A 48,547-nucleotide genomic window follows, 5' to 3' on the forward strand; every position below is an offset into this window, starting at 1 on the left:
TCACAACCGACACCGTGCTGAAATCATTTCTAGGTGCACAAATCCATCGGCTTCGCAGGTATCGTGAAGATTCTGACCCCATCTTTACTGATCATGAACGGCCCATAGCTGCCACTGGCTGGTATAGCCGATGCCGCGACGCAGCTTCACCAGACCGGCCATTCGTCCATGGCGCAGCATTTTCGAAGGATGAAGGTCGGCAGAGCGGACGGAGCTGTCGTTCGAAGGCATGAGTTAAAGGGCGGCTTTTCATGGGAAAGCGGCCGCTAGTGACTGAGTTGAGCGAGAATGGTTTTATCGATAATCTTGTCGTCATCAATCAGCATATATGCTTTCGAAAGAATAATTGAAAACGTACCATCGCCAGCGAATGGGAGGCGTGTTGCTTCCGAGTTTCTGCGTCCCGGGACAATGCACAAATATCTGTTCGACGGTCGTATTTGAATGTTCGAGGAACCGAGGTGAATCACGTAGTCATTCAACTTTCCACGAACTACCAAGAATTTCCCTTCAATGGAGCATCGTTGCGCAATAGCGAGGCTTGGAAGGATGTCTTCAAGCAATTCCTTACGGGATTGGGCACTTTGGCTGAGGTCACCGAATGCGTGTTCGTGCCAGTACCGTCCGAACCGTCCTTCAGGCCCGCCATCCGTCCAAGCAGGATCATTGGCAACGCTTGAAACAGCCACAAACAGGTCCACTTCGCGCATCAGTTCTGAGAAAACGATTGGCTCTACCTCAGTCAGCGGTACTCGATTATTTTCGGTGTCAAGAAAGCTGACTTGGTCTGTTGCGACGTGTGAGGAAATACCGGTTTCACTGGCTTGGCCATCCTCGACAACTTCAACAGTATATTCGGCTTTCAAACCGAGAGATGGGAGCGGGCGCTCGGGGATGTTGTGTCCATCAAAGTGCGCGCCCATCAGGTTGAAGCGCCAACCACGTGCATCACAAAGGGCCTTGAACTGATGCTGACGGAGGATATGTGCAGCAAAACGATTGGAATACACCTCAGTTTGGCGCTCTGCTTCCGTTAACACATACACTTCGCGATAGACCTGTTTGATGGGCTGCGTTAGGCCTGCCTGAATGATATTGCGGCGCCACGACAGAACCGTCTCAGGATCGCAATTGAGAGGATGCCAAAGACTGACGCGAGCCTTTTCCGGAAGCTCGACTGGCGCCCCATCAGGCCCAACCCAACCTGCATCGCTGGGCAATCCTGAGACTGTCGCGTCACCGCACGTCAGTTGCCAGATCAGCGAACGGGTGATTTGCCGCCGTACGGGGTGTTGCTCAAATAGCGTTCTCCATTCTTCGAGGTCCCAGTCCAAGCTGTCGACCCAACTTGCTTCCAATCGCGCGACTGTAGCCTTGCGCGCGTTCTCTATATCTTTCTGCTTAGATTTTAGTGCTTTTAGCGTTTCCGGATGGTTTTCACGTACTTGCTTAGGAATCGATTTGAGTTCTTTTCCATTAGAGCTCCGCCACGCCAGTTTTGTTTCGAGGGCAGTTACGCGAAGCGTAGCACAGTACCGTTCTAGCGCGACTTCTACGTACCCTTCTTGATTGAGCCCGAAGTCGGGAAGGCTTCGGTCTTCTAGCTCCGTGACATCGAGTCCAGCCGACTTTGCAACGCGGGCCAAACGCTGGGCGATCTGATCTCTGACAGAGGCGTATTTAATATCACGCAACAATCTTGAAAGTTCGGCAACCGCTGCAAAATTTGTCCCCATACCTTCCAATGCAAGCAGACATGCGTTGCCAAGCTTTATTGAGCGCGCGCCGATCTGTGGGACTTTCTTGAAACATACCTGACAGAAGCGACCAATCTGTGGAGCCATCTCAGGCGGTGCCAGCCAGATCAGGGATTTCAGAAGATCCAGGGACATATCAGGTTTCGACGGGTCCGGCACTTCTGATTCCAACCAAATGCTTAGCTGATCCCACAAATCGCTCACGAGTTTGGTGCGTGCCGCGCCTTCTTTCAGCCAAGTCTTGGTTGGCTTTGATTTGTCGAAGGCCTCGTTGAGGTGGCTCGCCAATGCGACACGCGAAGGTTCCTTGCCAACCCATTGCATGAGCTTCTTTGAAAATGCACCCGAAGGTAGCGAAGCGGCGCCGCCAGCGGCATTTGGGTTCAGCATCGCCTTTGCCCTAATCCCCATTTTGCGTACCGCCTGAGTTGCGTGGCCCTCTGTTTCCGTTCGACGGACAAAAGCTTCGAGTGCGCGGCGTAACGCTTTGGTTGGTGCCTGTTCCGCCAGATGCCGTTCGCAAGCCCCTAAAACTGTTGAGACCGGGAACTGGTATTCGAGGTGGTCCGTTTGCGTTGCCTTGTTGACAAGCCTGACAAGGTCTTCCTCGCTGATCTTTATTGATTTTTTTTGAAGGATAAGCCGCGCAATGGAAAAAGGTATGTCGCGGCGCAACCAATAGTCCCAACCGCCCCCGCCGCTCATACCGCGCTTGTTTTTGGCCAAAGCCGCCAGAGCAACACTGACTTGAACCTCCCTTGGTTCTTCCATCAGCGCACGCCAGCGCGCCGAGTCCTTCAAACTCTTCACCCCGTCCCATCCTGTGTTCTGCTCTCTGCGAACCGCCACGATTTCTTCGATGATCTGAGCGAGCACGGCCTTGGCTTCGCCGGTTTGGGAGGCAGCAGAATTGCGCAATCCAAGTATTGCCAGAAGGCGTTTCATCCTCCAACCAAGGGTACGAGGCGCAGGAAAGTGATTTTGCTTTGATCTGTGACCGTTAGATCTGCATCAAAGTCCTCTACCTCAAAGTCATCGAACAATACGATTACTCTCCTTGACTCGATGGCATCCAAAGCAGCTTCGATTTCCTTGGTGGGATCAAGGGCTTTGGGGCCTTTACGGTTCGGCTTGTTCAGTTTTCGCTCCAACTCGTGCGAGTGATCACCAACGAGAAATGAAGCAACTCGGTCGTGTTCTACGTGTCTGCGGCGCGCGAGATCATTCAACCGATCAACTTCATCTCGAACATGCTTCGCTACGACGTCGCGCGCTGAAATACGTTCGCTCGCCAGTCGAAGCGAGAATGCCTGCCGTTGAGTTTGACCAACAATTTTTTCGACAATAGATAACTGCGCCAACACAAAAATCCTCTACTTGATCTATCGGCGAAACATAGCGTGATTTCCATTAATCAGCCAAGTCTCAAGTTCGACGATTCTGAGCGACAAACTTTGCGGTTTCCCGACATTGGTGCAACTTGCAGCATTAAGTAGTTTGGGCTCACTGCCGACCTCAGAGGCAGCGCAGCATCATGTGATATGATGTCTTGTCAACGTCGGGTTGTCGATGTGGGAGGGCGTGGTGGATCGGAGGATCCATCATGGAAACATCAAACTTACCCGCCATCCGCGCACTACGTCCGGTCTGGAACAAAGGCCGGATCGTCGGCCAGAAACGGCCTCTCAAGCCCAAACATGTCTGGGCTATCAGAGTGCGGCTGGAACTGGCTGAAAACCATCGTGATCTGGCCCTCTTCAATCTTGCCATCGACAGCAAGCTGCGCGGCTGCGATCTGGTCAAGATGAAGGTGGTCGATGTCATGGCCTCAGGCCAAATCAAAGAACGCGCGTCGGTTCTTCAGAGCAAGACCCGGAAACCTGTGCGCTTCGAAATCTCCGAAGGCACCCGTGCATCGCTGGCAAGATGGATGCGGGAGCCGCTGATGGTCGGATCCGAATACCTCTGGCCTGGGCGTTTTCACGAACGGCTTCACATCTCGACCCGCCAGTACGCGCGAATTGTGCGTGACTGGGTGACATCCATTGGTCTGGAGGCAAGCGCCTATGGCACGCACTCGATGCGGCGAACGAAGGTCACGCAGATCTACAAGAAGACAGGCAACCTGCGGGCGGTCCAGCTGCTGTTGGGTCATACCAAGATGGACAGCACTGTCAGGTACCTCGGCGTCGAGCTTGAAGATGCACTTGTGATCGCCGAAGCTATCGAAATCTAAACGGCTGGGCCGTCGCCACAGACGGCCCTGACCAGACCTTTGGGATAGAAGTCAGCGCGCAGTGCAGTTTCACCGAACCAGCCGTTCTTGAAGCGCGCAGAAATTTAGCAAGTTGAGTGGGCCATTGCGATGCAGAATTCGCGCTTACACGGCCGCACATACGGAGGCTTCCAGAAGAATTTTCGGCTGCTCAGTTCTTTAAGTAGTCCATAGTGGCTGCCCCATTGCCGCGTTTGTCGGTCTGGCCGTTCACAACAGCGTCGTTCATGCCGGGGTGGCCTTTGGCCCACCCCCATATGGAAGTCGCACCTGTGCAGAAGCGGGCGGCGGCCATCCCGATCTCCTTCCACCATTTGCCGCTTGTCCTGTGGCAGGTTTCGTAGAGCTCTTGGCAAGAGATGGTCTCGGAGGTTTGATGCTTGGCGGCAATTATGCCCAATAACTTTTCTGCGTCGAAACCTTGCGCTTCGATGTATTGCTCGCAGTTCGCTGATAGAAGCGCCTTGCCTTGTGCGACCGCCTCAGGCTTGGCAGTGTCTAAGGCTTTTTCGATGCGAGCCTGATGTTCCTGTAATTCGGGGAATGATTTTCCCACTCTCTGCCCTCCAGGCTTGGCCTTAAACTCCTCTTTAGCTGGTCTCTCCAACTCGGCCAAGTGCCAATAACTACGCCAATGTTCACGAGGCGAGAGTAACTTGGTTTTCGGACGTAATTGTCCCGTGGTTGCCGATAATAGCTGACCGTCTGCCGCTTCATGGCGTTCCCGAAACGCGTCGTTCACCACTGTCCTTCGCAAAAACTGCCGCTTTCTGCCACTGCGGATCGATTGATCGAAAGGAAGTTACTTTCGTCCGGCGTGCCGCTGCACCATGAGCTTTGAAATTTCTTTCGGGAAAAGCTTGATTATAGGCTGCCGCCCGCTCACTATGAAATTCCAATAATGGCCTCGCGATATGGCCTGCCCGCAGTCAGGCAACCGAGAAACGTGATGACTTTAACAGCCCCGGCGCATCCGCTCGACCCAGCGGTAGAGCTCGAGATGATCCAGTGGAAACAGGCGCACTTCGAGCGAATAACTGAACAAGTGGAGAACGCTCTGCCCGATCTCATGGCGGAAATTGAAAGAACCGTCGCATCGATTTCCTCGATCGCCGCGAGCAAGGCGCAAGTTTCGCCCGACAGGCTTTGGAAGGAACTTTTCGAACCTTGGGCGCAGCGAACCGCCAGCCGCGTCGAGGCAGAGATGGACACCGAAATTGGAGCGCTTGTCTCAGCGCTCTCCGAGAAGGGCACCCGCCAAGACGCCCTGCGCGTCGCGCTGCCCGCTCTTACCGGAGCTGGCGTGCTCGCCGCTTCTCTTGCAGCCATCCCCACTGTTGTTTCGCTCGCGACGGTGACCACGACCTCCTTCATCATCTTCACCACCACGGCGATCTCCTGGCCCATGCTCGCATTGGGAGGCACCGGTATCGCCTTGGCTACGCTGACCGGCAGCCGCGTCGTTGATCGGCTCAGTGATCGAAATCGCAGACATCTCGTAGTCCGCCTCCAGGGCCGCGCCCGCATCGCGGCGTTGGGTCACGGACTTGCGCCGGGCGAGCGCTGTCTCGTGACCGATCTCCAAGCGATCACGCTACGCAGTCTCGAAGCTGAACTGCGGGCCGCTTGATGCCTCTCCTCTACGCCATCCCTCCTGGCCTCGACGCGCTTGTTTCGTCCGGTAAGGCTCAGTTGATAGGCGCGATCATCAAGGATGTCTCCTCCGGCCAAATCCTGGGGCACGTTCAGCAGACGCAAGGTTTCGTCCAAGCTTTTGCTCAGGCCGGAGGCGCAGCTGCACAAACCGGTTTCTCGCCCCTCGGGATTGTCGGGATGGTGCAGAACGAACAGATCAAATCTTCGCTCGAACAACTGCGTCAGGGCATGGCCCTTCTGCAAAATCTGCAGATTGCAAACATCGCTCTCACCGGGATCGGGCTCGGCGTGTCCATCGCCGGCTTTGCGATCATGAACATGCGCCTGATCGCCATCGAGAAAAATCTCGGGACGTTGCGCGAGGAAGTTCGCGATATTGGCAGGTTAATACAGGAGGCCGAAATCCGCCGCCTCTTCAGCGACATCCGCGCGGCGCTTAAAGACCTTGATGGCGTCGCGACGCGGACGGACCACCTCGCGATTGCAGGCGCTCTGCAAAGACAGCTTTCCACACACGTGAGCACAATCTCCGACTTGCTACGGGAAGCCATGGATCCCGCCGAGGCGACCGCCCTCCCTATGGAGCGACTGGACCTGATCTGGACCTTGGGCTCGGCAAAGTGGCTCTGCGAGGAAGCAGAGCTGCGGGCACTATTCATTTCCGAAGATCTGGCCCATGCGGGCGAATACGCTGCGCAGTACCGAGACGACAACCTCAGGTGCCTTGATCGGATGAACCCGGATGCGCTGGCCCGACTGATCGCCGCTGCCGAAAAGGATTTGGCCACGTCGATCACCGTTCGTCGTGAGGCCGCTGTGCGCCTTAGCCGTATCGCCGACGGCTTCGCCAGCGCCGTGGCCGGCCTCGGTCAGCAGCACGCACTGTCGCGAGCCCTCATCGACGGCGGAGTAGGCGGACGTGACTTCATCCTGGCCGCCTCGCGGGAAACAAAAAGCCCCTTCCTCATCGTCACACCGGAGCAGTAGCTGGCGGGCCTCGCCGCATTTGCATGCAGCCGCGGGACATCGTAACAGACGCCGGTTGTTCGACTATGAAACGACGAACCAGCGCGACGCGGAACTCTTCAATGGGTCAACGTAGCGCAGGCCCAATTCAATCGGCTACCCTCGACATTTCAATCTTGCGAGGCCAGGTGTCAGCCTACTCGTTAGACCGGTTGTCACGGAAGACAGAAGTTCGCTTCGACTTGGGGCGAGGCAAAAGAGGTTGAAAGTCCGCTTTTGTGTCCGGCCGAAGCTCTTTTGCATCATGTAGCGAAAGCCCGCTTTCCGCCATTGGTGACGGTCGCAGCAAACGGCAGTTCCGAGCCCAATCTTCTTACTGCTGCACTATTCAGGATCGGTAAGCCTCGCCACAAGGGCAGCGATCAGATCCTTCTGCGAGTGTTTCAACGGGTCTTTGATCCCGTTTGCGAGACCAAACATCAGAGCAAGCCCCAAGACCGCACAATGGATCGATGTTGCCTGCTGGCGAGCGAACAGCGGATCTCCCCCAAGGCAGTCGGCCAGGGCGCCATACATTCGGCTCGTGGTGGCATGCACCTGATCGAGCGCCCCCGTTTCCATCGGGGCCTGCATTTCGACCTTCAAGGTCTGCGGCGCTAAATACATCATTCGGAACCGATCCAAGTCACCTAAATGGAACGCCGCAACAGCCTCGACAAAGGCAGAGATTGCAGCGTTGGGCGTATCTTTACCGTCAACGGCATTCACAGCTACGTCCGCCTCCGCCGCCAACCAAGAGCCAAGCATTGCAGCAAGCAACTCTTGTCTGGATGGATACCAATAGAGTACGGCCTGTTTCGACATTCCAAGAGCACGCCCAATTGCGTCAAAAGAGACTGCCCCGAACCCATCCGACGCCAATAACGCCTGTGCGGTCTTAAGGATTTTCTCGTCCGTCTTCATCCAATCACCCGAAAATATTGACTACTTACCAACGGTAAGATATACACTTACCATTGGTAAGTAAATAAACATATGGTTTGAACGCTAAGGCCTAAAAGGAGATTTACGATGCAGGAAATCGGCTTTGAAAACCCGATCTTTGTGACCTACGCAGTTGCATCGGCCCTAATGGTCCTAAAAGTGATGGGGCAAGGTTGGATGACCGTTTACCGGATGCTTCGGAGCAACTCAGGCCTGGCGAGTCCGGAAGACCTGCGCGCTGGCCCGATCAATAAAAAACCGGACCCCTCTCAGCTTGAAGCCAATGACTACGTAGATCGCTCACGCCGCATGCATCGCAATGACCTTGAAAACATTCCGGCGTTCTGGATTGCCGGGCTGCTGTTCGTGCTGACAAATCCACCGCTTATCCTTGCCCAATTCTTGATGTATGGGTTCGTCACAGCCCGCGCGGCACACTTCGTCGCATATGCGACACGGCAGACACACGAAGTTCGGGCCACCTGCTATACCATTGGTTCTTTGATTGTCATCTATATGGCTCTCCACGCACTGATCGCCCTTTTAACGTAGGAAAAGGGCTAAAGGCGTTGAGGGGAAGTGTCACGATACTAGCAAAGCCGACTTTAATTCAGGTCGCTTCGGGTGTCATCTCTTCGCCCAAGAAATTGAAACGCTGCATCGCAGAAATCGGCACTTCTGGCGGGAAGCGGCCCTTCGCTGCGTTCGCGAAACTTGGTTTTCGCTTATGAAGAAGCGGACGTTCGGCAGCACGCGATGTTTCCAATTGCAGCGAATGGCAGTAAAGAGCCCAATTTGCGTTTTACTGCGTTGCCGCGAATGTCAGTTTCATACAACCCGTGCTTGAAATCAGGCTCCATAACAAAATGTGAACATCGCGGTGCGGGACATATGTTAACCAACTAAGGGTTGAATGGAGGTGATGATGTTGAAGCTTTTCAGGACGTCAGAGAACTTCAGTTTTTGGGTGTTGGCTTGTTCTCTAAATCATCCACAAAAGGAAGAATATTGTTTGAGTCGGTTTTCAGAAGTTCAGTTGCATCCAAGTAATATGCGACCTCGAGCAGTCATCCGGCTGGATCGTTGAAACGCTCTGGGGTGGGGTTTTTAACGCCGTACATACGATCTTTGAGGTAGATACGTGAGTCTGGAGGGTAAGGGCGCTAAAAATCACGTTTGACAATCCTCAACTTTAGATATTCATTTGCCATGAAACTTGTATGTTAGGAAAAAAATTGCGTCGACGTGGGATATTTTTGTTCGCAAGAAAAATCTTTCTTCTAAAATTTTTGCTAATGGGTGCTTGCCTTGTACTTGCTGAGAAAGTGAGTTCAGAAGTAAATATTCTAAAACCTGATTTTGTCGATGAAGTCGTCAAAGTTACTAGCTTTGGAAATGTAGTTTTTAAAAACCACGGTGAAATTCGGCTTTGGGGTCTGATCACCGAACCAACCAAGTTACGAACGCATCTCATTCATGGCCGATACGCATGCTTTTCATTAGAAAAATCTAAAGTGATTTTCGCCAAACAAAAAGAAGTCAACGCAGCAATATGTACTAATATTGATCCGATTTCAGGGCAGGCCAAATCTATGTTCTCGCTTTATAGCAAACTATTCGCGGTAAATTCAGCTCGGGAATATTGCCAAGAAACAAAGAATTATTTTGGGTCCTGTTCAGAATAATTAGAACCATCAAGTTTCATATTTAAGAAAGCAATTTTCATGGCACTTCAAGATGTACTAAACAAAATTCAGATTTCATCAAACGGACCGCCAGGATCGGACAACTCGTTTCAAATAAAGGCGACGGCAGTTTTAACAAACCTGTATGAGAATGGTGGAGCAGAAGCTCGCCAAATGCTAGATGGAATTGCTTCTAGCAGTAGAAATTATCTTATACAGTTTACAGATAACAATGCTCGTGCTGACATCGGAGTTAACAATGAAAATGGTTTAGATACCCATGTTGTTTCTATCGACTTTGAGTGGGTGGAGCAGGAATTCCTGTTCATTGATCAAAATGGCGTTGCAAAAAACATCAGTTCTGAATCTGTTTTAGCACATGAGTTAGCACATCTACATTTTGGAACCGATACAGTTGCGAATGATGACGATCCTGACGGACAATCACCAAACGAAATAAGAGACGCGTTAACATTGATGGACGCGAGTGGTTTTCCTGTACATAAAGGTTCTCAAGTATTATTAGAGAACAGCGTTCAATTGGCACTTGACGAGGGGTCAATTCGAGTAAGCTATCGCGGAGCTTCAACGAACTCTGGCGTTGACACTCCGAATGGCAATGCTTCAACAGAATTAGAAATTGGCTACGACTATACTCCTTTAAACGAGCAAACATTTGATATCGTGTTCGTAGATTCGACCAACAATATTAACGACGCGTTCGCCAATCTCGATCTAGGAAGTTTCTCATCAACTGTTGAATATCTTATCGTCCTTGGCACTGCTGACAACACCATCACCGGCAATTCAGCCAACGACATTTTGCACACTGGCAGTGGCTACGATGTGATCTACGCTTCACTTGGGAGCGATTACGTTAATGGCGGCGATGGTGTAGATATTCTAAGTTATCTGTCTCTAATCAACAGTCCCTTGGGGGCACGCCAGACAGGGATTTCGGCAAATATTACTGGTTTGAATGCAGCAGTATCAGACGGCTTTGGGGGCACAGATATTGTTCAAAAAATAGAGCAATATCGTGGGACCAATTTTGATGACACTTATTCTCTCAGCGGGAAATTTTCAGAATTTGTTAACGAAACTGGGAACGTGCAAATTACTCTGTCCGCTTTTGGTAATACATCTGTTGGAGATACAATTGATGCGAATGGCATGACTGAAACTGGTGGTGTCTTGATCAATCTTGGCCCTGGTTCGACCAATGGCTATGTGTCAAAAAATGTTGCACTGGAAAATGTTGATTTCGCTAACACTGTAACTCTTAACGATTTCGAAAACGCTATTGGCTCCGACTACAACGATGTGATCATTGGCAACGACGGCAACAATGTTTTGATCGGCGGTGCGGGTGCCGATAAAATTGATGGCGGTGGCGGGATTGATGTCATTCGGTTTGACCCAAATAGCGCAGGGGTGACAATAGAACTTCTTCCGTCATTGCCAACCCCTCCTGGTGTTGACCCCTTTGGTGGGCCAACTGCGTCTGGCGGAGATGCAGAAGGTGATCTTTATATCAATATTGAAGCAGTGCTTGGCACAAATAACGTTGATACATTCAATATTAATGCTGGCGGATTTATTTATGCTGGCGGCAGCGGAAACGATGTTTTCGAAATTAACACTAACGGTTTGGGGCCGGCGATTGTTTGGGGTGGCGGTGGGGCAGATACATACCGCTTCAACACAGCGGGTGGCGAAAACGCCGCCATAATGACCGTCAATGTTTCAAACCTGACAGAAGAAAACTTCCATCTGTTTGACTACAATGATTTAGGCCTGCCTTCAGACTTTGATTGGTCAGAAATTGATGCCATTATTTTGAATGCTGATAGTACTGATCAGATTGTCATGGACTATGGCCACTTCGAACGTGTTCTAGGCACAACAACGGTTCAACAGACAGTTACAGAAATTTCCTCTGGCGAAGAATATGGGAACTTTGATCACCTTACTCAACTTGATCTAAATTACTCAAACAACTTTGAACAATTGGTTGCTCAATACACTGCAAGCTTTCTGGGCTCGACTAACTTTAGCGTCTTCGCAGCCGCCGCCAGTTATGGAGTCTTTACAGTCAGAGAATATATCGATGACAGCGGCGTTCATTACGTGAATGCGGAAGATTACAATTTTGCAGACACGCTGAACCTTTCTACTGCCAACTTTATGAGTGCTTGGGTTGATCCGGGAAACGGCGGTCACAGATTTCGGGAACTCAGCTGGTTAACCTATTTGGTGGATCAAGATGGTGAACGAATTGATATGTGGCCGGGCAGTGACGACCCGTATCAGATAGGTGTCGAGAACTTTAGTGAAATCCCAGCGTTTTCTGATGTTGAGGATATCGGAAACTGGTTCATCCTTGGCGGCTCTTTAACCGGAACCTCATTGGTTACGACTGGTGAATTTAATGTCACACTCCCAACGATTGGTGAAATAGAAACAACCGTGCCAGAGATACCAAATCTCGAAGGCGGTGATGACTCTGGAACTGTGGCTGGATCATCTGGAGACGACACGATCGGAGTTGGTTTCATGGATGCAGGCGGTGATACAATCACCGATGAATATGCAGAATTTGTAATTGAAGCGGGCGAAGGCGACGACAATATTACATTGACACGAAGTGTAGATAGCGAGTTCTACGGGGGCGATGGGAACGATACGATCAATGTTCATTACAGCAGTGGTGCAACGTTCTACGGTGGTGAAGGCAATGACCGTTTGTTCTTAGGTGTGCGTGAAAACGAAGCCTTTGGTGGTGCTGGCGATGATTTGATATCGGGGGCTCTGAGCCACGGATCTGGCCACACGATGACAGGTGGTGAAGGAACGGACAGCTTTGTGTTCACCAATGCAGGAACGGCAGCCACCATCAGCTTGATTACCGACTTTGAAGTGGGTGTAGATAGCCTAACGGTTGATGGTCGCATCCTGAACGCAATGCACATCAACCAGATCCCTGCCGAATTCCAATACGCCCACAACAGCGATGGTAATCTGGTGATCAACTTCCAAGGCACGGCAGACGGCTTTGTTCACACCATCGAGCTTGATGGTGTCACAGCTGCGGACTTCTTCCTCGCAGAACGCATTGAGCAGCGCACTTGGGATGGTACGTCAGGCGACGACACTATGGGCATTGGCTACACGGATGCTGATAGCGACATCATCACTGATGAATACTCAGAGTTTTTTGTTTATGGCGGTGACGGTAACGATAATATCAACTTCCTGCGTAGTGTGGACAGCGAGTTCTATGGTGGGGATGGGAATGATACGATCAATGTCAAATACAGCAGTGGAGCAACCTACTACGGTGGCGAAGGCGATGACCGCTTGTTCCTGAATGTACGTGAAAACGAGGCTTATGGCGGCGCAGGTGACGATTTGATCGTGGGTGCCCTAAGCCACGGCTCAGGACATACCATGACAGGTGACGAAGGGGCTGACAGCTTTGTGTTCAACAACATCAAGCATAAAGCGACAAGCAGCGTTATTACCGACTTCGAAGTCGGTGTGGACAGCTTGACAGTTGGCGGCCAGGAATTGAACCTGTTTCAAATTGATGCCCTGCCCACTGGCTTCCAACACACCCACAATGGGGATGGTGATTTAGTTATTAGTTTCCAAGGCACTGCCACTGATTACGTGCACAGTATTGAACTAGATGGGGTGACGGCTGATCAGTTCTTCATGGCGTAGGTGCCAGCGCTGCTGCGTTCCTTTGGGCGCAGTAGCCCTTATATGTTTACCACTCGACCCGCATCCGAAAGCGGACCTTGGTCTTTGTTTCGGATGGGGTCGCTTTGTCCACAAAGCAGACCTCAGGCATGCTAAAATTCTACATGATGCACGAATGTCCGGTTTAAGGAAGCTGCGCCGCAGCGCCCGACATTGTTGTGAAAGGCAGCTAAGGGCCGTTCGCGTAACATTACAAACTCCACTTCCTGCGCTCAACTGCCGTACATTCTGGTCGCAACGAAAGTCGGTATTCCGCCCAGTGGTGTCCGACAACACGATAAGACACCATTCCCACCAATGCGTGAGGGAAGGCCGTACGAGAAGCGTAAAGTACGAGTTACCGACTGCAATGTGTAAGCATTTCTTCAACTGCGAAATGTAAGATAAAATTGTAGATGTTTTTTGTATCTGATGCACTACTACTAAGTAATATTGTGCATTAAGGCCTTGACGATATGACCGCCGGAGGCGTTGGGCCCTTGACGTGAATGCAACTGTCTCACCCTTGCGACACATCCTTTGGCAAACCGCCTGTTTTTGCGCCAGTGCGTGGCATGGCGCCCCTTTCCCTTGGATTGAAACCTGCTACATTTTGCGTAACCAAGGATATTGCAATGCCATCACTGCCCCAATCCATCGACGCAACGCAAACGATGCTGTCGGATGAAAACTATATTTGCGACAGATCACTTGCGACGCTGGTGTATCTGGCGCTGACGCTGAAACGACCTGTCTTTCTGGAAGGGGAGGCTGGCGTTGGCAAGACCGAACTGGCCAAGACCCTTGCCACGGCGTTGGGGCGGGATCTGATCCGGTTGCAGTGCTACGAAGGACTGGATGCGGCCTCGGCTGTGTATGAGTGGAACTTTGCAGCGCAGATGATCGCTTTGCGCGCTGCGGGCGATGGCGGTTTGCCCGAAGATGCCTTGTTCAGCGACAAATACCTGATCCGCCGCCCGTTATTGGAAGCGATGCAGCCCCATGAAAACGGCCCGCCGATCCTGTTGATTGATGAAATCGACCGCACGGATGAACCGTTTGAGGCGTTCCTTCTGGAAGCACTTTCGGATTATCAGGTGACGATCCCCGAACTTGGCACCATCAAGGCACCCGAACCACCCATCGTGATCCTGACCTCGAACCGCACCCGCGAAGTGCATGACGCGCTAAAGCGGCGCTGCCTTTATCACTGGGTCGACTATCCGTCGTTTGACCGCGAATTTGACATCCTGCAAGCCCGCGCTCCAGAAGCAAGCGAGACTCTCAGCCGCGAGGTTGTTGCTTTTGTTCAGGCGCTGCGTGAAGCTGATCTGTTCAAGAACCCCGGTGTGGCCGAGACGATCGACTGGGCCAAATGTCTTGTGGCGCTGGATGCGGTTGCTCTCTCGCCCGAGGTGATTGCCGACACTTTGGGCGCTGTTCTGAAGTATCAGGATGACATCGCCAAACTGGCCGGATCAGAGGCAACGCGGATACTCGATACAGCGCGCGCTCGTTTGTCCACCCAATGAGCTACAGATGAGCCGCACAAACGGAATCCTTCCGCCGCAAGGGCGTTTGTCGCGCAACATTATCTACTTCGTGCGCACCCTGCGGCGTGCGGGTGTGCCGGTTGGTCCGGCCCAAACCCTTGGCGCAATTCGCGCGGTAGAGGCTGCGGGATTCACAGAGCGGCGGGACTTCTTCTTTACATTGCGCGCCTGTCTTGTGTCCCGCGCCGAGCATCTGGACGTGTTCGAGCGGGTGTTTTCCATGTTCTGGCGCGATCCCGAATTTATCGAAACCATGATCCAGACCATGTTGCCGATGATCCAGACGCAGCACGCGCCCAAAGCCCCAAAGACTGCGGAACAACGGGCCGCCGAGGCAATGCTTGAAGGCGCACCGCCGCCTGCGCAACCCGATGTCGAAGACGCACGAGAAGAAGTGGAACTGGACGCGCAGTTCAGTCTGTCGGCCAACGAAAAGCTGCAATCAATGGATTTCGAGCAGATGTCCAACGCCGAAATGGCCGAAGCAAAACAGGCGATTGCTCGGATGAGTTTGCCGATCAAGCCAATCCGCAACCGCCGCTTGACGGCGAGCCATTCCGGCAGCCGTATCGACGCCCGCGCCACGATGCGGCGCGCCATGCGCACAGGGGGGGAGGTTCTAAAACTGCCCCGTAGAACCCAAGGTCAGCGCAATCCTGATCTGGTGGCGCTGTGTGACATTTCAGGTTCCATGTCCACCTATTCGCGGCTGTTCATGCATTTCCTGCATTCTGTTTCTGTCACCAAAGGGCAAGGCTGGGCGCAGGTGCACAGCTTTACCTTTGGCACCCGCCTAACCAATATCACCCGCAGCCTGTCCCAGCGCGATCCTGATGCCGCGTTGAAAACGGTGGGCCAGCAGGCCGAGGATTGGGACGGCGGGACACGGATTGGTGAATCCCTGGCTGCATTTAACAAAGACTGGTCCCGCCGTGTCCTGTCGCGCGGGGCTGTGGTTCTGTTGGTCACTGACGGGCTGGAGCGACAGGATCCCGAAGAGCTCGCTCGTGAAGCCCGCCGCTTGCGTCTGTCGAGCCGTCAGGTGATCTGGTTGAACCCGCTGATGCGCTGGGACGGATTTTCGCCCCAAGCCGCTGGCATCCGCGCGCTTCTGCCCCATGTTGACAGTTTCCATTCCTGCCATAGTCTGAACGCACTGCGCGATCTGACAGAAGCTCTGTCCTCGGGCGGGTCTGGCGAAAAACAACGATTGATGGGGATGCTATGACACAGTCCAATCTCGATAATATGCCTGAAGTTGTTCTTGGGTATATCAATCAGGGCTACCGCGCCGCCCTTGCCACGGTTATTGAAACATGGGGCAGCGCACCGCGTCCGGTGGGCGCACAACTGGCGATCCGCGATGACGGCGAATTTCAGGGCTCGGTTTCGGGAGGCTGCGTTGAAGGTGCTGTCGTAGCCGAAGCGCTGGAGGCGTTGAACACCGGAGACTGCCGCGTTCTGGAATATGGTGTGTCGGATGAAGAAGTCTTTGCCGTCGGTCTGGCCTGTGGCGGCACGATCAAGGTTCTGGTGGAACCTGTCGGGAACGGGCAGGGGCCATCGGTTGAGGATATCCAAGCCATCGCTGCGGCGCGCAAAGACCGCCGCCCAGTCGGTATCCAAACCAATCTGACCAACTGGCACCGCCGCTTGATCGGGCCTGCCGATGCTGGCGCGCGATTTGCGTCTGATAAATCCGGTATGGACGACGATGTGTTCACCGTGATCCAGAACCCGCCCCTGCGGCTGGTGGTGGTCGGGGCGGTGCATATTGCACAGGCGCTGCTGCCAATGGCGCGGATTGCAGGCTATGCGCCGTACCTTGTGGACCCGCGCGACAGTTTTGCCAGCCAGTCGCGGTTTCCGGGTGAAACGATCCTGAATGACTGGCCGGATGCGGCAGTTGAACAGCTTGGCCTTGATGCCCGCACGGCGTTGGTGACGCTGACCCATGATCCCAAGCTGGACACACCAGCGCTGGCGGCCGGTTTGAAATCGGATGCGTTTTATATCGGCGCGCTCGGGTCGACGCGGACCCATGCAAAGCGGCGTGCCGAACTGGAAGAGCTTGGCTTTGACGCAACGCAAATCGCGCGGATCAGCGGGCCGGTGGGGCTGGATATTGGTGCCGCCACCCCGTCTGAGATTGCTTTGTCGATCATGGCCGAAATGACCCAAACGCTCCGGCAGCGATGAAGTTCGGCCCGCTTCCCGTTCCCCAAACGCTTGGCCACACGCTGGCCCATTCCTTCCAGCGCGACGGGCTGCGACTGGCCAAGGGACATGTGATTACGCAGCAGGATATTGTCGGGCTTCATAAACGCGCCGTTCGTGAACTGACCGTAGCGCAGTTTGATCCCGACGATTTACAAGAGGACGCGGCGGCAGCAGAGCTGGCGGCAGGGCTTTCCCCGCCGATGATCCGTGTGACCCAGCCCATGAACGGACGTGTAAACCTGATCGCAACCCGCGATGGCGTGCTGCGGGTTAATGCGGCATCTATAACGGGGTTTAACACCGTTGATCCCGCCATCACCATCGCCACCCTGCCGGCTTATGCGCGGGTGCATGACGGCACGATGATCGCTACTATAAAGATCATTCCTTACGCAGTGCCGCGGGTGCAGGTGGAACAGGCTGCTGCAATGCTGACGGCGGACAGCCTGATGCTGCATCCCTTCCGCGCGAAAACCGCGCGGCTGATCCTGACCCGCACCTCTGGTTTTAAACCTTCGCTTCTGGCCAAGGGCGAAGCTGCGGTGCGGGCGCGGGCCGTGGCCTTGGGTCTGACATTGCAAGGGGTTGAAACAGTGGATCACACCCAAGATGCGATTGGCGCGGCGATCGCGCGGGCAGGGGGTGCGGATATGGTGTTGATTCTCGGAGCCTCGGCCACGTCTGATCCGAATGATGTCGCACCCGCCGGACTGGTGGATGCAGGCGGAACGCTAACGCGCTTTGGTATGCCGGTTGATCCGGGAAACCTGCTGTTTCTGGGGGATTTGCACGGCAAGCCTGTGATCGGGCTGCCCGGATGTTGCCGCTCGCCCGCATTGAACGGGGTGGACTGGGTGTTGGAACGGTTAATGGCGAACCTGCCTGTTAGCCATGATGACATTGCTTTGATGGGAGTTGGCGGTTTGCTGAAAGAGGTTCCAGCCCGTCCGCAACCCCGCCGCATTCGCAGCACCCGCAAGGCGCAGGCGCCCCATGTCCTGTTACTTGCCGCCGGTCAGTCCAGCCGGATGCGCGGCGACCACAAGCTGTTGCGCGAAATTGACGGCGTGCCGCTGGTGCGGCGTACGGCGGACCGCCTGCTGGGATCTTCGGCTGGGGGGCTGAGCATCGTCATCAACCCTGCAAATAAAGCGGTGAAGGACGCTCTGACGGACTGCCCCGCGCAACTGGTCCCCGCAAAGGATGCAGCCAGCGGTCTGGCGGCGAGCCTTCGGGCCGGTATCAACGCCCTCCCACCAGAGGCGAGTGCCGTGATTATCGCGCTGGCGGATATGCCCGAAGTTACGGGCGACGATATTGATGCGCTGATAGGTGGCTTTGATCCGGCGCAAGGGGCGCTGATCGTGGCGCCGGTTGCGCCGAACGGCAAACGGGGCAATCCGGTGTTGTTTGACAAACGCTACTTTGAAAGCCTCGCCAGTTTTAGCGGGGACAGCGGGGCGAAATCCCTGATCGAAGCGGAAAGCGACAGCCTCCGGCTGGTGCCGCGCGGCGCTGGTGTGCTGGTCGATCTCGACACGCCAGAGGCTTGGGATGCGTGGATGGCACAGTATACACGCACCTGACCGCTTGATTTATCAAGACGCCCGTGGTCTGGTTGCTGCGGGAGGATCCATTATGCCAGCGCAAAACTACGCCAGCCATGTGGAAAAAGTACATGCACAGGTTGAGAGCCGCGCGCCAGCGCGCTCTGCCATTGCCGCATCTTGGGCGCGGTCCATGTTTCATCACAGGCTGGAACCTGATCTACGCAGGCCGCATGATCTGCTAAGCCAGTCGGAACTGCGGTTTGAACAGCAGCGGCTTGACCGTTTGCTGCATATTGCCAAGCCAATCATGGAGAATCTTTTTACAGCCGTAGTGAAAACCGGCTGCTGTGTGATGCTGACCAATAAGGACAGCGTGGTCCTGCACCGCTTGATCCACGATGTCGACGAACGCTCGCTCAACGTGCTTGGCGCCCGATCCGGCGCAATCTGGAGCGAAGAACGTGTCGGCACCAACGGGGTTGGTACTTGCGCTTTGGAAGAACGCCCCGTGCTGATCTACAAGGATCAGCATTATCTTGAAGAAATCATCTGCATGTCCTGCGCCGGCGCGCCGATTTTTGATGCCAGCGGAGACCTGATCGCAGTTCTTGATATTTCCTGTGCGCGGGATGACATGCACGATAGTTTTGCGCGGATGATGGCCTCTTTGGTGGTGAGCGCGGCAAACCGGATCGAAACGGAGTATTTCCGCGCGGCCTTTGACGGTGCGCGCATCATTGTTGCGGATGAGATCACGGCCCTTGGCACGCCGCTTCTGGCGTCTGATCGGGATGATCTGGTGATCGGGGCGAACCGTGCGGCGCGGCGGCTTTACGGGTTGCAGAATGAAACCTTCGATATTCCTCTGCCACGCACCGAAATCCTGCCCGAAGAAGCTCCACCCTTGGGGTTAAAGGACGCAGAGCGGGCCGCGATCCGGCGCGCGATGGCGGCGGCGCGGGGGAATGCGACCCTTGCGGCCAAGCAACTCGGGGTGAGCAGGGCGACCTTTTACCGGCTGTTGAAAAAGCACCAGCTGTCCGCCTGACACCTGTTGTCGCAAACATGAGACAGTTTGCCCTAGGATTATAGCAGCCAAGCACGCTGCACACCGGCGGGATCGTTGACAGGTTTAAGTCTTTTGCGGTCTAATTTTCCAAACTACGGGAGGATTACATCACATGGACATGTCAGGCGAATACCGCATAGCAGCCCCCATTCAAACCGTTTGGGACGCTATTCAAAACCCCGACATCCTGCGCGGCGCCATTCCGGGCTGCGAGGAGCTGGAAAAGACCAGCGACACCGATATGACCGCGAAAGTGTCTCTGAAAATCGGGCCGGTAAAGGCCAAGTTTTCCGGCGATGTGACTTTGAAAGATATGGTCGCGCCGAACGCTTTGAAAATCGAAGGCGAAGGCAAGGGCGGGATCGCTGGTTTTGCCAAAGGCGGCGCGGATGTGCAACTGGCCGAAGACGGCGACGAGACCATCCTGACCTATCAGGCCGAAGCACAGGTGGGCGGCAAGATTGCGCAGCTCGGCTCGCGGTTGATCCAATCCACAGCGGCCAAGCTGGCGGATAAGTTTTTTGCCAATCTCAAGGGCGAACTCGAAGAAGCCTGACACTAAGAACACACATTTAAGGGCCGGTTTGCCCGTCAATTCTGGGAGGAATTCATGACAAAAGTATCAATGACCGTGAACGGGAAGGCGCGCAGCGTCGAAGTGCCCGACAACACGTTGCTGGTGGATTACATCCGCGAGAACCTGCGCCTGACGGGCACCCATGTGGGCTGTGACACATCCCAATGTGGTGCTTGTGTGGTGCATGTGGATGGACAGGCCGTCAAATCCTGCACCATGCTTGCTGCGGCTGCCGAAGGGGCAGAGGTAACAACCATCGAAGGCGTTGCCGCCAGCAAGGACGATCTGCACCCGATGCAGGTGGCCTTTAAGGAAAACCACGGTCTGCAATGCGGGTTCTGCACGCCTGGAATGATCATGGCCGCCACCGATATGGTCTCGCGCTATAAGGCAGCTGGTAAGACGCTGGACGAACCGGCCATCCGTGAAGAGCTTGAAGGCAATATCTGCCGCTGCACCGGCTATCACAACATCGTCAAAGCGATCGCCGATGGCGCATCGAAAATGGCGTAAGGGAGGGTTTAATCATGACAGATCAAGGAATTGGCGCCCGTGTCCTGCGCAAAGAGGACAAACGCTTCATCACCGGTAAAGGCAAATACACTGACGACATCGTCCAGCCAAATCAGGCTTATGCGGCGTTTGTCCGCTCTCCTCATGCTCATGCGAACGTGAAAAGCATCGATGCGTCTGCTGCCGAAGCAATGGACGGCGTTGAGGCGGTTCTGAACGGTCATCAACTGACCGGCGACGCAATCGGCAACATCATTTGCGGCTGGGGTATCACATCCAAGGATGGCAGCCCGATGAATATGGGCGCATGGTCGGCACTTGCCACTGAAAAGGTCCGCTATGTGGGCGATGCGGTTGCGGTTGTGATCGCGGACAGTAAGGCACAGGCACAGGCCGCTGCCGAGGCGGTGATGGTAGAGTACGAAGTTCTGCCAGCCACATCCAACGTGCGGGATTCCATGAAGGAAGGCGCACCGCAAATTCATGAAAATGCCCCCGGCAACCAGATTTTTGACTGGGAAATCGGCAACAAGGACGAAACAGACGCAGCGCTGGCGTCCGCCCATCACACAACAACGATGGACATCACCAACAACCGTCTGTCGCCAAACCCGATGGAACCCCGTTCTGCCGTTGCGACCTTCGATGAATCCGAAGATCACTACACGCTTTACACAACCTCCCAGAACCCCCACGTTGCGCGGCTTGTGCTGTCGGCCTTCTACAATGTTGCGCCAGAGCATAAGCTGCGGGTGATCGCACCGGACGTGGGTGGAGGTTTTGGCGCGAAGATCTACATCTATCCAGAAGAAATCGTCTGTCTCTGGGCCTCTATGAAGACCAATCGTTCGGTCAAATGGACGTCCACCCGTTCCGAAGCTTTCCTGACCGATGCACATGGTCGTGATCACGTTTCAACAGCGACGATGGGATTTGATGCGGACAACAATATCGTTGGCTTCAAGATTAACACCAAGGCGAACCTCGGCGCATATATGTCGCTGTTCTCTTCCTCGGTGCCGACCTATCTTTATGCGACACTGCTGTCGGGTCAGTACAATATCGCCAATGTTTATTGCGATGTGCAGACCTATTACACCAACACGGTGCCTGTTGATGCGTATCGCGGGGCAGGGCGTCCCGAGGCGTCCTATCTTGTCGAACGCATGATGGAAACAGCCGCGCGGGAGCTCGGGGTTGATCCGGGTGAATTGCGTCGGCAGAACTTTGTGCGCGAATTCCCCCATCAAACGCCGGTTATCATGGCTTATGACAGTGGTGATTTCGCTGGCAATCTGGATCAGGCCAAAGCCGCCGCGGATGTGGCCGGTTTTGCGGCCCGCAAGGAAGAAGCCGCCAAACGGGGCAAACTACGGGGCATGGGATATTCCAACTATATCGAAGCCTGCGGCATCGCACCTTCAGCAGCAGTTGGTTCGCTTGGCGCAGGGGTTGGCCTTTGGGAAAGTGCCGAAGTCCGCGTGAACCCTGTTGGCACGATTGAAATCCTGACCGGTTCACACAGCCACGGGCAAGGGCATGAAACCACCTTTGCACAGCTTGTGTCGGAACGGTTTGATCTGCCAACAGAGAACATCCAGATCGTCCACGGCGATACGGATAAGGTTCAGTTCGGTATGGGCACCTACGGGTCGCGCTCCGGCGCGGTCGGGATGTCCGCGATTTCCAAGGCGCTTGATAAGGTGGAAGCCAAGGTCAAGAAAATCGCGGCCCATGTTCTGGAAGCAGCCGAAGACGACATCGTCATTGAAGGCGGCGAAGTGAAGGTCAAAGGCACCGACAAGGCGATGGGCTGGCACGAAGTTGGCTTGTCCGCCTACACCGCGCACAACCTGCCCGAAGGAATGGAGCCGGGCCTAAAGGAAGGCGCGTTCTACGACCCGACCAACTTTACCTTCCCTGCGGGCTGTTACATCTGCGAGGTAGAGGTCGATCCGCAAACCGGTGTAACTGAAATTGTGCAGTTCACCGCGTCAGATGACTTTGGCACCATCATCAACCCGATGATTGTGGAAGGTCAGGTCCACGGCGGTATTGCGCAAGGGATCGGACAGGCCATGCTGGAACATGCGGTCTATGACGATGACGGGCAACTGTTGTCAGGGTCTTACATGGACTATTGTATGCCCCGCGCCGACGATGTGCCAAACTACACCGTCAGCCATCACAGCACCACCTGTCCGGGTAACCCCCTTGGCATGAAAGGCTGCGGCGAAGCGGGGGCCATCGGTTCACCGCCAGCGGTGATCAACGCCATCACCGATGCTATTGGCAACAACAACCTGTCCATGCCAGCCACCCCGTCGCGGGTCTGGGCAGCCCTGCAACAGGTCTCTGCGGCGCAAGCGGCCGAATAAGGAGTGATTGAACATGTATGATACAACTTACTACCGTGCGTCCTCTGTTTCGGACGCGACATCGAAACTGGCAGGCACCGAGGACGGCAAGTTCCTCGGTGGCGGTCAAACCCTGATCCCGACAATGAAGCAACGGCTCGCGGCACCGTCCGATCTAGTGGATGTTTCGGGGATTGATGCCCTTAAAAACATCAGCGTAGAGGGCGACACAGTGACCATTGGTGCGGCCTGTACCCATGCCCAAGTGGCTGGCTCATCAGAGGTGGCCGAGGCCATTCCCGCACTGGCAAGTCTTGCCAATGGGATCGGAGACCCCGCCGTGCGCGCCCGTGGCACCATAGGCGGTTCCATCGCCAACAACGATCCGGCGGCAGATTATCCGGCGGGCTGTCTGGGCCTTGGCGCAACAATCGTCACGGATGCGCGGGAAATTCCTGCAGACGAGTTCTTTGTGGGCATGTTTGAAACCGCACTGGACGAAGGCGAGATGGTCACGGCGGTGAAATTCCCCAAAGCCACCAAAGCCGGTTATGCCAAATTTCCAAACCCTGCCTCGCGCTATGCGATGGTTGGCGTGCTTGCCGCACAAACCGCCAATGGCGTGCGTGTGGCGGTGACAGGGGCTGGCAATGACGGTGTGTTCCGCCACGCCGCTTTGGAAGAGGCGCTCGGTGCGAACTGGTCCGCGGATGCCACGCAAGGGGTATCCACCGATGAAGGCGATATGCTTGCTGACATCCACGGTTCGGCTGAATACCGCGCCCATTTGGTGGGGGTTATGGCCGGACGTGCCGTTGACAACAGCTAAGAACTGCTAAATCACGGAAAGGGCCTTCGCCAAAGCTGGCGGAGGCCCTTTTTGTTTGCATAAGGCGGGACCGGCATGGACATCATTCATATGAAAACCCTGATCGCCGTGGTCGAGGAAAGCAGCTTCACTGCTGCGGCCGCGCGGCTTGGGATTGCCAAATCGGTCTGTTCGCGCAGGATCACCGATCTGGAAACCGATCTTGGCGCGCAGCTTGTGAACCGGTCTACCCGTTCTGTGGTGCCAACCGATCTGGGGCGGGATTATTACCACAACTGTCTCGATATTCTGGCGCGGATTGATGCCGCAAATGAGGCCGCGAAATGCAGCAGCGCAACCGTAAGCGGTCGCCTGCGCCTGTCCCTGCCGATCGCCTATACAGAAGCTGTTCTCGCTCCGAAACTGCAAGAATTTGCCTGTACTTATCAAGACGTTGAACTGGTTCTTCAATTGTCGGACAAGCGGGTGGATCTGATCTCGGACGGGTTCGACGCTGCTGTGCGCATTGGCCATCTGGATGACAGCGGTCTGTTCGCCCGCAAAATCGGTGTGACTCAACTGATGTGCTGTGCTGCGCCTTCCTACATCGAACGCCACGGTGCGCCGCGTGACATTGACGATTTGTCGAACCACGAATGCCTGCGCTACAACAATTTAACCTCCGGTTCGGAATGGGTGGCGTACAAGGGCGGCAAAGAAGTGCGCAAGCGGATCACTGGCCGGTTTTCAAGCAACTCCGGCGCATATAACAAGCGGCTGACGATTGCAGGTCTGGGTATCTCCGTACAGCCGGATTTCCTGATCGGTGACGCGTTTGAAACCGGAGCACTGGTCCCGGTTCTTGGCGATTACCAATTTCCCCAAGGCGACATCAATATCGTTTACCCCCAGAAACGAAACATGCCTGCGTCGTTACGCACCTTGATAGATTTCTTGACTGATAAGTGATTCGTTTACTTATCTTGGGTAGCAAAACAGGTTGTCGCGCGTAAACTTATATTTTCGTTGATGGATCAACCAACTGAACTTAAACACTTTATAAATTTCCTGTGACTCTATCTTGAATTGCCAATTTCCTATATAAATAAGGGGCTGAAGGGTGCTGCTTGCAACAAACATCCTAGGCAAAAAGTAAAGTATTTGATGGGTATCTAAAACTTTCATGAGGGTGATTGGGAATGGTGCAAACAGCACAAGATGTAAAAACAGGGCACGTTCTGTGGTATGATGCGAGCCGTGGATACGGTTTTATTCGGCAGGCGGACACGGGCGTGGATGTTTTTCTGCCCAAAGACGCGCTAGACGCCTTTGGGATCAGTGGCGTACCAAGTGGCGCTGAGATTGACTACAGCGCATATGAGGGTGTGAACTCTTCGAAAGTTGCGTCAATTCGCAAACTGACGGGCCGGCAGATGCTCAGCTGAGCCTCCAAAGCAAAAAGGGCGTGCCGATGACGCGCCCTGATTGCAATCTATAGAGGTCTTTAGGGTTAGTTGCCCCGCATGATCGCGGCAACACCGGTGCGGGCCACCTCGACCAGGCCAAGAGGGCGCATCATTTCGACAAAGGCGTCGATCTTTTCCGGTGCGCCGGTAATTTCAAACACAAAGCTTTCCAGCGTGCTGTCCACAACATTGGCGCGGAATACCTCTGATGTGCGCATCGCCTCGACCCGTTTTTCCCCGACACCGGCCACTTTGACCAACGCCAGTTCGCGCTCCACGCTTGGGCCTTCAACTGTCAGGTCGTGTACATCATGCACCGGTACCAACCGACCCAATTGTGCCTTGATCTGTTCGATCACTTGCGGCGTGCCCGTGGTTACAACTGTGATCCGTGACAGATGTCCCGCGTGATCGGTTTCAGCCACTGTCAGGCTCTCAATATTGTACCCGCGACCTGAAAACAGGCCGATGACGCGGGCCAGAACACCCGCTTCATTGTCCACCAGCACGGCCAGCGTGTGGGTTTCGATTTCATCACCATAGGTGCTTTTTAGGTCATAGGCGCTTTTGCGGGAGGCGCCTTTCTTGATCCGGAGTGCGTTCATTTTCTATTCCATTCTAAGCGTTGAAGGGCAGGGAGCGGGTTAAACCATCACCGCGCCGCCGGATTCAATCGCACCTTCGGTGGAGGCGTTGCCGAGTAGCATTTCATTGTGGGCCTTGCCTGACGGGATCATCGGGAAGCAGTTTTCGTGCTTTTCGACCAGACAGTCAAACAGGACCGGCCCGTCGTAGTTCAGCATCTCAATGATGGCATCGTCCAGATCGTCCGGATCTGAAACTTGGATACCCTTGGCGCCAAATGCCTCGGCCAGTTTTACAAAATCGGGGAGGGATTCAGACCAGCTGCTGGAGTAGCGTTCGCCGTGCAGAAGTTCCTGCCACTGGCGTACCATGCCAAGGCGTTCGTTATTCAGGATGAACTGTTTAACGGGCAGGCGGTATTGCATGGCGGTGCCCATCTCCTGCATGTTCATCAACCAGCTTGCCTCCCCCGCGATATTGATGACGAGGGACTCTGGATGGGCCATTTGCACGCCGATAGAGGCCGGGAAACCGTAGCCCATTGTGCCAAGCCCGCCCGATGTCATCCAGCGGTTCGGATCATTAAACCCAAGGAACTGCGCCGCCCACATCTGGTGTTGGCCCACTTCGGTGGTGATATAGCGGTCATGATCCTTGGTCAGCGCCTCAAGCCGTTGCAATGCATACTGCGGCTTGATGATCTTGCCTTCCTGCTTGTAGCCAAGACAGTCCTTGGCGCTCCAGTCGTTGATCTGGCCCCACCATTTGGTGATCGCCTCAGTCTCTGTTTTGCGGCCACGGGATTTCCAAACTTTCATCAGGTCTTCCAGCACATGGCCAATGTCCCCGATGATCGGCACGTCCACGCGGATCACCTTGTTGATCGAGGAGGGATCAATGTCGATGTGAACCTTTTTGGAGTTCGGGCTGAAGGCATCCACGCGACCGGTGATCCGGTCGTCAAACCGCGCGCCAATGCAGATCATCAGATCGCAATCGTGCATGGTCATATTGGCTTCATAAGTGCCGTGCATCCCCAGCATACCGAGCCATTTGTCTCCGTTTGCAGGATAAGCCCCAAGCCCCATCAGGGTAGAGGTCACGGGGAATTTGGTCGCGTCAGCCAGTTCGCGCAGCAGCATCGAAGCCGCCTTACCGGAGTTAATCACACCGCCGCCGGAATAGATGATCGGCTTTTTCGCAGTTTCCATCAGCGTGGCAAGCTCTGTGATCTTATCCATGTCACCCTTAACCCGGGGGTTATAGTGTCCCTTGTCCGCTTTGGCAGGCGCTACATAAGTCCCGTTGGCAAATTGCACGTCTTTAGGAATGTCGACCAGCACCGGACCAGGGCGGCCGGATGTGGCCACGTGGAAGGCCTGATGCATCGTCTTGGCCAGCTCGTTCGTGTCACGCACCAGCCAGTTGTGTTTGGTGCAGGGGCGCGTGATGCCAACGGTGTCCGCTTCCTGAAAAGCATCGTTGCCAATCATAAACGTGGGCACCTGACCTGTCAGAACGATCATCGGGATGCTGTCCATCAGCGCGTCGGTCATACCGGTTACAGCGTTTGTTGCGCCCGGACCGGAGGTCACAAGAACTACACCGGGTTTACCCGTAGAGCGCGCGTATCCTTCAGCCGCGTGAGTTGCGCCCTGTTCGTGACGCACCAGAACGTGGCGAATATCGTTTTGCTGGAAGATCTCATCGTAAATCGGTAGCACCGCGCCACCCGGGTATCCGAAGACTGTGTCCACACCCTGATCCTTCAGGGCTTTAACAACAATTTGGGCTCCACTCATCTGACGTGTCATAATCTTGCTCCAGCTTCACATCATAGGATCAGGCATAAAAAAACCCCCGATCAGGGGGGCGCGCATGGGTGTAGGAACGATTGTTACCGTTTCCGCGCCATGCGCTAAGTCACCACGACTAGAATATATACCATTTCCGTTCTCATGGCGGTGACCTTATGGAGGGCGGTTCGGAGGGTCAAGGGGCTTTTGTCAAGAAAATGTCGTTTCGACACCTGTTTTTGAAACTTTCGCAAAATCCGCAAAATTCCGACATGCAGATTCGGCCTCAACTGGCATCAGAGAATCCGCTCGGCCAATCTTTTGCATACCAATGCAGATTCGCAGGCGGTCCAAATGCGGAATTGCCAATTTTTTCATCATTGTCCGACACTAATTTAACCTTAGCTTGGCGTTTCGCTGGCATTATCCTCAATATTTACTGGCTCTAGAACGGTTGCTTTGATTATTTGTTGATTTCTTCTTTGTGTCCATTGCATGGTAACGGAGCATACGGCGGATCGCTTGGGAGAGCTTAAATATCCGTGAGAAAATGCTAAAGAAAACATGGAGGAAATCTTTATATGGAACGTCGTAAGTTTCTAACGAGTGCGGCGCTTGGTGCCGGTGCTGCGGCGCTGGCCAGCCCTGCAGTCGCGGCAAGCCACGCAAAACAACTGACAATCGTATCAACCTGGCCACGGGACTTCCCGGGTCTGGGTACTTCTGCACAGCGTCTTGCCGAACGGATCGCCGTTCTGTCCAATGGCGCATTCAACGTTGAATATTTCGCCGCAGGGGAGCGCGTTGGCGCATTTGACTCCTTTGACGAAGTCGCATCCGGCAACAGCCAAGCCTATATCGGCGCTGACTATTATTGGGGCGGTAAGCACCCTGCGTTCAACTATTTCACCTCCGTGCCATTCGGGATGTCCACACCAGAGTGGAACGCCTGGATCAAACACGCTGGCGGTCAGGCTTTGTGGGACAAACTGTCCGGCGAATTTGGTCTGAAAGCGATCGGTTGTGGGTCCACCGGCACGCAAGCTGGCGGTTGGTTCAACAAAGAGATCAACTCTCCGGATGATTTCAACGGTCTGAAAATGCGTATTCCGGGCCTTGGTGGTCAGGTTCTGTCCAAAATGGGCGCATCCACTGTGTCCCTGCCAGGTGGCCAGATTTACGAAAACCTTGTGTCCGGTTCCATTGAAGCAACGGAATGGGTTGGTCCTTACAACGACTATTTCATGAAGTTCTACGAAGCGGCAAAATACTACTACACTGGTGGTATGCACGAGCCAGGCGGCGGTATCGCCTTTGGTATGAACAAAGCTTGGTGGGAAGGTCTCTCGGATTACGAGAAAGCCATCATCGAAGCCGCTTGTGCCGAAGAACTAGCCTCATCCCACGAAGAAGCCATCGCCAAAAACGGCGAGTTTCTTGGCAAACTGGTGGATGATCACGGCGTTCAGGTCCGTGCATTCAACGACGATGTTTGGGATGCCTTCGGTGAAGCATCTGCAGAAGTGTTCGAAGATGCCCGTGCACACTCTGCGCTTGCAACAGAAGTGGATGATCACTTCCAGAAGACCTTGCGTGCCCAAGGGGCAATGCTGGCGGCCTTCGAGGGCACCTTCATCAATCAACGGAACCGTGTGCTTGGCCTGATCTAAGGCTGTCGCATATGCGATTAGGGGCGGGGCTTAGCGGCCCCGCTCTTTTCCCGTATCCAGACATGTAATCCGACCAGGCACAACAGATGCGGGCAGATTGTATGGATGCAGGCAACACCAATACTTGATCCCGGGGGGGACAAATGGCCGACGCAGAACAACCCGTCGTACTTAGAAAATATGGAGCACCAGCACCGCTGGTACGTATCTTAGGCTGGACGGTTCTAGCCTGTCTTGCAGCTTTTCTGATTAACAACATTCTTAATGTAGGCTTTGGCTATGCCCGCGTGATGGACTTTATTCAGGGGCAGGGCGGCGCTTTGGCTCTGGGGATATACGCTGGCGCCATCGCCTGTGCTGTGGTCTTCGTCCTGATGACCAAGGACGTGACATTACGATGGGACGCAAACCGGATACACCGGTTCAACCTGTACCTGATCCGCGTTTGCTTTTGGTCCGTCCTTCTGGTCGGCATCGCTGATTCCGCTATTGCGATCATGCGGGTGGAAAAGGTGCTGCAATATTTCTTTGCGGATGACACGGTGCGTTCGCTCGGTCTGTCCCGCTATGTGGGCACCTATGTGCATCTGCCGCTGATCGGGATCAGCTTTATCATCGCGCTGTTCACCCGAACGCTCGGCTTTACGTGGTTGACGCTGATGATCGTTGCCTCAGAGCTTCTGATCGTGATTTCCCGCTTTGTCTTTTCCTACGAACAAGCCCTTATGGGTGATCTGGTGCGCTATTGGTATGCTGCGCTGTTCCTGTTTGCTTCGGCCTACACCCTTTATGAAGAAGGCCACGTTCGGGTTGACGTGCTTTACGCCGGTTTCTCTGACAGAACACGGGGTTTTGTGAACGCTTTTGGGTCTTTGTTCCTCGGGGCGGCCACCGCTTGGGTTATTCTTTACATCGGGCTGAACGGAAAACAGTCCATCATCAACGCACCGCTTATGAACTTTGAAATTACCCAGACAGGGGGCGTCGGCATGTTTGTGAAATACCAGATGGCCGGTTTCCTCGGGCTGTTTGCGATCACCATGCTGATCCAGTTTGTAAGCTATTTCTTCGAAGCAGTCGCTGACTATCGCAGTGAACCGGGCAAGCGAGAACTCGCGCCTGTGGCCCACTAAGGACCGAATATCATGGAAATTCTCTTTCTCGCCATACTGGTCCTTATTATGGCCACTGCCCTTGGCTCCGGTTATCCGGTGGCCTTCGCGTTGCCTGGTGCAGCCATCATCACCATCGGCCTTGCGGCCGGTGCCGGTTATCTGTTTGACGGCAGTACCGATGCCTATTTCCACTCTGGCGGGCCGCAACAGTGGCTGTCTGCGGGGGTGACGAACCTGCGCGGTGTCTATTGGGAGGTCGAGAGGGATACGCTGATTGCGATTCCCTTGTTCATCTTCATGGGCATCATGCTGCAACGCTCCAAAATCGCCGAAGACCTGCTGGTCACAATGGCGCAACTGTTTGGCCCTGTGCCAGGTGGTCTGGGTATTTCGGTTGTGTTTGTGGGGGCCTTGCTGGCGGCGACGACCGGTATTGTGGGCGCGACTGTGGTGGCGATGGGGCTGATTTCCCTGCCAGCCATGCTGCGCAACAATTATTCGCCATCACTGGCAACAGGTACGATTGCGGCCTCTGGCACGCTTGGGCAAATCATTCCGCCTTCCATCGTGCTGATCATTCTGGCCGACCAATTGGCCAGTGCGACAGATCAGGCATCCACAGCGCGTAAAGCGCTTTATAAGGAAGCCACTGGCGAACTGTCTATGCCGTCTGTGTTCGATGTGGCATCGACCTCTGCGGGCGAGATGTTCCTTGGCGCGTTTATCCCGGGCTTGGTTCTTGTGGCGCTTTATATGCTCTACATCCTTGTCTACGCGATCATCCGTCCGGCTTCGGCCCCTGCGGTGAAATATGCGGGCAAGTTCAACGCCGCTTTCTGGGCTAATGTAGCGCTGACACTGATTCCGCCGCTTGCCCTGATCTTTCTGGTTCTGGGGTCCATCATCGCCGGTATCGCCACGGTGAACCAAGCCGGTGCCATTGGCGCGGCAGGGGCGATGATCATGGCGGGGTATCGTCTGGCAGCGGGGCGCAAGACCACCTACGTGCCTGCGATTATCGCAATGGTGTCCCTTGGTGTGATTGCCTATTGCTTGTCGAACTTTGAGATGAACATCAAAGGGATGCAAACCGACAACGACCGGCTGGGTGTGATGATCGGTCTGGCGGCTTCAGCGGCTTTGCTGGTCTCCCTGATTTGGTCCGGCTGGCGCACGTTGCGGATTGATAACACGCTGCACGGGGTGATGCTGGAAACGGCAAAAACCACGTCATTGGTCTTCATCATTCTGCTTGGTGCTGCCATGCTGACCGCCGCCTTCCGCGCTTTTGGCGGTGAGGAATTGGTGCGTGAGTTCCTGAACTCTCTTCCGGGAGGCTTCTGGACGCAGTTCATTATCGTGATGGGCGTGATCTTCGTGCTCGGGTTCTTCCTCGACTTTATCGAGATCGCGGTTGTGGTTGTGCCGATTGTTGCACCAATCCTGCTTGCCGATCCCGAAGCGAATATCACGGCTGTATGGCTTGGCGTGATGATCGGTCTGAACATCCAAACATCGTTCCTGACACCGCCCTTCGGCTTTGCACTGTTCTATCTGCGCGGGGTTGCACCGGCGGCTGTTAAGACCGTTCAGATGTATAAGGGCGTGATTGCGTTCATCTCCCTTCAACTGTTCGCACTGTTTATTGTCGGCTTCTACCCGCCGCTGGTGAACTATCTGCCCAACCGGGTGAGCTATTTGTCCGAGACCTCTCCGCCACCGCGCAATCCAAAGCTGCAATATTGCATGGAAGAATACGTGGGTGGTGTGATCGCCGAAAGCAACGGAGCGGTGGCACAGGCCGTGCAAACCGCACAAGGGCTGAACTTCTCTATCCTGCCAAACAAGATGGCCAAGACGCTTGAAACCGATATTGCTGGCGCGCAGGAAGCTTTGGACTCCCTACAGGCTGCATTCATCGCTGAAGAGGCGGTTCAAGTTGCCGGTGTAGAATACCGCCCAAGACTGCGTGTGGTCCGGAGCATCGAAAAGAAAATCCGCCACGAGGACGAGATTCTTCAAGAAGCGCGCAAACTTTTGGGTCGCTTGCAAGGAGACGACACTGCGCGGCGGGCTGAACTGGAGGCGGAAATCGCTGAGGCCGAGGCGAATATCGCCGAGTTGCAAGCCCAAGTACCGGCAGAGTGGGAAGAAACCCACACCACCTTTGCCAAGCTGACAAAGGCGGAAACCGATGCACGCAACAATTATCGCCGCAAAGCGGACGCCTCTTATACAACGGCCGCAGAAACACTTGACGCGATGGACGGGACGGCGGCCTATCTGGCACTTGAACAAGAGTTGCGCGATCTTGCGGGAATCATCGCAACCGGTGAACCCGAGGAGACAGAAGGCATGGTGAACGACCTGTCCCGCAAGTTTTCCGAGATCGGGGCAACGGACGAAGTTCGCTCGGCGCTGAGCAAGGCGCGGCGCAAGCTAAAGTCACGTACACCGGATGTAGATGCCGCACTTGAGGAATACGCCGATGCATTGGCCGCCTATGAAGAAGGCAAGGTCTGGCGCGCGGCCGCTGAAACGGAACTGCGGGTCGGTCTGGCAAGCTACCTTGATGCCATCCGTGGCACGCTGGGAACCCGCGTGCAGCCCAAACTGAACCGTGAGCAGGCGCTCTTTCTTGCGTCTTGTTCGGCAGAGCATCGGGATATTTCCCTGAACTTCTAGCGGGCTGGGCGAGTTGTTCGCCCAGCTTTCAAACAGATTATCCCCATTGGATCGAAAGGTTCGATGGGGATTTTTTTGTGGTTTGGTTGGAAAAGGGGGGGCTTGTTGTCGTTTCCTGACCGGATGAAGAGCCAGTAACAAATGTAACTTTCTGACGTTGCTGTGTTTTTTCGTTTATGACCCTGCAAATATGAAGCGTCATACAAGAAGCTTCATATAACACGCTTCATAAATGAAGCTTCATATAAGAAGCGTCGATATTGCAGGGTGATCGCAGCATGATACGCGACTCGGAAGGCGATCCATCGCGCAGCCCAATCCCGCGCGCAAGCTGATGCCACGCGGTGAACTTCTCGCAAATCCAAAAGTGAAACCGTTACTCAGTTGGCAACAGATGGTTGATCCCCACAGCACCGCCCCGCGCCAGATCAGGATCGAGCGACATCAGGATATATTCCCCCCGCCGCCACAACCCGGCCAGATCATCATAATGACGCGACAGGAAATGCCCGGACTGGCCGGTCGAAATCACATAAACCGAACTGTCCGGATCGGAAAAATCGATCACCGATCGAAAGCCCGCCGCATGCACATTCGCATAAGGTTCGGCACCTGTGCCACTGGTGCGTGCCCGCATCAATGTCTGGTCGCCTCCCGAAGTTTCCTGACGGATGTTTGCAAACCACGACAGAATTGGAACCTCGCTCAAAACCTGATGGTCATGCTGCGCCTGATGGGCCTGACCCCAGCGCCAGCTGTCAATATGGGAGCCGTATTTCTCGGTCAATTCTAAAATTGCAGCATCAAGCGACAGGCGGGCGACGTCCGCGCAGGTTTCTTCTTTTGTAGATTGCCTGATATCGCACCACACGCCTGCATTTTCCACATTGCGGTAGACCCGTTCTAAAAACACCGGATCGGGGCGGGGGAAGTGATCAGCAAGGTTGGCCAGTTCATCCCGGATCAGCCGATTTTGCAACTGGCGCATCCAAGCGGCATAGATCAGCGGTTCGGGAATATGTTCATCCATCTGACCGTTCCACGCAGCCAGCATCTCTAACGCAATCTGTCGCTGTCGCTCAGGTGTTCCGGCAGGCGCGGCCTCTCCGGTGAACCACAGCTCCCGTGCAACCAGCGGCAAAAGCGACACCGCCGCAAAAGATCCCGTGTCCAACTGTGCTTCGATAAAACTGTCGCGCGTGTGAACCTCTCGATCGTTCATCAACGAAGACAGACGCAGGAAACGGTAGGTATCCCCCCAACGGTACGACACATGGTTGGGGAAGGGTTCGTCCGTGATTTTGTTATTGGTGTTTGCAACGATGCCACTGGCCGGATCGCGCACGCTTGGATTATCCTCGAACGGCAGATAGCTGTTCCAGCGGTTTTCCGGCAGCCAGCCCTGCGAAGGATAGCGTCCCTGACTGCGGTGCTCTGGATCGCGGGCAGGCTGTTTGCCAACCATCTGCAACATCACACCATTGCGATCTGCAAGGGTCACGTTCTGGCTTGGGGATTTGAAAAAGGACAGGGCCGCTCGTGCTGCGGGAATGGATTTCGCTCGCATCAGATTGACCGCGGCAGTCATGGACTGGTCGTTAGCTTCCAGCGCGGCCCAGCGGATCGAGGTCACATGTCCAGGCGGTGTGATCGTCCCGAGGTCGTAATGGTTGGGTGGGATCACCGGCCCGTTTTCCGTCCAGCGCATCTCAACCGTGCGCGGAGGCTGATCCTTGATCCGCATCAGAACCTGTTGTGTGCGGAAAGGTTTATAGCCATCGGGCGTCAGATATTCGTCGGGATTTTCGGGGTTCAGTTTTTCCACGTAGACATCGAGATCATCCAGCGTACTTGTGGTCAGCCCCCAACCAAGCGCAGCCGAGCGCCCCGACAGGATCAATGGCATTCCCGGAATAGTTCCGCCAATCACCCCGCCGTCAGGAAAATCCATACGCGCCAGCATCCAGATTGACGGTGCCGACAGCCCAAGATGGGGATCATTAGCGAGGATCGGTTCCCCGGTGGCAGAGCGGCTGCTGGCAGCCGCCCAGGCATTACTGGCACCAGCCATATCAAACGGCGCAACAGGGTCAAGCGGATGATGGGGCGCAAGGGCTGCAAACTGCGTCGGGGGTGTTTCAAACAGATCGGCATATTCCGGTAACGCAACGCGACCTTGTCCAGGAGCATCGGGAAGAATATCGCGCACCCTGTTCTTCCCCACCGCCAGCGTAACCTGCGCGCGGACAATTTCATTGCGCAAATGGCCCGAAAGCTGCAGCGCCATAACACGCAGGATGGACAGGCTATCCGCTGGCGTCCAAGGTTCGATTTCCGGTGAAAACAAAAAGAATTCTGGTGCACCGCGGCCAAGAGCATCCTTCTGCACCACGCCAAGCCAAGCATTTACACCTGCAGAATAGGCCTGCAACGCCGCCTTAACTTCTTCGGTTTGATAAGCAAAAGACGCGCGGGACAACTCTGCGAGATCAAGCCGGCGGACGAAGTCGTCAATCTCGGCAGTTTCGGCACCAAAAAGTTCGCTCAACCGCCCCTGTGCCGTGCGTCGCAACATGGTCATCTGCCACAGACGGTCCTGCGCATGGGCAAATCCAAGCCCGAAATATACGTCCTCGGATTGGTCGGCAAAGATGTGGGGGACGTTATTGGTATCCCGAACAATTTCCACCGGCCCCTGAAGGCCGCGGAGACGAAAGCTCGCATCATAGTCAGGCAGAGAGCGGGTCGCAAAATAGTAAATGAGTGAAAGAACAAGGGCTATGATCAGGGCAAGCCCCAGAAATCCCCGCAGCAACCAGCGAAATGCAACAGCCATATAATCCTCGTATCTTGACCCGTTGGACGTAACAGTCCAAACCCGAAGTGACAATATAAGCCGCCCTTGAACAGGCGGAATTCAACAGCTTCGTTGCTCTGTGGCGACGCAAATTTCGGGAGAATGGACTATGGCAAAACTGGCGTTTCTGGGAATGGGTGTAATGGGATACCCGATGGCAGGACATCTGGCGGCCAAAGGTCATGAGGTGACCGTGTATAACCGCACTGCCGCCAAAGCCGAGGCTTGGGCCAAAGAACACGGTGGCCATTGCGCCGACACCCCGCGCGCGGCTGCAGACGGGGCCGAGGTGGTTTTTGCCTGCGTCGGCAACGACGACGATTTACGTTCTGTTGTGTTGGGCGAAGATGGAGCACTTGCAGGGATGGATGCGGGAACTGTGTTTGTGGATCACACAACCACATCTGCCATAGTTGCACGGGAACTGGCCGAACTGGCAAACGACAAAAGCATCGGTTTCATTGATGCACCCGTTTCCGGCGGACAGGCCGGTGCCGAGAATGGCGCACTAACCGTGATGTGTGGTGGAGACAGCGAGACTTATGCCCGTGTTGAAGATCACATCGGCTGTTTTGCCAAATCCTGTCGCCTGATGGGTGAGCAGGGGGCAGGGCAACTGACAAAAATGGTAAACCAGATCTGTATCGCTGGGCTTGTGCAAGGACTGAGCGAGGGGATGCACTTTGCGCAGAAGGCCGGTCTTGACGGTGATGCCGTGCTTGATGTGATTTCCAAAGGGGCAGCAGGAAGCTGGCAGATGGAAAACCGTGGCAGCACCATGTTGAAAGACGAGTTCGAGTTCGGCTTTGCCGTGGACTGGATGCGCAAGGACCTCGGGATTGTTCTGGAAGAAGCCAACGCAAATGACGCGAGCCTGCCTGTCACGGCCCTTGTGGATCAGTTTTATCACGATGTGCAAAAGATGGGCGGCGGGCGTTGGGACACCTCCAGTCTGATGCGCCGGTTGAAATAGGATCCTTCGGGGCGCTGCCCCGGACCCCGGGATAGTTCGGCCAAAAAGAGCCGCTATTGCTGCGACGCAGCGATAGCGTTTGACCTTTGCCGTGGTTTCTGTGCATAAGGGCGCGAATGGGCACATAAGCCCGCAACCGCGCCGGACTTTCATTTGATCGCCCCAGCGCATCATATGAAAAGAGAATTGCGTGAATTTCACCGACCTCGGCTTGTCAACGCCGATCCTTAAGACGTTGTCTAACAGCAACTATTCCACCCCAACCCCAATTCAGGCACAGGCCATTCCGGCTGTTATGGACGGCAAGGACCTTATCGGTCTGGCCCAGACCGGCACCGGTAAAACTGCTGCGTTTTCGCTGCCGGTTTTGCACCGTCTGTCTGCCACCAAACCTTCCGAGCCGCGCAAACTGCGCGCATTGATCCTTGCACCGACGCGGGAACTGGCGACACAGATCAACGATGCGATCTGGACCTATTCCAAGGGTCTTGGCCTGCGCAGCGCCTTTGTGATCGGTGGTGTGCCGATCCGTAAGCAACAACGTCAGCTGGCGCAGGGGATTGATATTCTAGTCGCCACACCGGGCCGTTTGGAAGACCTGATTTCGCAGAAATCCGTGACCTTGAAGCATATCGAGACTGTTGTTCTTGATGAGGCGGACCAGATGCTCGACATCGGGTTCATGCCTGCGATCCGCCGGATTTTGTCCCAGACACCGAAGTCCCGTCAAACCCTGCTGTTTTCGGCAACCATGCCCAAAGAAATCGCAGCGCTGGCGGACGATCACCTGTCTGATCCGGTCGAAGTGTCGGTCACGCCTGTGTCTTCCACCGCGGAACGGATTGAACAATCTGTTGTGCATATGGATGCCTCTGCCAAGCCGACAGCAATTTTCAAGTTGATCCAGAAACATCCGGGCAAACGGGTGATCGTCTTTACACGGACCAAACGCGGTGCGGATAAAGTGGCCAAGAAGCTTGGCGCTGAAGGCATTGGCGCGGATGCGATCCACGGCAACAAATCCCAAGGCCAGCGCCAGCGCGCGCTTGATGCCTTCCGCAAGGGGGACAAGCCGGTTCTGATCGCCACTGACATCGCTGCACGCGGGATTGATATTCGGGATGTAGAACTGGTGGTGAACTATGATCTGCCGCAAGTTCCCGAAGCTTACGTCCACCGGATCGGTCGGACAGCGCGGGCCGGTGCCTCCGGTTTTGCGGTGACATTCTGTTCGCCCGAGGAGCAAAAGCTTCTGCGCGGGATTGAAAAGATCATCAAGAAATCCATTCCTGCCAGCATGGCAGACGGATCGCCAGCGCCGGCTATGGATGCACCACGGGGCAAACCTGCGGGTGGCGCACGTCGTGGAAACGGTGGTGGTCGTGGCCGCGGGCCTGCGAAATCCGGTGATGCGGGCGAGGGGGGCAACCCTAACAAGCGCCCGTGGCACAAGCGTCGCAGCGCAAATGCTGACGGCAACGCTGCACCCAAAGGCAAACGCCCCAGACGCAGCAAAGCATCCGGGGCGCAAGCAGCGTCCTAAACAAAAGGCCGGGAGTTACTCGGCCTTTGGCAGCTCCTCATAGCGCAGCCCTGCGGCTGTGCGATTGGGGAAACCTGTCCAATACGTGTGGTCTTCCTTGAAGCTGCCATCCTCATTCGCGGACCAGACGCCATCTTTGGCGTTTGGCTCCAGCGACAGGAACGGTTCCATATCGCCGTCATTCCCGAGATATTTGCCAAGCCATGCTGTCACAAAATGCTGCGCGATGTTGTTCATCCGTGCTGTATCCCAAACCGGATCAGCATAGTGATCAAACGCCGCAAAGCCGAGATCCGCGTCCACTTCGCGCCCTTCCTGAGGCGCTGGATAAGGTGCGGCGGCGTTGTGGTTGGCATTTTCAAACGTCAAAAGCGCGCGATCCACATTCACGGCCCCTTGCCAGATAGAACGAACGCCGGGATCATAGCCGGACACATCATCCACCGAACCGGCAATAAACAGCATCGGGATTTGCACGCCCTTCAAGGTTTCTGCATCCCAGAAGCCGTAGGTCAGCCCCCAAGGCGCGAAAGCCACGGCGGTCTTGAAACGCGCATCGGGCAGGGCATTGTGGGTTTCAGACCCTGACAAATGCACGCCAAGCGTTCCGTGCGGACCGCCCCAAGCGTAATCCACTGCCGCCTGCGTGACACCGCCACCAGCTGAAATCACCGCGCCATAACCGCCCATGGAATAGCCGATCAGCGCACTGTTATCCGTATCTGCCAAACCGGAAAGGAACCCTTCGCCCCCTTCGGACAGAGCGGCGATCTGGTTGAGAACAAACTTCTGATCAATTGAACGGTTCACCAGCGTGGACCCGAATGCGGCCTTATCGGAATAAATACTGTCGGTGTGATCAATCGACGCCACCACATAGCCTTTGGAGGCAATGTTTTCAGCCAGATGGGACATCAGGAACCGGTTTCCGGGATACCCGTGGCTGATCAGAACGAACGGGTATTTCCCGTCTTTGGGCGCGGCATCGCGCATGGCTTGACCGTGTAGGTCCACGACTGTTTTACCATCGCGGATCTCGGCCTGTAGCACAGTATCTCCGGTGGCATCATCCGCTGCAGGGTACCAGACTTCAACTGTCAAATCCCGATCATAGCGGGGCATTTCCCCCGGTTTGTCCGCTGCCGGATCAATCGCCAGAATGTTGATCTGGTCTGGGTTGGTCATTTCAAGCTGACGCACGCCGACTTTGTGGCTGCCATATGCGGCCAGTGATGGCGCGTCCGGCCTTTGGGTGTCAATCCGGTTTTCCGCCATTAAGGGGGCTCCTGTCAGGACCGCAGCAGTGGCAAGAACCACGCCGAGGCTTGTCTTATTCATCTTCATTCTCTTCTCCCTAGATGTGTCCGCTTTATACGCGCGGTCTGTGAACTGTTTGTTACACGTCTTATTACACACCGGATAAGCTTGGGGCGGGGATGCCTTGTCGTCCAGAAGTTTGTATAAAAACCTTGCGTCGGGTCTTTCACCGCTGGAAAAATCTGCGTATCAGGGCACAAGCTGCTTAACCGAAGGACTGCTGCCATGCCTGTGGAATTTGACCCTGCCCGTGACCTGAAAATTGCGCCCTCCATCCTTTCAGCCGATTTTGCCCGTTTGGGAGAAGAAGTCCGCGCGATTGAGGAACAGGGCTGTGACTGGGTGCACATTGATGTAATGGACGGGCATTTCGTACCCAACATTACCATCGGCCCCGATGTGGTGGCGGCACTGCGGCCCCATTGTAAGACTGTGATGGATTGCCATCTTATGATTTCACCTGCTGATCCGTATCTTGAGGCCTTCGCCAAGGCGGGTGCAGATATTATCACCATCCATGCAGAGGCCGGACCCCATCTGGATCGCTCTCTGCAATACATCCGCTCGCTTGGCTGTAAGGCAGGTGTGGCGTTGAACCCGTCCACCCCTGAGAGCGTGATTGAATACTGTCTCGACAAGATCGACATGGTTCTGGTGATGACGGTGAACCCCGGTTTTGGCGGGCAGAAGTTCCTCCACAGCCAGCTTCCCAAAATGGAGCGGGTGCGCAAGATGATTGGCGAGCGTCCGATCTGGCTGCAAATCGACGGCGGCGTCACACCGGAGACCGCACCTCTGGCGCGGGCTGCTGGCGTGGATTCCATGGTGGCTGGCTCTGCCGTGTTCAAAGGCGGCACGCCGCAGCATTACGGCGAGAATATCGCAGCAATCCGTAAAGCCTGCGCTTAATTTGTTGAACTACGCACTGTAAGTGTCCGAAAAGACGTGCTTTTCACGTCTTTTCAATACGATCCGAGGCTTGCGATCAGGCCGAAAGCGATCAGCCACATCACAATGCCAATTCCAATATCAAGCACCCGCCAAGTGGTGGGTGTTTGCATGACTGGTGCCAGCAGTCTCGCGCCGTAACCCAGACCGAAAAAGAAACTGAAAGAGGCAAAGGCGGCTGCGGTCCCGAACGCCCATTTTTGTGAAGCTGGTTCAAACTGCGTGCTCACCGCGCCGATCAGGCCGAGTGTATCCAGATAGACATGAGGGTTCAGCCATGTGCAGGCAAAAACCACCCCAAGCGCAGGCCACAGGTCCAGACCTTTGCCAGACAGTTCCATTTCGTAACCGCCGCGCCATGCGGCAAGGAAACGGGTGGCCCCGTAGAACAGCAGAAACGCTGCGCCAAAGAGGGATAGGAAAAACGGCATACGGGGGAAGTATTCCACCATTGCGCCGAAACCCGCGACACCTGCTGTAATCAACAGCGCATCAGAGACTGCGCAAAACAGACAGATCAGAAAGACATGGCTGCGTAGCAATCCCTGACGCAGCACAAAAGCATTTTGCGCGCCGATTGCAAGGATCAGGGAGAAAGCCGTGAAGTATCCGGTAAGTGCGGCGGACAGCATTAACTGTGTCTTACCTTAACGGATTGGGCGCGACCTGCAGCAATTTCCTCTTTGCTTGGTGGCATGACCAGACCGGCGGAAATCACCAGCTTCGCGGCCGCCTCCACGTCCATATCAAGGTAGATCACATCCTCGGTCGGGACGAACAATAAAAAGCCCGATGTGGGGTTCGGAGTAGTGGGTAGGAACACAGACATCATCGCCTCTTGTCCGGTCTTTGACAGGATTTCACCCTTTGAAGACGTAGAGACAAAGGCAATCGCCCAAATGCCTCTGCGGGGGTATTCCACCAGACAGGCCTTTTCAAAACTTGCGTTTGACTGGTTCAGGATGGTTTCCACGATCTGCTTCACACCGTTATAAATGGTGCGCACGATCGGCATCCGGTCCACAAGGCTTTCGATGTATTTCAGAAGCTGCCGTCCGAACAGCCCCTTGAAACTGGCGCCGACCACGGTGGTGAAGGCCAGAAAGACGATGACGCCATAGCCGCGCCACTCGTTCGAGGGTTTATAGGACTCCGGTACAAAAGGCAGCACGCGGCTGTCTACAAAACCGACAAAAGCCCAGATCATCCAGATGGTTAGCGCCACAGGCAGCACAATGGCCAGTCCCGTCAGGAAGTTGCCGCGCACCCTGACGAACAGGCCGGGGCGTTTGCGCCGGGGAGTATTTGGTTTTCGGGCCATGGATCGTTCGCTCTATAATACAGAAGAATATCTAGGACTTCTGCAACGGGGGTGCAATCCCGCTGTGTTGGATGAGTATTTTTGGAACATTGAAGCGATAGAGGGGATCAGGCTTCGTCTGCATCCAGTGCGTCAATGTAGGGTTTGAGTTTCGGGGTCTTGGCCCAGCGGGACTTGCGTGCTTGAAATTGGGCTGTTTCGGATTGGTCTTGCAGGAACTCCGGTGTGAAATCCGCGCAGTATTCGGGCAGGTCGTTTTGCAAAAAGGTTTCGATACGATCCCAGAACGCATCTTCGCTTATGGCGGCATCGTGTTTTGACCAAAACGGATCAAGCGGAGCAGTCAGTTCGTAGAGCGCATCCTCGCGGGAGTTGGCGTAGTCTTCGTCCCATTCAAGATCCAGTTTGATACAGTCCAGCAGATAGTCGAAAATAGCCTGCACGTCCGCTTTGCGCGGTTTGAAATTGCCAAGGCTTTCGCGCAGGTGTGGTTCGCTGATCACCATATAGGCGAGCGCGCGTTCAGAAATGTCCTTGCTGGCCTGTGCCTTGCGCAGCAGATCGATGGAGAGTTTTCCATCCTCCAGCGCGGCTTCGATGCGGGTGATTAGCGGGGTTGTCATTATACGTCTTTCAGGGCGCGGGCAATTTTTGCGCCAAGGACTGCGTTGTTTTTCACAAGCGCAATGTTGGATTTGAGGGATTTGCCTTCGGTCAGTTCCACAATGCGTCCCAAAAGGAACGGCGTGACCTGTTTCGCGCCGATGTTCTGGGCTTCCGCCTCGGCCACGGCCTGTGCGATGATCGGGTTCAGGTAATCCGCGTCGATTTCAGCGTCTTGGGGGATCGGGTTTGCCACAAGTTGACCGCCTTGAAGGCCAAGGGCTGCGCGCATCTTATGGGCTTTGGCGATGGCATCGGGCGCGTTCATGCGAAGCGGCGCTGCGAGGCCGGAGACGCGGGACCAGAAGGCAGGGAAGTCATCGCTTTGGTAGGCGATGACAGGCACGCCGTTGGTTTCCAGCACTTCGAGCGTTTTTGGCAGGTCGAGGATCGCCTTGGCACCCGCACACACCACGGTGACAGCGGTTTGGGACAGCTCTGTCAGATCGGCGCTGATGTCAAAACTGGTCTCGGCACCCTTGTGAACGCCGCCGATGCCGCCGGTTGCAAATACGGCAATACCAGCCAGTTCAGCACAGATCATGGTCGCCGCCACTGTGGTGGCACCTGTGCGACCGTTCGCAACCGCGACGGCCAGATCGGCGCGGGACAGTTTCATCACGTCTTTGGCTTGTGCGAGGTTTTCCAGCGTGTCTGCTTCCAGACCGATATGGATTTTATGGTCAATGATCGCAATGGTCGCCGGAACCGCGCCATTGTCCCGCACCACCTGTTCGACTTCCTGAGCCGTTTCCAGATTGGCCGGATAAGGCATTCCGTGGGTGATGATCGTGCTTTCCAGCGCCACAACTGGGGCGCCCTGTGCCATAGCTTTGCTGACTTCGGCGGAATAAACGAGAGGTAGGGTCACAGCGGGGTCTCCGTGGATATATATTTAGAAGTATGGTCGAGCGCGAAATCGAGCGCGTCAGCACCCGTCAGTCCGCGGCTTTCGGCAACGATATGGCTGGCCATGAACACATCCCCCGCACCCGTGACCCGCAGAACCTTAACAGCAGGCGGGGTTTGGGACAGGGTGCCGGACGCATCTGCCACGGCGGCGGCGTTCGGGCCGTCCGTTACAACAGCACGGTAAAGTCCGGTTGCGGCCAGTTGGCTGGCTGCCTCGGCGGCGCTGTCGAGTTTGGTGTTCAGAAGGATGTTCGCCTCAATCAGGTTCACATATGCTGTGGCGTGGCGATGGCCGACAAAGGGTTTCAGCCGCTCTGCCTTGCCCGGTGAGGCTGGGGCAAGCCGGATGTCCGCAGCGCGGAATTCAGCAGCGGTGCTGATATAATCAAGCGTAACGCTTGGCAGATTGCCCTCGCAGACAACAAGGCCCTCGAACGGATCATCTTTGGTCCCAAGCCGTCCGTCCGACAAAGGTGCAATCACGGCGTCGGCTTGTTCTTCCAGCGAATGGGCATCGGCAATGGCTGCGATCAGCCCGTTACTGCCTTCGATCGCCATGTACTGATCGGTCGGGAATTGCTTTGAGACATGCACAAAGGCCGTTTCCATGCCCCGCGCAGTGGATTCCATCAACAATTCCCGTCCCGCCGCATCATCGCCTAAGGCGGTCAGCAGCGACACAGGCACATCATGGGCGCGCAGGGCCATAGCGATATTCATGGCAACGCCACCGGGAATGCGAATGATCCGACCGGGCACATCATGGCCCGCTTTCATCGCACGATCAGAGCGGCCAACAATGTCCCAGAGAACGGAACCGATACAGAGAATGGGGGCAGGGGGTGTCATGGCGCTCTTTTGATCTGTGGGGCGCGGGCTGGCAAGGGAAAATAGCGCCCGAGCCGATTGAATTTACCGCAAGTTAAGGAGTATAATTGCGAAGGTGCGATGATAATCAAGCAATCGGCCCGAATAATCGCTGTTCTTAGTGAAAACAGCACGGAATGACCGCCGAAACCACTTGCCAAGGGCATGTATGCCCCCTATAGCGACCTCACTTAAATCCACAGGCGGGGTCTGCGGGTTTTGGGGGAGACATCCCCAAAGCTCCAACCGGTTGGAACGGCAGGTGCCATTCCTTCTCCCGCTGAGGCTAAACCGGAAAAGGAAATTCCAATGGCTCTTCCCGAGTTCACATTGCGTCAACTGCTTGAAGCAGGCGTACACTTCGGCCACCAGACACACCGCTGGAACCCACGCATGGGTCAGTACATCTATGGTCAGCGCAATGGCATCCACATTCTTGACCTGACACAAACTGTTCCTCTGCTGGACCAAGCCCTGCAAGTAACACGCGAAACAGTTGCCAAAGGCGGCCGTATCCTGTTCGTCGGGACCAAACGTCAGGCTGCAAACGCTGTTGCCGAAGCTGCCGAACGTTCTGCACAATACTACATGAACCACCGTTGGTTGGGTGGCACGCTGACAAACTGGCAAACAGTTTCCAAGCGTATCGCGCACCTGAAAGACATCGACGAAAAACTGGAAAGCGGCGCTGAAGGTCTGACCAAGAAAGAACGTCTTGGCATGGAACGCGAGCAGGCTAAATTGCAAGCGTCTTTGGGCGGTGTTCGCGAAATGGGCGGTGTTCCCGACCTGATCGTTGTTATCGACACCAACAAAGAATCCCTTGCGGTTCAGGAAGCCAACAAACTGGGCATCCCTGTGATTGCGGTTCTGGACTCCAACTCTGCGCCTGAAAACATCGACTACCCGATCCCGGGCAACGACGATGCGGCCCGTGCGATTTCGCTTTATACCGACCTGATCGCCCGCGCGGCACTGGATGGCATGGCAGCAGCTATGGGTTCTGCGGGTATCGACATCGGTTCCCTTGAAGAAGCGCCTGCTGAAGAAGCTGTCGCAGAAGCCTGATCGGCTTTTACAATACTGATACCTCGGGGGTGTAAACGCACCCCCGACTCTTATTGCATTTAGGAGAGATGAAGATGGCTATCACAGCTGCACTCGTTAAAGAACTGCGCGAAAAATCCGGCGCAGGCATGATGGACGCAAAAAAAGCGCTGACAGAAACCGACGGCGACATGGAAGCCGCAATGGACTGGCTGCGCACCAAAGGTCTGGCCACCGCTGCCAAGAAATCCGGTCGTACAGCGGCTGAAGGTCTGGTTGGGGTCAAAGTTGAAGGCGGCGTTGGTGTTGCGGTTGAAGTGAACGCGGAAACCGACTTTGTTGGCAAAAACGCTGACTTCCAAAAAATGGTTAACGGCATCGTTGCGACTGCTGTTTCTGTTGACGATGTTGAAGCACTGAAATCCGCCGACATGGGTGGCAAGACAGTGACTGACGTTGTAACCGATGCGATTGCGACAATCGGCGAAAACATGTCCGTACGCCGCATGGCCAAAGTATCCGGCGATGTTGTGGGTTCCTACATCCACGCCGCTGCTGCTGACGGTCTGGGCAAAATCGGTGTTCTGGTTGCGCTGAAAGGCGGCGATGAATCTTTCGCCAAACAGGTTGCGATGCACGTTGCTGCGACAAACCCGGCGTCCCTGTCCGAAGAGGATCTGGACCCAGCCGTGATCGAGCGTGAGAAAAACGTTCTGACCGAGCAAGCCCGTGAATCCGGCAAGCCTGAGAACATCATTGAAAACATGATCAAAGGCCGCATGAAGAAGTTCTACTCTGAAGTGACGCTGAACAATCAAGCTTTCGTAATCAACCCGGACGTGACTGTTGGTCAGGCTGCTAAGGACGCAGGTGCGGAAATCGTATCCTTTGTGCGTCTTGAAGTCGGTGAAGGCATTGAGAAAAAAGAAGAAGACTTTGCAGCTGAAGTTGCAAAAACAATGGGCGGCTAAACTCGCTACATTGACTGCTTTACGAAGCCCTGCCTTTTGGCGGGGCTTTTTTTTGGTTTTAAATTGGCTGGATAAAGCAGGTCCGAAGTGTTTTGAACCGGGAAGAACGACCCTTCGGACCTGCGAGTCAAACTGCTTTCGCGTTTGGCTAAGATGACTGTCCCATTTTTCGATTGTAAAATAAGTGAGTTCTGTCACACATTCCGCATAATTTTTGCTGCACATCAAAAGAGGGTAGGGCGAAATGACGATGACTGGCGGAGAATTGTTGATCAAATGTCTTTTGGAACAAGGCGTTGATACGGCTTTCGGGGTGCCTGGCGAAAGCTACTTGGCAGTGCTTGATGCGCTCTACGATGTGCAAAACCAGATGCGCCTGATTACAACACGCCACGAAAGCGGTGCATCCTTCGCAGCCGAAGCCTACGGCAAGCTAACCAATAAACCCGGCATTTGTTTCGTGACGCGGGGACCGGGTGCAACGAATGCATCCATCGGGGTTCACACGGCGATGCAGGACAGTACCCCTATGATCCTGTTTGTGGGCCAGATCGGTCGGGATATGCGCGATCGTGAAGCCTTTCAAGAGGTCGATTATCGCGCGTTTTTTGGCCCAATCGCGAAATGGGCAACTGAAGTGGATAACGCAGACCGCATCCCCGAGATTGTCGCGCGTGCATTCCAGATGGCCACGTCAGGGCGCCCTGGTCCCGTGGTTGTGGCGCTGCCCGAAGATATGCTCACCGATATGACCGACGCGGCCCCGTGCAAGCCGGTAAAGCCGTTCCATCCTGCGCCTGATCCGGCCGCAGTTGCAGAAGCCGCCAAAGTTTTGAACGCTGCAAAGACGCCACTGATGATCGTCGGCGGCGGCGGATGGGATCAACAGGGCAGGGACGCCCTTGCCGATTTTGCTAAAAAAACCTCCATTCCTGTAGCTTCGGTTTTCCGCAGTCAGGATCTGATCGACAATCGCGGACCGAATTTCATCGGAGATGCCGGCTTTGGCATGGCGCCCCATATCCGCGAGGCGATCACCAACGCAGATGTAATTCTTGCAGTTAACATCCGGTTCGGTGAAACCGTGACAGACGGTTGGACCCTGCTAGATGTTCCAAATGCAAAACAGAAAATCATTCACAGCCATATATCGGCGGACGAGATTGGCAAAATCTACCAGCCCGACGTTGCAATACAATCTGCGCCTCACGCTTTCATTACCGCATTAAACTCAAAAATAACAGCTGATTACAGTGCGTATCTAAATCAAATTCAACCCAAATATCAGTCCACGCTGGCCCCCAAACCTGCCAAAGGCCCGGTAGATATGGCAAAGGTTTGTGATCACTTAAGGGACGTTCTGGATGACGACGCTATTCTGACGAATGGCGCAGGCAACTTTGCTATTTGGTCAGGCCGCTATATTCAGTATCACGGCGAAAAACGTCTTCTGGGCCCACAGTCCGGCGCGATGGGTGCCGGTCTACCGGCAGCACTGGCGGCCAAGGCTGTAGATCCCAAACGACAAGTTGTCTGTTTCGCAGGCGATGGCGATTTTCAGATGTCTTCTCAAGAACTTGGGACCATGCTTCAATACGGTCTCCAACCGATCATACTGCTGTTAAATAACGGTCTTTATGGCACGATCCGACTGCACCAGGAACGCCGCTACGAAGGACGGCCCAGTGGAACAGAAATCGTAAATCCGGACTTTACACAACTCGCCAAGGCTTATGGGTTCTGGAGCCAGCGCGTAAATAAAACCGAAGAGTTCGCAGACGCTTTCGCAACCGCAACGAAAACATCGAAGGGCGCGTTGATAGAATTGATTATCGATCCCGACGACATAGCACCAAATGTTATTTTGTCTTCATAATCCCAAGGGCTTAACAAAGCGTTACTCTGGTTAAATTCATCGCCAGAGTAGCATTTGACCGTAGTTACATAGTTTATTTAACATAATATTCATTATGCGGTAATTGCGCGCGACAAGGGCACATTCCATTTTGGATTGCATCACTAGATAAATTTCTGATGCAGATCAGGAGGTTGTGATGAGACGACCCTACCGCAAATTGAACATAGATGAACGCAGAA

The 48,547-nt window shown here is 54.8% G+C and carries 39 protein-coding genes; 26 read left to right on the forward strand and 13 right to left on the reverse strand.

The window, feature by feature from the left end; genetic code table 11:
* Positions 1–266 precede the first annotated feature (266 nt).
* Both IEX10_RS19405 and IEX10_RS19410 read right to left on the reverse strand, forming a co-directional pair.
* A complete protein-coding gene (locus IEX10_RS19405) occupies positions 267–2,702 on the reverse strand; it encodes a DUF4132 domain-containing protein (protein WP_188678908.1) in 2,436 nt (811 codons plus the stop codon).
* Complete coding sequence (locus IEX10_RS19410; protein ID WP_188678910.1) at positions 2,699–3,118, reverse strand: hypothetical protein; 420 nt, start codon at positions 3,116–3,118, stop codon at positions 2,699–2,701. Before IEX10_RS19410 ends, IEX10_RS19405 begins: the two co-directional genes overlap by 4 nt.
* Before the next feature lie 242 nt (positions 3,119–3,360).
* On the opposite strand from IEX10_RS19410, the gene IEX10_RS19415 reads away from it, so the two are divergent.
* Positions 3,361–3,993 (forward strand): tyrosine-type recombinase/integrase, encoded by a 633-nt coding sequence (locus tag IEX10_RS19415; RefSeq protein ID WP_188678912.1) that lies wholly within the window; start codon positions 3,361–3,363, stop codon positions 3,991–3,993.
* A 190-nt stretch (positions 3,994–4,183) separates the two neighbouring features.
* Here IEX10_RS19415 and IEX10_RS19420 read toward each other — a convergent pair whose 3' ends face one another.
* A complete protein-coding gene (locus IEX10_RS19420; RefSeq protein ID WP_188678914.1) occupies positions 4,184–4,774 on the reverse strand; it encodes a hypothetical protein in 591 nt (196 codons plus the stop codon).
* Positions 4,775–4,981: 207 nt separating this feature from the next.
* Here IEX10_RS19420 and IEX10_RS19425 point away from each other — a divergent pair, with 207 nt between their 5' ends.
* Both IEX10_RS19425 and IEX10_RS19430 read left to right on the forward strand, forming a co-directional pair.
* Positions 4,982–5,662 (forward strand): hypothetical protein, encoded by a 681-nt coding sequence (locus tag IEX10_RS19425; RefSeq protein WP_188678916.1) that lies wholly within the window; start codon positions 4,982–4,984, stop codon positions 5,660–5,662.
* On the forward strand, positions 5,662–6,675 hold the full coding sequence (locus IEX10_RS19430) for a hypothetical protein (RefSeq protein ID WP_188678918.1): 1,014 nt from the start codon (positions 5,662–5,664) through the stop codon (positions 6,673–6,675). The genes IEX10_RS19425 and IEX10_RS19430 overlap by 1 nt, the downstream gene beginning before the upstream one ends.
* Before the next feature lie 363 nt (positions 6,676–7,038).
* Here IEX10_RS19430 and IEX10_RS19435 read toward each other — a convergent pair whose 3' ends face one another.
* Entirely contained in the window at positions 7,039–7,617 is a 579-nt protein-coding gene (locus tag IEX10_RS19435) for a TetR/AcrR family transcriptional regulator (RefSeq protein ID WP_188678920.1), read from the reverse strand.
* A gap of 108 nt (positions 7,618–7,725) precedes the next feature.
* Here IEX10_RS19435 and IEX10_RS19440 point away from each other — a divergent pair, with 108 nt between their 5' ends.
* The 14 genes from IEX10_RS19440 (at position 7,726) to IEX10_RS19505 (ending at position 25,159) form a co-directional block, all read left to right on the forward strand.
* Positions 7,726–8,190, forward strand: a complete 465-nt coding sequence (locus IEX10_RS19440; RefSeq protein WP_188678922.1) for an MAPEG family protein — start codon at positions 7,726–7,728, stop codon at positions 8,188–8,190.
* Positions 8,191–8,858: 668 nt separating this feature from the next.
* Positions 8,859–9,323, forward strand: a complete 465-nt coding sequence (locus tag IEX10_RS19445) for a hypothetical protein (protein WP_157888370.1) — start codon at positions 8,859–8,861, stop codon at positions 9,321–9,323.
* 39 nt (positions 9,324–9,362) lie between these two features.
* Positions 9,363–13,049: a calcium-binding protein gene (locus IEX10_RS19450; RefSeq protein ID WP_157888371.1), complete on the forward strand. Its 3,687-nt coding sequence runs from the start codon at positions 9,363–9,365 to the stop codon at positions 13,047–13,049.
* Positions 13,050–13,702: 653 nt separating this feature from the next.
* A complete protein-coding gene (locus IEX10_RS19455) occupies positions 13,703–14,599 on the forward strand; it encodes an AAA family ATPase (protein ID WP_188678924.1) in 897 nt (298 codons plus the stop codon).
* A 7-nt stretch (positions 14,600–14,606) separates the two neighbouring features.
* On the forward strand, positions 14,607–15,848 hold the full coding sequence (locus IEX10_RS19460; protein ID WP_188678926.1) for a vWA domain-containing protein: 1,242 nt from the start codon (positions 14,607–14,609) through the stop codon (positions 15,846–15,848).
* Positions 15,845–16,819 carry an XdhC family protein gene (locus IEX10_RS19465; protein WP_188678928.1) on the forward strand — a complete coding sequence of 325 codons (975 nt, stop codon included), beginning with the start codon at positions 15,845–15,847 and terminating at the stop codon, positions 16,817–16,819. Before IEX10_RS19460 ends, IEX10_RS19465 begins: the two co-directional genes overlap by 4 nt.
* Complete coding sequence (locus IEX10_RS19470; protein WP_188678930.1) at positions 16,816–18,426, forward strand: NTP transferase domain-containing protein; 1,611 nt, start codon at positions 16,816–16,818, stop codon at positions 18,424–18,426. Before IEX10_RS19465 ends, IEX10_RS19470 begins: the two co-directional genes overlap by 4 nt.
* Before the next feature lie 52 nt (positions 18,427–18,478).
* Complete coding sequence (locus tag IEX10_RS19475) at positions 18,479–19,438, forward strand: GAF domain-containing protein (RefSeq protein ID WP_188678931.1); 960 nt, start codon at positions 18,479–18,481, stop codon at positions 19,436–19,438.
* 133 nt (positions 19,439–19,571) lie between these two features.
* Entirely contained in the window at positions 19,572–20,015 is a 444-nt protein-coding gene (locus IEX10_RS19480; protein WP_188678932.1) for an SRPBCC family protein, read from the forward strand.
* Between the two features lie 54 nt (positions 20,016–20,069).
* The gene (locus IEX10_RS19485) at positions 20,070–20,549 is read left to right on the forward strand and encodes a (2Fe-2S)-binding protein (protein WP_188678933.1); all 480 of its coding nucleotides are present in this window, start codon (positions 20,070–20,072) and stop codon (positions 20,547–20,549) included.
* A 14-nt stretch (positions 20,550–20,563) separates the two neighbouring features.
* Positions 20,564–22,927, forward strand: coding sequence for a xanthine dehydrogenase family protein molybdopterin-binding subunit (locus IEX10_RS19490; RefSeq protein ID WP_188678935.1), 2,364 nt, complete (start codon positions 20,564–20,566; stop codon positions 22,925–22,927).
* 13 nt (positions 22,928–22,940) lie between these two features.
* Positions 22,941–23,735: an FAD binding domain-containing protein gene (locus IEX10_RS19495; protein ID WP_188678937.1), complete on the forward strand. Its 795-nt coding sequence runs from the start codon at positions 22,941–22,943 to the stop codon at positions 23,733–23,735.
* Positions 23,736–23,810: 75 nt separating this feature from the next.
* Positions 23,811–24,683: a LysR family transcriptional regulator gene (locus tag IEX10_RS19500; RefSeq protein ID WP_188678939.1), complete on the forward strand. Its 873-nt coding sequence runs from the start codon at positions 23,811–23,813 to the stop codon at positions 24,681–24,683.
* A 230-nt stretch (positions 24,684–24,913) separates the two neighbouring features.
* Positions 24,914–25,159: a cold-shock protein gene (locus tag IEX10_RS19505; RefSeq protein ID WP_188678940.1), complete on the forward strand. Its 246-nt coding sequence runs from the start codon at positions 24,914–24,916 to the stop codon at positions 25,157–25,159.
* Between the two features lie 65 nt (positions 25,160–25,224).
* Here IEX10_RS19505 and ilvN read toward each other — a convergent pair whose 3' ends face one another.
* Both ilvN and IEX10_RS19515 read right to left on the reverse strand, forming a co-directional pair.
* Positions 25,225–25,785, reverse strand: a complete 561-nt coding sequence (gene ilvN, locus IEX10_RS19510) for an acetolactate synthase small subunit (RefSeq protein ID WP_188678941.1) — start codon at positions 25,783–25,785, stop codon at positions 25,225–25,227.
* Between the two features lie 39 nt (positions 25,786–25,824).
* Positions 25,825–27,579: an acetolactate synthase 3 large subunit gene (locus IEX10_RS19515; protein ID WP_188678942.1), complete on the reverse strand. Its 1,755-nt coding sequence runs from the start codon at positions 27,577–27,579 to the stop codon at positions 25,825–25,827.
* A 563-nt stretch (positions 27,580–28,142) separates the two neighbouring features.
* On the opposite strand from IEX10_RS19515, the gene IEX10_RS19520 reads away from it, so the two are divergent.
* From IEX10_RS19520 to IEX10_RS19530, 3 genes are all read left to right on the forward strand, one after another.
* Positions 28,143–29,231, forward strand: a complete 1,089-nt coding sequence (locus IEX10_RS19520) for a TRAP transporter substrate-binding protein (RefSeq protein WP_188678943.1) — start codon at positions 28,143–28,145, stop codon at positions 29,229–29,231.
* 143 nt (positions 29,232–29,374) lie between these two features.
* Positions 29,375–30,364 (forward strand): TRAP transporter small permease subunit, encoded by a 990-nt coding sequence (locus IEX10_RS19525; protein WP_188678944.1) that lies wholly within the window; start codon positions 29,375–29,377, stop codon positions 30,362–30,364.
* Between the two features lie 12 nt (positions 30,365–30,376).
* Complete coding sequence (locus tag IEX10_RS19530; RefSeq protein WP_188678946.1) at positions 30,377–33,031, forward strand: TRAP transporter large permease; 2,655 nt, start codon at positions 30,377–30,379, stop codon at positions 33,029–33,031.
* Between the two features lie 376 nt (positions 33,032–33,407).
* On the opposite strand, the gene IEX10_RS19535 is transcribed toward IEX10_RS19530, so the two are convergent.
* Positions 33,408–35,867 carry a penicillin acylase family protein gene (locus IEX10_RS19535; RefSeq protein ID WP_188678947.1) on the reverse strand — a complete coding sequence of 820 codons (2,460 nt, stop codon included), beginning with the start codon at positions 35,865–35,867 and terminating at the stop codon, positions 33,408–33,410.
* A gap of 112 nt (positions 35,868–35,979) precedes the next feature.
* Between IEX10_RS19535 and IEX10_RS19540 the strand changes: the two genes are divergently transcribed.
* Entirely contained in the window at positions 35,980–36,861 is an 882-nt protein-coding gene (locus IEX10_RS19540; protein ID WP_268237058.1) for an NAD(P)-dependent oxidoreductase, read from the forward strand.
* A gap of 190 nt (positions 36,862–37,051) precedes the next feature.
* A complete protein-coding gene (locus IEX10_RS19545; protein WP_188678951.1) occupies positions 37,052–38,404 on the forward strand; it encodes a DEAD/DEAH box helicase in 1,353 nt (450 codons plus the stop codon).
* Positions 38,405–38,419: 15 nt separating this feature from the next.
* On the opposite strand, the gene IEX10_RS19550 is transcribed toward IEX10_RS19545, so the two are convergent.
* On the reverse strand, positions 38,420–39,748 hold the full coding sequence (locus IEX10_RS19550; RefSeq protein WP_188678953.1) for an alpha/beta hydrolase family protein: 1,329 nt from the start codon (positions 39,746–39,748) through the stop codon (positions 38,420–38,422).
* 198 nt (positions 39,749–39,946) lie between these two features.
* Between IEX10_RS19550 and rpe the strand changes: the two genes are divergently transcribed.
* Complete coding sequence (gene rpe / locus IEX10_RS19555; protein WP_188678955.1) at positions 39,947–40,630, forward strand: ribulose-phosphate 3-epimerase; 684 nt, start codon at positions 39,947–39,949, stop codon at positions 40,628–40,630.
* Between the two features lie 53 nt (positions 40,631–40,683).
* On the opposite strand, the gene IEX10_RS19560 is transcribed toward rpe, so the two are convergent.
* From IEX10_RS19560 to IEX10_RS19580, 5 genes are all read right to left on the reverse strand, one after another.
* Positions 40,684–41,301, reverse strand: a complete 618-nt coding sequence (locus IEX10_RS19560; RefSeq protein WP_188678957.1) for a LysE/ArgO family amino acid transporter — start codon at positions 41,299–41,301, stop codon at positions 40,684–40,686.
* A complete protein-coding gene (locus IEX10_RS19565; protein ID WP_188678959.1) occupies positions 41,301–41,990 on the reverse strand; it encodes a DUF502 domain-containing protein in 690 nt (229 codons plus the stop codon). The genes IEX10_RS19560 and IEX10_RS19565 overlap by 1 nt, the downstream gene beginning before the upstream one ends.
* A gap of 107 nt (positions 41,991–42,097) precedes the next feature.
* Positions 42,098–42,613, reverse strand: coding sequence for a hypothetical protein (locus tag IEX10_RS19570; protein ID WP_188678961.1), 516 nt, complete (start codon positions 42,611–42,613; stop codon positions 42,098–42,100).
* Positions 42,613–43,524, reverse strand: a complete 912-nt coding sequence (locus IEX10_RS19575; RefSeq protein WP_268237057.1) for a pseudouridine-5'-phosphate glycosidase — start codon at positions 43,522–43,524, stop codon at positions 42,613–42,615. Before IEX10_RS19575 ends, IEX10_RS19570 begins: the two co-directional genes overlap by 1 nt.
* The gene (locus tag IEX10_RS19580) at positions 43,521–44,414 is read right to left on the reverse strand and encodes a PfkB family carbohydrate kinase (protein WP_188678963.1); all 894 of its coding nucleotides are present in this window, start codon (positions 44,412–44,414) and stop codon (positions 43,521–43,523) included. The genes IEX10_RS19575 and IEX10_RS19580 overlap by 4 nt, the downstream gene beginning before the upstream one ends.
* Positions 44,415–44,741: 327 nt before the next feature.
* Between IEX10_RS19580 and rpsB the strand changes: the two genes are divergently transcribed.
* The 3 genes from rpsB (at position 44,742) to IEX10_RS19595 (ending at position 48,326) form a co-directional block, all read left to right on the forward strand.
* Positions 44,742–45,500 carry a 30S ribosomal protein S2 gene (gene rpsB / locus IEX10_RS19585; protein ID WP_188678965.1) on the forward strand — a complete coding sequence of 253 codons (759 nt, stop codon included), beginning with the start codon at positions 44,742–44,744 and terminating at the stop codon, positions 45,498–45,500.
* A gap of 74 nt (positions 45,501–45,574) precedes the next feature.
* Positions 45,575–46,450 carry a translation elongation factor Ts gene (gene tsf / locus IEX10_RS19590; protein ID WP_188678967.1) on the forward strand — a complete coding sequence of 292 codons (876 nt, stop codon included), beginning with the start codon at positions 45,575–45,577 and terminating at the stop codon, positions 46,448–46,450.
* Positions 46,451–46,700: 250 nt separating this feature from the next.
* Positions 46,701–48,326 (forward strand): thiamine pyrophosphate-binding protein, encoded by a 1,626-nt coding sequence (locus tag IEX10_RS19595; protein ID WP_308420720.1) that lies wholly within the window; start codon positions 46,701–46,703, stop codon positions 48,324–48,326.
* Positions 48,327–48,547 lie beyond the last annotated feature (221 nt).

This window comes from Neptunicoccus cionae, from assembly GCF_014643735.1.
Classification (GTDB): domain Bacteria; phylum Pseudomonadota; class Alphaproteobacteria; order Rhodobacterales; family Rhodobacteraceae; genus Amylibacter; species Amylibacter cionae.

Excerpts from the sequence above, each read along its gene's own strand:
- IEX10_RS19405 (WP_188678908.1), bottom strand. The coding sequence starts at position 2,702 with ATGAAACGCCTTCTGGCAATACTTGGATTGCGCAATTCTGCTGCCTCC.
- IEX10_RS19415 (WP_188678912.1), top strand. The coding sequence starts at position 3,361 with ATGGAAACATCAAACTTACCCGCCATCCGCGCACTACGTCCGGTCTGG.
- IEX10_RS19425 (WP_188678916.1), top strand. The coding sequence starts at position 4,982 with ATGACTTTAACAGCCCCGGCGCATCCGCTCGACCCAGCGGTAGAGCTC.
- IEX10_RS19430 (WP_188678918.1), top strand. The coding sequence starts at position 5,662 with ATGCCTCTCCTCTACGCCATCCCTCCTGGCCTCGACGCGCTTGTTTCG.
- IEX10_RS19435 (WP_188678920.1), bottom strand. The coding sequence starts at position 7,617 with ATGAAGACGGACGAGAAAATCCTTAAGACCGCACAGGCGTTATTGGCG.
- IEX10_RS19440 (WP_188678922.1), top strand. The coding sequence starts at position 7,726 with ATGCAGGAAATCGGCTTTGAAAACCCGATCTTTGTGACCTACGCAGTT.
- IEX10_RS19445 (WP_157888370.1), top strand. The coding sequence starts at position 8,859 with ATGTTAGGAAAAAAATTGCGTCGACGTGGGATATTTTTGTTCGCAAGA.
- IEX10_RS19450 (WP_157888371.1), top strand. The coding sequence starts at position 9,363 with ATGGCACTTCAAGATGTACTAAACAAAATTCAGATTTCATCAAACGGA.
- IEX10_RS19455 (WP_188678924.1), top strand. The coding sequence starts at position 13,703 with ATGCCATCACTGCCCCAATCCATCGACGCAACGCAAACGATGCTGTCG.
- IEX10_RS19460 (WP_188678926.1), top strand. The coding sequence starts at position 14,607 with ATGAGCCGCACAAACGGAATCCTTCCGCCGCAAGGGCGTTTGTCGCGC.
- IEX10_RS19465 (WP_188678928.1), top strand. The coding sequence starts at position 15,845 with ATGACACAGTCCAATCTCGATAATATGCCTGAAGTTGTTCTTGGGTAT.
- IEX10_RS19470 (WP_188678930.1), top strand. The coding sequence starts at position 16,816 with ATGAAGTTCGGCCCGCTTCCCGTTCCCCAAACGCTTGGCCACACGCTG.
- IEX10_RS19475 (WP_188678931.1), top strand. The coding sequence starts at position 18,479 with ATGCCAGCGCAAAACTACGCCAGCCATGTGGAAAAAGTACATGCACAG.
- IEX10_RS19480 (WP_188678932.1), top strand. The coding sequence starts at position 19,572 with ATGGACATGTCAGGCGAATACCGCATAGCAGCCCCCATTCAAACCGTT.
- IEX10_RS19485 (WP_188678933.1), top strand. The coding sequence starts at position 20,070 with ATGACAAAAGTATCAATGACCGTGAACGGGAAGGCGCGCAGCGTCGAA.
- IEX10_RS19490 (WP_188678935.1), top strand. The coding sequence starts at position 20,564 with ATGACAGATCAAGGAATTGGCGCCCGTGTCCTGCGCAAAGAGGACAAA.
- IEX10_RS19495 (WP_188678937.1), top strand. The coding sequence starts at position 22,941 with ATGTATGATACAACTTACTACCGTGCGTCCTCTGTTTCGGACGCGACA.
- IEX10_RS19500 (WP_188678939.1), top strand. The coding sequence starts at position 23,811 with ATGGACATCATTCATATGAAAACCCTGATCGCCGTGGTCGAGGAAAGC.
- IEX10_RS19505 (WP_188678940.1), top strand. The coding sequence starts at position 24,914 with ATGGTGCAAACAGCACAAGATGTAAAAACAGGGCACGTTCTGTGGTAT.
- ilvN (WP_188678941.1), bottom strand. The coding sequence starts at position 25,785 with ATGAACGCACTCCGGATCAAGAAAGGCGCCTCCCGCAAAAGCGCCTAT.
- IEX10_RS19515 (WP_188678942.1), bottom strand. The coding sequence starts at position 27,579 with ATGACACGTCAGATGAGTGGAGCCCAAATTGTTGTTAAAGCCCTGAAG.
- IEX10_RS19520 (WP_188678943.1), top strand. The coding sequence starts at position 28,143 with ATGGAACGTCGTAAGTTTCTAACGAGTGCGGCGCTTGGTGCCGGTGCT.
- IEX10_RS19525 (WP_188678944.1), top strand. The coding sequence starts at position 29,375 with ATGGCCGACGCAGAACAACCCGTCGTACTTAGAAAATATGGAGCACCA.
- IEX10_RS19530 (WP_188678946.1), top strand. The coding sequence starts at position 30,377 with ATGGAAATTCTCTTTCTCGCCATACTGGTCCTTATTATGGCCACTGCC.
- IEX10_RS19535 (WP_188678947.1), bottom strand. The coding sequence starts at position 35,867 with ATGGCTGTTGCATTTCGCTGGTTGCTGCGGGGATTTCTGGGGCTTGCC.
- IEX10_RS19550 (WP_188678953.1), bottom strand. The coding sequence starts at position 39,748 with ATGAAGATGAATAAGACAAGCCTCGGCGTGGTTCTTGCCACTGCTGCG.
- rpe (WP_188678955.1), top strand. The coding sequence starts at position 39,947 with ATGCCTGTGGAATTTGACCCTGCCCGTGACCTGAAAATTGCGCCCTCC.
- IEX10_RS19560 (WP_188678957.1), bottom strand. The coding sequence starts at position 41,301 with ATGCTGTCCGCCGCACTTACCGGATACTTCACGGCTTTCTCCCTGATC.
- IEX10_RS19565 (WP_188678959.1), bottom strand. The coding sequence starts at position 41,990 with ATGGCCCGAAAACCAAATACTCCCCGGCGCAAACGCCCCGGCCTGTTC.
- IEX10_RS19570 (WP_188678961.1), bottom strand. The coding sequence starts at position 42,613 with ATGACAACCCCGCTAATCACCCGCATCGAAGCCGCGCTGGAGGATGGA.
- IEX10_RS19580 (WP_188678963.1), bottom strand. The coding sequence starts at position 44,414 with ATGACACCCCCTGCCCCCATTCTCTGTATCGGTTCCGTTCTCTGGGAC.
- rpsB (WP_188678965.1), top strand. The coding sequence starts at position 44,742 with ATGGCTCTTCCCGAGTTCACATTGCGTCAACTGCTTGAAGCAGGCGTA.
- tsf (WP_188678967.1), top strand. The coding sequence starts at position 45,575 with ATGGCTATCACAGCTGCACTCGTTAAAGAACTGCGCGAAAAATCCGGC.
- IEX10_RS19595 (WP_308420720.1), top strand. The coding sequence starts at position 46,701 with ATGACTGGCGGAGAATTGTTGATCAAATGTCTTTTGGAACAAGGCGTT.